Source organism: Vitiosangium sp. GDMCC 1.1324, assembly GCF_003044305.1.
In the GTDB taxonomy this organism is placed as follows: Bacteria; Myxococcota; Myxococcia; order Myxococcales; family Myxococcaceae; genus Archangium.
Genome location: NZ_PZOX01000008.1, coordinates 288358 through 346028, shown reverse-complemented (window position 1 = coordinate 346028; position 57671 = coordinate 288358). Strand labels below are relative to the sequence as shown.

Genomic DNA, 57671 nt, shown 5'->3' with positions numbered 1-57671 from the left:
GCTCCCGTTCCGGAGAAGGCGCGCCGGCTGCTGGATCTCGGTGGTTCGCACGGCCTGCACTCGATGGCCTTCTGCAAGAAGCACCCCCAGCTGACCGCGACGGTGATGGATCTGCCCGAGGCGCTGGCGAATACCGGTCATGCGATTGCCAAGGAGGGTCTCTCGCAGCGCGTGGAGCTGCGCCGCGGAAACTTCCTCAAGGAGCAGATCGGAGAGGGCTACGATGTCGTGCTGCTCTTCGAGATCGTGCACAACCACACGTTCGAGGAGAACCAGGAGCTCCTCAAGAAGATCTCCCGTGCGCTCAATCCGGGCGGAATCGTCATCGTCCTGGAGGACGTCAAGACGGAGAAGATCGACGCGCACAACACTGCTTTCAGCCTCGCGATGTTCGCCTGTTCTGGAGATCGCACCTACAGCCTCCAGGAGATCAACACCTGGTTCGATGCGGCCGGCCTGAAGCAGAGCAACGTGATTCGGCTGCCGTCGTCGGTGTCGCTCGTGGTGGGAAAGAAGCCCTGAGCCTGACGTTCGCAGGACCCTGCTGAAAAGCGGGACGCGATTGTCATTGCGTCCCGCTCCAAAAAGAATCACTTTCAGTCCTTCACCCAGCCCGATGGTTTGAGATGTCGATGTGCGCGCGGGCTCGCCATCGCTGTGTCCTGCCAATGGGCGGGCGCGCAGCACTCCCATGCTTTGTTCTTGGCCTAAAATCCAAACCTACGGAAGCAAATTATGAGGATCTCCCTCATCCGCCGTTCATCGGAATTGTGGAATCCGTGTGTGGAGTTGGTCCGTCAGAAATATGCGTCGAGCTATGGGGCGGATGTGATGCCTCGTCCTGACGCGTTTCTCGCCGGTTTCATGGATGAGACTCCCGGGGGTTCTCTCAAGGTCGATGCCTGCGCCGGCTTGACGTTTGGTTCGGAGCGGCCCTTCTTCTCGGAACGGTATCTCGACGAGACGGTCGAAGCGGCCATCTCGCGGGTGTCCGGCGTGCAAGCGGACCGTCGGCGCATCATCGAGGTCGGCGCCCTGGCCAGTGGCAAGGGGGGCGCTGGAAGTGAGATCATCCGCCTCACTCCGCTCGTCACCTGGTGCCTGGGCATGCAGTACATCCTCTGCACCGCGACGGCGGCGCTCGTCACGGTGTTCTCGCGGCTGAGCATCCCCTTCACGCCCATTCAAGCGGCGGAGCGCGAGCGGCTCGATCCGTCGGATCAGGACCGGTGGGGCAGTTACTACGAGAGCGGCCCCAGGACCGGGGTCATCTCCTTGAAGGACATCGCCTTGTTGTTCGCCAACTCCACCGGCCGGTACTCGTTCGCGGATCCCGAGGTCACCTTGCTGGTTGGCGATCATCGACCACAGTCGCAGTCCGCCGCGGGGTAATGAATGCGACGCATTGATATCGCGCTGGGAAGACTCGCGGACACGGAGCGGACCCTCCTCGAGGTTCTGGGGCCCGGTGGGGACGTTGCCCGGAGCTTCACCTACCGGCAGGTGACGCGGGCCGCACAAGCGCTCGCGGCCCGTCTGGCGGAGGCGAAGCCTCGTTCCGCGGATGCTCGAGACGGAGTCCTGCGGGTGGGCGTGGTGTGCGGCAATACACCCGCCTTCATCGTTGCCGATCTGGCTTGCATCCTGCAGCGTGTCATCGAGGTCCCCGTGCCTCTGGCCTTCTCGCGCACGCAGGCCGCGAGCCTGCTCGGCGAGGTGGACATCTGTCTGGTGGACGAGCAGGGCGGCAAGCGGCTCGCGGAGTGGGGGAGGGATCTGCTGGGCGAGCCGGGCGCGGTGCTGTCCGTGGATGTGGACGAGCTCATCGCCGCCGGACCCGACTCGTTCTCGCTGGCGCACCCGGACGAGGAGTGGATCTGCAAGACCATCCACACGTCGGGAACGACCTCGCGTCCCAAGGGGGTTCGAATCCGGGCGCGCGGTCTCAATGCGCTCCTCGAGTCGCTCGATCAAGAGATGCCGGCGGAGGCTTTTCGCCGGTACCTGTGCACGGTGCCGCTGAGCCTGCTCATCGAGCAGGTCACGGCCCTCTACATGGTTATCCTCCATGGGGGCGTGCTCGTCCTCCTGCCGCCGGAGATTCCGCTGGTGGGGACGGCCATGGCGGCTCCCTCGAAGGTGATGCCCTTCCTGGCGGCCGCGCGCCCCACGGCCCTGGTGGCCACGCCGGCGCTGGTCGACGAGTTCCGCCAGAGCGCGGCGGCGGCCCTGAAAGCGGGCCAGTCCGTGAGCCGGTCCCTCTTCGGTACGGACGCCGTGCCGTTGATCTGCTGTGGCGGAGCCCCGATCGATACCGAGGTGCTGGCGGCGCTCGACGAGATGGGCATCCCCATCTACGAGGGGTATGGCCTGTCGGAAAACGGCTCGGTCGTGACCTGGAACCGGCCCGGTGCCCGGCGGATCGGCACCGTTGGCAAGCCGCTGCCTCACGTGCAGGTGCGTCTGTCGGAGGAGGGTGAGGTGCTCGTGAAGAGCACTTCCCTGTTCGCCGGCTACACAGTGGCAGATCCCTCGAGCTGTGTGGTCGACGCGGACGGATGGCTGCACACGGGTGACCTGGGGCGGATCGACGAGGAGGGTTTTGTCCGCATCACGGGCCGCATCAAGAACGTGATCATCACGTCGGCGGGACGCAACATCGCCCCGGAGTGGGTCGAGGCGCAGTACGCAACCCTGCCGTTCGTCCATGCCGTTGCCGTGGTGGGCAATCACCTCCCGGCGCTGCACGGGCTCTTCCTGGTCAAGCCCGGCCAGGATGTGGCGGAGGCGAGGGCGGTCATCTCCGAGTTCGGTGCGGCCCACCTCTCTGAGATTGAGCGCGTCCAGGTGGCTCACATCCTACCCGGTCGCGAAGAGATCTACCGGCGGTTCTTCACCGTGACGGGTCGTCCGATTCGGGCTGCTATCGAAGACGCGATCCGGACACAAGCGCTGGAAATGGCAGTTCCATCACACTGATACCTAGGAAAATGCAGGGGGAATACGAGATGCTCGACTCTCAACAAAGGAACGCTGATCTTCCAGGCTGTGAGCTCCGGCCGTGCCGAGCGAACTCGGGATTGATCGTCACGGGCCGGCCCGGCCAGCAACTCCGGGATCTGGATCCCCGTTCGGTGATTGCGAAGCTCGCCACCAGCGGGTACCTGATCTTCCGGGGCTTTCCCGCCGATCTGTCCGTCTTCAGCGAGTTCGTGAAGAGCTACTCGTCCCGGGTGACGCTGGATCCGGCGCGCAAGTTCCATGGTGGCAACGTCGCCCAGAAGGTGGATGCCGGTGTGGATGCGATGGGGCTCCATCTCGAGAACGGAAACAGCCCCTTCCGTCCGGATCTCACCTGGTTCTTCTGCGAGCGTGCGGCGACGCGCGGGTCTCAGACCACGGTGTGTGACGGTTACGAGGTCTGGGAGAAGGCGAGCGAATCCGCCCGCAAGCAATTCCTGGATCAGGCCATCATCTACGAGCGCCGTGTCGAGGAGCAGAAGTGGAAGCTGTTCGTCTACCACAACCGCGAGGGAAAGATTCCGATGGAGGAGATTGGAATCGAGCACCTGAACGCGCTGGTGGATGAACAGGGGACCACCACGATCGATGTCAAGCCGGACAAGTCCATCCTCTACTCGTTCCGCACTCCGGCCGTGCTGCGCTCGCGGTTCGGTTCGGGTCTGGCCTGGGCCAACAGCATCTTCGGTCCTTCGTACAACTACGAGGCCCCGCGTATCTTCTTCGCGGACGGGCGCGACATCTCGGCCGGCCTCCTCGAGGAGATGCGCAAGCTCACGGACGAGTTGACGGTCAACATCGACTGGCAGGACGGCGACATCGCCCTCATCGACAACACGCGTGTGATGCACGGCAGGCGTGCCATCGAGGACACGGGTCGTAAAATCTACAACGCGCTGAGCTACCTCAACCCGGCGCTCGTCTGACTTCTTGGTACCGGTGACCATGTTCTGTCTCGAAGAGCCTCGTATCCAGGGTGTGATCGCGGAGATCCTCTCCGCCTCGCAGCGCGACTCGAATGTTATCGAGCGTGCTCGAGCCATCGCGGCGGGCTGGGATGCGCCTCCGACGCTGGCCCAGATGAGTGATCTCTGCGTCGATGCGGCCATGCCCGTGCGACCGGAGGTCGGCCGTCTGTTGTACATGTTGGTGCGCATGCTGCGCCCGACGACCATCGTGGAGTTTGGGACTTCCTTTGGCGCATCCCTCATCCACCTCGCGGCGGCCGTACGCGACAACGGCGTCGGCTTCGTCACGGGCTCGGAGATGAACAAGCAGAAGATCTCCAAGGCGCAGGAGAACATCGAACGCACCGGGCTGCAGGAGTTCGTTCGCATTCTCCAGGGAGATGCTCGGGAGTCGCTCGCGGGCGTCGCGGGTCCGATCGATTTCATCCTGCTCGATGGATTCAAGGAGCTCTACCTCCCGGTCCTCGAAGTCCTCGAACCCAAGATGCGGCCTGGCACCGTCGTGGTGGCCGACAACCTGTCGATGCTGCCCCAGAACTACCTCGACCGGGTCCGGTCGCAAGGCTCTGGCTATGTGTCGGTCTCCCTGCCACTTGGGGATGGCATCGAGCTGTCGTTGCGCCAGCCCTGATGGCCGCGTCTTCTTCAGTCCTCCATCGAGAACGAATAGGAAACCATGATGAGCCGTCGAATGCTGATCGCAGCGGGACTTGCCCTGGCTGCATCGGGTCTCGTGTCGTGTGGTGCGGGTGAGCCGCTGTCGCGCGAGGACGTGGTTCGTTGGATTGAGGCGTATGGCAAGGCCTGGGAGACCAAGGATGCCGACGCCGCGGCCCGGTTGTTCACCGATGACGCCATCTATGAGGCGACCCCCAGCGTGAACGACCAGACGTTCGTCGGGCGGTCGGCCATCCACACGTACTGGGAAAACATCACGGCGGGCCAGTCCGATGTCACGGTCAAGCACGGCGAGCCGCTCGTCGAGGGTGACCGCGCCGTGGTGGAGCTCTGGGTCACGATGCGAGTCCCCGCACTCAACCCCGATGGGGACCACTGGGTCACCCTCATCGAGACGAACGTGCTCTATTTCGATGGTCAGGACCTGGTTTCTCGGAATGTCGAATACTGGAACCTGCTCATGGGGAAGGCTTCGCCGCCCGCGGGCTGGGGAGCCGACTGAGGGACTGCTGTACCCCTGTTGTTGGCTTATGCCTCCGCTGAACTGCTTCCCGCCACCGCACCATGACTTCACAGGCTCCGGGGGATTCGGTATAGCCCCGGGCGCAATGGGTCCGGGGCCTCGTTCTCGAGGGGGCCCATTGCGCGACTTTGTCCATGCGCGGCTTCTCGCTGCGTGGATGAAACCCCTGTCGTTCGCAGTCTCAACTTTCTAGGAGAAGAACATCATGAAGCTTTCGCTGAAGCCCGTCGTTGCCGCCGTCGTGCTCGCCGCTCCGTCGTTCGCGTTCGCCGCCGACTTTGACATCGACACGGCCCACTCGGGCGCGCAGTTCTCCGTGAAGCACCTGATGGTGTCGAACGTGCGCGGCGCGTTCTCCAAGGTGACCGGCAAGGCCAGCATCGACGAGAAGGACATCACCAAGTCGACGGTGGAGGCCACCATCGACACCAACTCGCTCAACACCAACGAGCCCAAGCGCGACGAGCACCTGCGCGGCCCGGACTTCTTCGACACCGCGAAGTACCCCACCATCACCTTCAAGTCCTCGAAGGTGGAGAAGGCCGGTGAGAACCTCAAGGTGACGGGTGACCTCACCCTGCACGGCGTGACCAAGCCGGTCGTGCTGAACGTGGAGGGCTTCACCACCGAGTCGAAGGATCCCTGGGGCAACACCAAGCGCGGCGGCACGGCCACCACGAAGATCAACCGCAAGGACTTCGGCCTGTCCTGGAACGCGGCCCTCGAGACGGGCGGCGTGGCGGTGGGTGAGGAGGTCTCCATCACCCTCGACCTGGAGATGAACAAGAAGCAGGCCCCGGCCCCCGCGGCGGCGGCTCCTGCCAAGCCGGCTCCGGCCAAGACGGCCAAGGACACCAAGTAGTCGTTCCTGCAGGGTAGTGCAGTAGCCCGGAGGGGCTTCGGTGACGGGGCCCCTCTTTTGACATTCACAGACAGAGGCATCGTCGATCTCTGGAGTTGCGCCCAGACTTTCTGGTGCCTTCTGGGTTCGACTTCTCTAGAGCCCAGCGTCACAACGTCCAGCGTGTCCGCGACTCATGCCGGAAGCGGCGCGCGTTCAACCATCCCGAAAAAGACATGCCGACCGACTACCTGTTCACCTCTGAATCCGTCACCGAAGGGCACCCGGACAAGATCGCCGATCAGATCTCCGACGGAGTGCTGGACGCCATCCTCGCCAAGGATCCCCAGGGCCGCGTGGCCGTGGAGACCCTGGTGAAGACGGGTCTGGCCATCGTCGCTGGCGAGGTGACCACCAACTGTTACGTCGACATCCCGAAGATCGTGCGCAGCACCATCTGCCGCATCGGGTACACCGACAGCTCCATGGGCTATGACGGCAACACCTGTGGCGTCATGGTGGCCATCGAGGGCCAGAGCCAGGACATCGCCCGGGGCGTGGACAACAAGAAGGAGCAGGGCGCCGGCGACCAGGGAATGATGTTCGGCTTCGCCTGCGACGAGACGCCGGACCTCATGCCGGCTCCCATCCACTACGCCCACGCGCTCACCAAGCGTCTGGCCGAGGTGCGCCGCAAGACGCACGACTGGCTGCGCCCGGACGGCAAGAGCCAGGTGACGGTGGAGTACCGCGACGGCCGCCCGGTCCGTATCGACGCGGTGGTGGTGTCCACGCAGCACTCGGACGACATCTCCAACAAGCGCATCCACGAGGCCATCCGCGAGGATGTCATCGCCAAGGCGCTGCCCAAGAAGCTCATCGACGCGAAGACGAAGGTTTACATCAACCCCACGGGGCGCTTCGTCATCGGAGGCCCCATGGGGGACTCGGGCGTCACGGGCCGCAAGATCATCGTGGACACCTACGGAGGCATGGGTCGTCACGGAGGCGGTGCCTTCTCGGGCAAGGATCCGTCCAAGGTGGACCGGTCGGCGGCGTACATGGGCCGGCACATCGCCAAGACGGTGGTGGCAGCGGGCCTGGCGCGCCGGTGCGAGGTGCAGGTGTCCTACGCCATCGGCGTGGCAGACCCTGTCAGCGTGCTGGTGGAGACCTTTGGCACGGCCACCGTGCCCGAGGAGAAGATCCAGACGGCCATCCGCCGCACGTTCGGACTCAAGCCGCGCGAAATCACGGAGTACCTGGACCTGCTGAGGCCCATCTACCAGAAGACGGCGGCGTACGGGCACTTCGGGCGGACGGAGAAGGAGTTCACCTGGGAGCGCACGGACAAGAAGGACGAGCTGCGTGAGGCGGTGGGACCGTCTGCCGCGCACCTGAAGGCGGTCTGAAGCAGGGCGTTGGCGGACCGTCAACGCTCGAGAGTTCCTGGTGTTGAAACGCGCGTGGGCCCCCGTAAGGCTCACGCGCGTTTTCTTTTTTCACCTCTCACCAGGACTTCTCCATGGCCAGGGAGAAGGTCTACGCCGTGCCCGAGCACCTGGACCAGGAGATCGCCCGGCTGAAGCTCAGGGCCCTGGGCGTGAAGATCGACAAGCTCACGCCCGAGCAGGAGAAGCACCTGGCCTCCTGGCAGGAGGGGACCTGACCGGGCCGGGTGCACGCGCCGGCGCCCATCCGCAGCGCCATCAGCACCGCGTGCACCCGCTCCGAGGCTCCTGACTCACTCGACAACGCAGAAGTCCTCACACATGCAACTGCCCGGGTTGCTCGGATTCCTCCAGCATCGAATCACGCAGGTACACTCCGCATCGACGCAGTAGCCCGGACACTCGGGAGCGGCTTCCGCCTCGCTTTGCGAAAATGCTCCCACGGCGCCCCCGGTCATGACTCCCAGGGTAAAGACCAGCTTCACGATTCTCTTGCGCAAGGTGCTCTCCTTCAGGATGGGTTCCCAGGATGGGTTCCACGGGGAGTGAACATAGCTCAATGGAGGAGGGGAACCCGAGGCTCGCTCTTTAGAGCATGCCGAGCGCCTGGAGCTCGTCTACGGCGGCGTGGAGCGCGATGGGGCCCTCGAGGTGCTCGCCTGTCACCAGGCTCGCGAAGACGTACTCGCCCCCAGGTGAGCGCACGTGGCCCACCAGCCAGCTCACGTCTCCGTCCTCCTTCGTGTGCGTCGTGCCAGTCTTCCCGCTCACCACCGCGCCCGACGGCCACGGCCCCGCCAGCCGCTTCATCCGCTCCGGCGCCGTGTCCGGTGACTGCACCAGGATTCGCTTCACCGTCTCGCGCGAGCGCTCGCTCACCGGCAGCTCGCCGCGGTACAGGCGGGCCAGGAAGCGCACCTGCTCCTCGGGAGAGATGCGCAGCGGGCCTCCGAGCCAGAAGCTCGTCAGCTCTCCGGAGGTGTCCTCGTTGCCGTAGCCGAAGCGGTGCACCCAGTCCTTCATCCGCTCGCGGCCAATCTGTTTCGCCGTGCCCTGGAAGAACCACAAGGCCGAGTAGCGGATGGCCGACTCCAGCGAGTGGTCCCGGTTCCACTCGGCGATGTCGCGCTTCTTCCCGTCCCACTTGCGCGGTGCCGCCGGGTCCGTCACCACGCCCGTTTCCAGCGCGATGAGCGCGTGCGGTACCTTGAAGGTCGACGCGGGTGGGAGGCGCTTCGCACAGAGCTCGGCGTCGTTGCGTTTCAGCTCTCCCGTCTTCAGGTCCATCAGCACGAAGCAGCCAGGGTGTTTCTTCGCCGGGGCTGGCGCGGCGGTGGGTTCTGCTCGGGCGCGGGTGGCCATGAGGAGTGCGAGGGTCAGCAGCAGGGCGGGGAGGGCTCGGGTCATGAGGGCTCCTTGAGCGGTGGAGTGGAACGCGGGGCCCCTGGAGCAAGGTGTGGGCCAATGGCGCATGAGAGGAGAGCGCGGCTCCGAAGCCGCGTGAGGAGTGGTTCATTGCCCGCAGGAGGGCCGCGAGCCGCCTTGTGCTTCAATGCGCCTCCATGTCCGCTCCCGCCGAGGCGTATTGCTCGGACCACATTGAGGCTCTCGCGCTCGACACGTGCTTGCGCTGTGGCCGCTTCGCCTGTGCCTCCTGCATCCTTCGCCTCCAGGGCGGGATGTACTGCGTGACGTGCGTGGACCGGCTCCAGCGTGCTTCGAACGGATTCGCCCCGAGCGGTCCCGATGAGAAAGTCTCGCTCCTGACCGTCTGCACCGTGCTGCTCGGAACACTCGTCTTCTGCATCCCGCCGCTCGGGCTCGTCGCCCTGCCGCTCAGCGCGTGGGAGATCGCCCGCATCAGCAAGGGCCGTGCTTCTCGCGGTGGACGGTTCATCGCTCGCGCGGCCATCGTGCTCGGCGTCCTGTCCCTCGCGGTCTTGTTGCTCGCTCTGTTCCGCGTGCTCGCCCCGTTGAAGTGAGCTCCCCGGAAGCACTCCGGGTGCATTCCGGTAGAGGCAGATGACGGCACGGAGGCGGTGACGCTACAAAGAGGAATGCCCGTCCTCGGACTTTCGGCCCTGAGCGCGCTCTGGCTCGCGGCGGTGGATGCTCCCGTCACCTCGGTCACCGTCTACAGCGACCGGGCGCGCGTGGTGCGCACCGCTCGGGTGAGCCTCTCCGGCTCCCAACGTGTGGAGCTGCCGTTGCTGTATGGCTCGGTGGACCCCTCCAGCATTCGCGTCGAGGCCCAGGGGGCCGAGGTGACACGGGTGGACATCCGCTCGGCGCAACCCGACGTCCTGCCCGCCACCGACGCCCGCCGGCTCGTCACCGAACTGGAGCGGCTCGATGACCAGCTCACCCAGGTCCGCTCCGAGCGCGAGGCCTATACCGCCCAACTCACCGCGCTCGGTCAGGTGCGGCCCGTCGCCTCGGAGGAGGACGTCCCCACCGCTCCCGGAAAGAACGCACCGCAGGGCCCCTCCCGGCTCGATGCCTCTGGTTGGCGCGCCGCCACCGACTTCGTGGTGGAGGCCACCGCTCGCCTCCAGGCGAAGCTGCGCGACGTCTCCCAGCGCGAGGAGGCGCTCGAGCGCGACCTCTCCCAGCGTGTCCAGGAGGCACGGAAGCTCGGGGGCGCGCCGTCCCGCTCGGGCCTGGAGGTCGTCCCCACCCTCTCGGGCCAGGGCCCCGCGACGCTCACGCTCACCTATGTCACCACGGGCGCGCGCTGGTACCCTGCCTATGAGCTGCGGCTCGAGCCCGAGTCCAACCGTGTGCAGGTGGCCTTCGCCGGCCGCGTCAGCCAGGAGACGGGCGAGGACTGGGAGGACGCGGCGCTCACGCTCAGCACCGCCATTCCCGCCTCTGCCACCACCGTGCCGGAGCTCGCCACCTGGAAGATCGGCCAGCGCGAGCGCTTCATTCCCATGCCCGCCCCGGTCGCTGACTCCTGGCGCTCCCCGCCGCCCGCGCCGCCTCCTCCACTCAGGGAGCCCAGTGAGGACGCTCGGCTTCGCGACAGGCTTCTCGCGCTCGCTGGCCGCTCCACACCGGCTCCGTCGGCACAGAAGCCTCCGCCGGCCCAGACGTCCCAGATGGAGGGAAGCCGCCAGACGGAGGGAAGCAGCATCATCATTGGTACGGTCGTGAACGCGGAGACGAAGAATCCCGTGTCGGATGTGGTCGTCACGGCGACCTCTCCCAGCCTCCAGGGGGAGCAGGTCGTGGTGACGGATGTCTCGGGCCAGTACCGCATTCCCCAGCTCCCGCCGGGCACCTACACCCTGCAGTACGACAAGGAGTCGTTCAGGCCCTTCCGTCGTTCGGAGATCCAACTGCGTCTGGGCCGCACCCTCCGGGTGAACACGGAGCTGCTTCCCGAGACCGCAGTCGAGGAGGTGCTCATCTCAGGCGGGCCCACCGTCGACGTCGGTTCGACCAGCGCCGGCGTCAGCGTGAACCAGGAATTTGCCGGGCGCAGAGCGGTGAGCGAGGTGGCTGTCCCCGTGGGCCTCGAACCGCCAACGGGCTGGCGGCGGCCCGAGTTGGATCCGAACCTGCCCGCCTCACTCGCGGGTGGCTATGCCCTCACCTTCCCCGCGCAGCGCCGCGAGACGGTGCGCAGCGGCAAGGGCGAGCGCCGCGTCCCCCTCTTCACCGAGACATGGCCGGTGCAGGTGGAGCGCAAGCTGTACCCCGCCCTCACCCCGAATGCCTTCCTCGTGGCGGAGCTGCGCAGCCCCTCCCGGCAGGTGATGCCCGGAGGCGACGCGCAGCTCTTCGTCGGAGCGGACCCCGCGGGCCAAGCCCGGCTCTCGCTGGTGTCCCCGGGCGAGCCCTTCACCCTGCCGCTCGGCATCGACGCCGCGGTGCGCCCGGTGCGCAACGTGAAGCTCGTGACGTCCGAGAAGGGCTTCATCGGCAAGGACGAGCTCACCGAGTACCTCGTCACCATCGAGGTGGCCAACCCCTACCCCTTTGCCCTCCCGGTGCGCATCCACGACCAGTGGCCGCTGTCGCGCAGCGAGGACGTGGAGGTGAAGCTCGTGCGCACCGAGCCCTTCGCTGAACAGGATCCGGACGAGGGCACACTGGTGTGGCGTCTGTCGGTGCCGCCCTCGCAGAAGCAGGGGGTGTCCTTCCTTTACACCGTCCGCCACCCGAAGGGCTGGCGCCTGGAGCAGTCGCAGTAGCGAGGAGCCGCCATGCACACCCTGCCCTTGATGATGCTGGCGCTCGTCGCCCCCGCGAAGGTGTCCTCCGTCGTCGTCTACCCGGACCGCGCCCTGGTGACGCGGGTGGAGACGGTGACCTGCTCCGGCCGCGCGCTCGCCGTCTTCGAGTCCGTGCCGCCCGCCGCCGACCCTTCCAGCTTCCGTGCCCGCTCCGAGGACGCCACCGTGGAGAGCCTCGTGGCCGAGGAGCACCCCCTGAAAGGCAGCTTCGGCTCCGAGCTCGAGGCGCTGCGCGGCAAGCGCGAGGCCCTGGAGCGCGAGATGGCGGAACTGGTGGACGCCCGGGCACGCGGCCAGGCGTTGCAGCAGCTCGGTGCGAGCCTCACCGACGTAGCCGTGAAGCGCGTGACGCGCGAGCTCACCGAGCCCAAGCCGGACACCCGTGCGTGGAGCCAGGCCTTCGACACCGCGCTGGATGCCCGGCTGCGCGCCGCCTCCGAGCTGTCGGCCCGGGTCGCCCGGATGCGCGAGGTGCAGCGGGAGCTGGACTCCTTGCGCGCGAAGGAGTCGTTCCTCGCTGGCTCGGCCGAGCGCCTGGAGCGGCGGGTGGAGGTGCGACTGGCCTGCCCCTCCGAGGGCCGTGCGCGTGTGGAGTTGAAGTATGTGGTGGGCGGCGCGGGCTGGACTCCCGCATACGAGGCTCGCGCCGACGAGGCCGGCGGCCAGGTGGAACTCTCCACGTTCGCCACCGTGCGTCAGTCCACCGGCGAGGACTGGAGCGGGGTGCGGCTGGCGCTCTCCACCGCCCGGCCTCGTGCCAACGCGACACCTCCGGAGCAGAAGCCCCTGCTGCTGAATGCCCGGGAGCAGCGTGCCGAGCGCAAGGTGCTCGTCCGGCGTGACGAGCGGTATCAGCACGCCGAGGCAGGAGAGCTGCGCCCAGGGGCGACGGAGGGCGCGCTGCTCGCGGCCTCGCAGGGCCTCTCCGTGCAGCTGCTGGTTCCCGAGCTGGCGCAGGTGTCTGGTGATGGCACGGCCGTGCGGCTGCGCGTGGCACGCACGAAGCTGAAGTCCTCCTTCGCGTGGCGCACCGTGCCCAAGCTGCACCCGGTGGTGTTCCGCGTGGCCAGCCTCGTCAATGGCGCGCCCTTCCCGTTGCTGCAGGGCCCCGTGGACGTGTTCCGCGCCTCGGGCTTCATCGGCCGCCAGGAGCTGGAGCACGTGCCTCAGGGCGGTGCCTTCCAGCTCACCTTCGGCATCGAGGAGTCCCTGCGCGTGGAGCGCGTGGTGGTGCAGGAGATTGCTCGCGACGAGGGCCTCTTCGGTGGCCGGCGCCGCTTCCACTATGCCTACCGCTTCAACCTGGCCAACTACCGCAAGGGCCCCGAGGTGGTGGAGGTGGCCGAGCACATTCCCGTCTCCGAGCTCGACGACGTGAAGGTGGAATTGGACAGGGAGAAGACCACGGGCGGCTACACGCTCGAGGCGATGGAGGGCATCACCACCTGGAAGCTGACGCTCGCCCCCGCCGAGCAGCGCTCCGTGGACCTCGTCTTCCACGTGGACGTGCCCTCCAGCTACGACATGACCAGGCTGTAGAAGCGGGGGCGGCCGGGCGAGCGCTCGCCGGTCTGTCCTCCATTTCCCGTCGTGTGGTTGTCAGTCGGCGCGCGGGCCGCATCTTCCTCCCAGGGAGGATGCCCCTCGATGAAGCACGCCCGCTCGGTCTTCTTGCAGCAAATCGTGTTGTTGAATGTCCTGGTGCTGGGGGCTGTCACCGGATGCGAGGCTCGCACCCGGGAACAGGGGCAGACGCAGCAACGTGAGGCCCCCGCTCCAGCCGGTGAGGGCAAGCAGGCGCAGCAGGGCACCGGTGGCGGTGGTCCGCAGCAGCCACAGGTGCAGCCGCAGCAGACACCTCCTCCGCAGGCGGCCGTGGGAGGGTCGGGTCCGCCGATGTCCGTCGCGGACCTGGTCGATGCCGTGAAGGACTCGGTCGTCAACGTGGATGTCCAGGCGCGTGCGCCCTCCATGGAGGGCATGCCGAGTGACCTCTTCGAGCGCTTCTTCGGGGTACCGGGCGATCAGGGGGGTGGCGGTCCCGAGGCGCACGAGCGCATCCAGCAGGGCGAGGGCTCTGGCTTCATCATCGACCCGAACGGGCTCGTCCTCACCAACAACCACGTGGTGGCGAACGCCATCGACATCCGCGTGCGCCTCAATGACGGCCGCGAGTTCGACGCCAAGGTGCTCGGGCGCGACCCGCTCACCGACCTGGCCCTCATCAAGCTTCAGGGCAATGCGAAGAACCTGCCGGTGGCCCGGCTCGGCAACTCGGACGACATCCGGGTGGGGGACGGAGTGGTGGCCATTGGCAACCCGTTCGGGCTCACCTCCAGCGTCAGCGCCGGCATCCTGTCCGCCCGGGCGCGTGACATCCAGTCCGGCCCCTATGACAACTTCCTGCAGACGGACGCCGCCATCAATCCGGGCAACTCGGGTGGGCCGCTCTTCAACATGAGGGGCGAGGTCATCGGCATCAACACGGCCATCGTCGGCGGCGGCACGGGCATTGGCTTCGCGGTGCCCTCCAACATGGCCAAGACGCTCCTGCCACAGTTGGAGAAGGGGCAGATCCACCGCGGCTGGCTGGGCGTGTCGGTGCAGGACTTGACGCCGGAGCTGGCCCAGGCGCTCAAGGTGTCGGTGCACAAGGGCGCCATCGTCACCGGCGTGCAGCCGGACACTCCCTCCGCCAAGGCCGGGCTCAAGCAGGATGACGTCATCACCGCCATCAACGGCGCGCCCGTGGAGTCCTCGCGCTCCCTCACTCGGGACATCGGCTTCCGCCCACCCGGTGAGACCGTGAAGCTGACCGTCTCTCGCGAGGGCAAGCAGCTGGAGATCCCGGTGAAGCTCGGCGAGCGCCCGGACCTCGAGGGCCTCAGTTCCGCTCCCCAGGGAGGCAAGGAGGAGGACACCGGCCGCAAGCTGGGGCTGCGCCTCCAGGACGTGGACCCTCGCCTGGCTCCGGGAGTCAAACAGGGTGCGATGATCGTCGACGTGGAGCCAGGCTCACCCGCAGATCACGCCGGCCTCCAGCCCGGCATGGTCATCGTCGAGGCCGGCGGCAAACAGGTGCGCAACCCGCGGGAGTTCGCCGACGTCGTCCGCGGTCAGAAGTCCGGCGCCGTGCTGCTGCTGCGCATCCAGCTCGGCGACAACCGGCTGCTGCGCGCCCTCACGATTCCCGAGGGCAAGTGACCCGGGAGGGGAGGACCCTCACCCCGGCCCCCTACCGGAGGGCGAGGGGAAGTTCGCCAGGGTGAGGGACTCGGGGGGAACGGGGAGGGCGCTGGGGGCCAGCGCTTCTCCGGACAGGTAGCGCCAGCCCGTGCCGTCATGCCGGAACTCGGAGCGCTCCACGAACGAGCGGTCCTTCCCCTTCTCGAAGATGCGCGCGTGGAAGAGCACCACCGCCGTGCCCGTCGCGTCCGGCGGCTGCCTGTCCAGCACCTGCAACCGTGGGTACTTGTGTGCGCTGGCCACGGCGCGCAGCTCGCGCAGCACTTCGTCCTTCGGCCGCGAACGATCCGGGTGCTCGGGGTGCAGCGTGCGCCAGAGGTACTCCACTTCACGCAGGGCGAAGGCGCTGTAGCGCGAGCGCATCAGGGCCTCGGCGTCCGGCGCTTCCGCCTCGCCCCGGTGGTAGCGGGCACAGCACTCGCGGTAGCGCAGTCCGGAGGAGCAGGGACAGGGCGGGGCAGGGGGCATGGGCGTTCCTGGACGACAGGGCCATGCGAAGGCCCTTGCTGCCTCGCAGGGTAGCGCATACATCCGGTCCCCAACACGTATGAGTCTTCTTCAAGCCATCGTCCTCGGGCTGGTCCAGGGGCTGACTGAGTTCCTGCCCATCAGCTCCACCGCGCACCTGCGCATCGTCCCGGAGTTGCTCGGCTGGCCCGATCCCGGTGCGGCCTACTCGGCCGTCATCCAACTGGGCACCGTGGCCGCCGTCCTCATCTACTTCCGGCGCGACCTCGTCTCCCTCACCCGCGCCTTCTTCCAGGGGCTCGCGCGGCGTCAGCCCTTCGGCACCACCGAGTCGCGCCTCGCCTGGTTCGTGCTCATCGGCACGCTGCCCATCGGCATCTGCGGCCTGGCCTTCAAGAAGACCATCGAGACGTCGCTGCGCTCGCTCTACGTCATCTCCGGCAGCCTCATCGTCCTGGCCATCATCCTCTTCATCGTCGAGCGCCTGGCCTCCCACAAGCGCACCCTGGAGGACATGCGCTGGCGCGATGGGCTCATCGTCGGGTTGTGGCAGGCGCTGGCCCTCATCCCCGGCTCCTCGCGCTCGGGCACCACCATCACCGGGGGCCTGTCGCTGGGGCTGCGGCGCGAGGATGCGGCGCGTTATTCCTTCCTGCTCTCCATCCCCGCCACCACCCTGGCCGGCATCTTCGAGCTCAAGCACCTGCTGGAGGCCACCGAGCGTCCCTCGGCCGCGGCGCTCTGGGTGGGGACGCTGGTGGCCTTCGCCTCGGGCATGGCCGCCATCGCTTGGTTGTTGAGCTATCTGCGCAAGCGCTCCACCCTCGTCTTCATCATCTACCGGGTGGCGCTGGGCGTGGCGCTGCTGGTGCTGCTCCAGAAGGGCGTGCTGCGCCCGCAGTCCGGGCTGGAGAATGTGGACACGCCGGCCAAACCCCTGAAGGTCCCCGTGGAGAAGCAACTGACGGAGTAGCCGTGAATCCCCTCTTCGATGCACTGGAGAACCGCCTGGCCTCCCGGGCTCCCCGGGCCCTCAACCTGCCCGGACTCGTGCTGCGCGAGGCCTCGGTGCTGGTGCCCCTGCTCGTGCGTGAGGGCTCTCCCTACATCCTCTTCACCAAGCGCCCCACCACGCTGCGGCACCACGCCGGCCAGTACTCCTTCCCCGGTGGCTCGAGGGATCCCGAGGACGTCACGCCCCTGCACACCGCGCTGCGCGAGACGCGGGAGGAGCTGGGCATCGACGTGTCCGGGGTGCGCGTGCTCGGCGCGCTGGACGAGGTGCCCACCCTCACCGAGTTCCGCATCCAGCCCTTCGTGGGGGTCATCCCCCAGGGCCTGGAGTACCGGCCCAACCCAGACGAGGTGGAGTTCGTCCTCGAGGTGCCGTTGTCACACCTGTTGGACCCGACCATCCGTCGTACGGAGCGTCGCAGTGTCCGTGGCGTGGAGTACGACGTGGACTTCTATACCTACGGCTCCCACGTCATCTGGGGCGCCACCGGCCGCATCCTGAGAGATCTGCTTCGGCTGGCCGCCGAGTTGTCCGGAGCTCAAACCCCGGCCAGGTGACCGCGAGCCGGGCGCGAAGGTCTCTGTTATGATTTCGGGAGTCTCCGACTTAACTGGCCGGGCCTGGAAACACAGGGGGCCATACCAACTCCTGACAACGAGTTTTCCATGCTTTCGCGCTTGCCGCCGTTGACGTCGTTCGTACAGGGTTCCTCCGGGGAAGAACCGGGCAGAGCGTCCGTCTCACGGGCCCATCCCTGAGCGCTCGCTCGTCTGCCCAAGCTGTGTCCAGACACGAGTGGAGCCCCGCATCTGGTGTAGCGTGGGCCCACGTGCCGGTGTGGCTCGGAGCCCCCATGGCCAGGATTCTCATCGTCGACGATGAAGTGCATGTCATCGGAGCCCTTCGCCGGTTGTTGCGGCGCGAGGGGTTCTCCATCGAGGTGGCCCACAATGGTGAGGAGGCCATCGAGAAGCTCGCGTCCTTCGAGGCGGACGTCGTCATCTCCGACTTCCGCATGCGGGGGATGAATGGCCTGGAGCTGCTCGGACAGGTGCTGCGCATCGCGCCCAAGGCCGCCCGGGTGCTCATCTCCGGCCACGCGGACCTGTCCACCGGCGGCGGGCCTCAGGCGGGCATCATCTCCCACTTCATCAGCAAGCCCTGGGACGATGATCGTCTCATCGCCGATGTCCGCGCCCTGCTGGGCGGACAGGGTCCGGTGACCTCGGGCCCCTGAACGAGCCACGATTGCCGTCGATGGATGCGGAAGCGAAGCAGGCCCTGGGGGAGGCCGATCCCGAGCAGGTCCACCGGGGCCTCCAGCCCATCGTGGCCCTGGGCCCGCTGGCGCTCACCCTCGCGCTCGTCTTCTGGTTCTGGGGTCAGTGGCACGTGGTGCTCGGGCTGGTGGGCATTGGCGTGGGGCTCACCCTGTTCCTGTTGCTCTTCATCGAGCGGCTCGCCACGCGCTTTGGCCGCTCCACGGCCGAGTCGGTGCGGGTGCTGGTCAACGCGGTGGGGCTGTCGGTGGGGGGCGTGCTCACCCACTGGTCGCCGCTGGTCTGGGTCTTCGTCCCGTACAGCATGCTCTGGTTCTACGGGATGGACCGGTGGGCCCGCCCGCGCATGGCCCTCTTCCTGGTGGGGGTGAACGCGGTGGCCCTGTCCACGGGCGCCCCCGCGGAGCTGGCCCTGGCGTGCGACGTGTTCAGCGTCTCCGCCTATCTGGTGTCGCAGAAGCGGGCCTCTCTGCTGCGCGAGGTGCTCGGGCGAATGCTGCGGCAGCGCGAGGAGCTGGAGAAGGCCCACCAGGAGTTGCAGCAGATGCACCAGCGGGCCCTCGAGCGCGAGCGGCTCTCCAGCCTGGGCATGCTGGCGGCGGGCGTGACGCATGAAATCAACAACCCGATGAGCTTCGTGACGAGCAACATCAACTCGATGCTCCGGGATTTGCGCGACGAGCAGAACCTGTCCGAGCTGCTGCGGGAGTACCGGGACGACGTGCTCCCGGCCACGCTGGACGGCATCAAGCGGGTGAACGCCATCGTCGCGGACCTGCGCCGCTTCGCTCGCGGAGACCCCGAGGCCCATACCAGCTACGACCTCGACGCCGAGGTGGAGACGGCGCTGCGCATCGCGCACGGCCAGCTCGGCCATGTGCGGGTGGAGAAGGCGCTGGGCGGAGCGGGCCGGCTGGTGGGCCGTCCGCGGCAGATCGTCCAGGTGCTGGTGAACCTGCTGGTGAACGCGGGACAGGCCACCGCGTCCGGAGGCCTGGTGAGCGTCACCACACGCCGGGACAGTGAGTCGGTCCTCGTGGAGGTGCGGGACTCCGGCACGGGCATGTCCGAGGAGACGAAGCGTCACCTCTTCGAGCCCTTCTTCACCACCAAGCCCGCGGGCGAGGGCACGGGGCTGGGGCTCTCGGTGGTGCACGGCATCATGAAGTCCCACGGCGGCCGCATCGAGGTGGAGAGCGCGCCGGGCCAGGGCACCTGCTTCCGCCTGTGGCTGCCACTCGTGCCGCCGCTCCTCGAGTACGAGCCGTCCACGGACGGCGGCATGCGGCGCCGCCCGGGCTGAGGTGGGGTGCCGGGGACCGTGGGGGGTCCTTTTATACCCCGTCTGGACGGATTTTTTCAGTCCCGTTGCTTGTGAGGAGGTTCAACCTTCCTGTATTCATCGTCTACCTGCAGATCCATGCAGGTCAGGGTTGTTCAGAACCTGCCCCGGAGGGGGACGCATGAATGACAAGAAGTGGATGACCCGTGGAGCCATCCGAGGCGGCGCGTTGGCGCTGGCGCTGGCCCTGGCGGGATGCGGAGAGGTGGAGACGGAGCAGCCGGCGTTCGCGCAGCGGGCCGAGGAGGCGCTCGAGGGCCGCTGCGAGGTGAAGCCGCCCTTCACGCCCAGCTTCTCTCCGGAGGTGGAGTGGGAGTGGACGGGCAGCACGGTGATGCCTGCCTACAAGCAGGTGATGATGACGCCCGTGGTGGTGGACGTGAACGGGGATGGCGTCTCCGACGTCATCTTCAACACGTTCGCGGGCGGCAACTACACGACCGACGGCGTCCTGCGGGCCATCAGCGGCTCGAATGGTCAGGACCTGTGGACGGTGACGAACGCGGCCTACCGGGTGCGCGGCGCGGCGAGCATCGCGGCCGGTGACATCGACGGGGATGGGAAGGTGGAGATCTGCACCGTGCCGGAGAACGGCGCGGGCATCATCTGCTTCGAGAACGATGGCACGTTCAAGTTCCGCACGTCCACGCCGGTCAACAGCTGGGGCGGCCCGTCGTTCGCGGACCTGGACGGCGATGGGAAGGTGGAGATCCTCGACGGCAACTACGTCTTCAGCAACACGGGCGCGCTGAAGTGGGTGGGCTCGGATGGCATGGGCGGCGCGAGCCCTGGTCCCATCTCCTTCGCGGCGGACATCGATCAGGACGGCCTGCTCGAGGTGATCAACGACCGGGCCGTGTACCGGCATGACGGCACCCTCAAGTGCGTCAACACCAGCATTCCCCATGGCCTGGCCGGCGTGGGCAACTTCGACAGCGACCCGTATGGGGAGATCGTCGTCGTGGGGGTGGCCAAGGTGTACCTCCTGGACGACAACTGCCAGCTGCTGTGGTCCACGACCATTCCGGGCGGCGGCAACGGAGGCGCGCCGAACATCGCGGACTTCGACAACGACGGCCAGCCGGAGATCGGCGTGGCCGGCGCGAACAACTACGTCGTCTTCGAGACGAACGGCACCGTCAAGTGGGCGCGTCCCACGCAGGACTTCAGCTCCAACGTCACGGGCTCCTCGACGTTCGACTTCGAGGGTGATGGCAAGGCCGAGGTCGTCTACGCCGACGAGCTGAGGCTGCGCATCTACGACGGCGCCACCGGCACGGTGCGCTTCGACGTGCCCCGGCCCTCGGGCACCACGTACGAGAACCCCGTCATCGTGGACGTGGACGGGGATGACAACGCGGAGATCGTCGTCGCCTCCAACAACTACGCCTTCGCTGGCACCAACGGCATCCGCGTGTACCGGGACAAGAATGACGGGTGGGTGAACACGAGGCGCATCTGGAACCAGCACGCCTACTCCGTCACGAACATCAACGACGATGGCACCATCCCCGCCCACCCGGTGACCAACTGGCGGGTGGATGGCCTCAACACCTTCCGCGCCAACACCCAGGGTGTCGGCACCACCAGCCCCTACGCGGCGTCGGACGTGATGATCTCCTCGGACATCACCGCCGCGTGCGATCGCGAGTCGCTGGCGGTGACGCTGTCGGTGGGCGTGTTCAACGATGGCAGCGCGGCGGCGTCCGCGGGCCTGAAGGTGGCCATCTACCAGGGCAACCCGGCCTCGGGCGGCACGCTGCTGGGCGTGGCCACCGTGCCCTCCGTCATCCCCGCGGGGAGCGAGGCCATCGCCACGCTGAAGCTCACCACCGCTCCGAGCGGCGAGACCACGCTGTGGGCCGTGGCCGATGACGATGGCACCGGCACCGGCCGCGAGACCGAGTGCCGCGAGGACAACAACTCCGCTTCCTCCACGGTGGACCTCACGTGCGAGCCCGCGCCGACGGGCGGCTGGACGCTGACGGGCAGCATGGCCCTGCCGCGCATGCTGCACACCGCCACCCTGCTGGACGACGGCCGGGTGCTGGTGGTCGGTGGCTTCAACTCCACCTCGGAGCTCTACAACTCGGACACCAAGACCTGGTCCGCCACGGGTACCGCCCTGGCCTCCCACCGCGGCCACACCGCCACCAAGCTGCAGGATGGTCGCGTGCTCGTCGCCGGCGGCGGCCAGTGCCCCATCACCAGCGCCACCGCGGAGCTGTACGTCCCCGCGGTGGGCAAGTGGCGGCCGGCCGGTCTGCTCAACCAGCAGCGCTTCCACCACACCGCGGTCCTCCTGCCCAACGGCAAGGTGCTGGTGGCCGGTGGCCGCACCAGCGAGTACGACGGCACCCTGCTGGCCTCCGCCGAGCTGTATGACCCGGCCACGGGCACCTGGACGTACACGGGCAGCATGAACACGGCTCGCGCCTTCCACACCATGACCCTGCTGCCCGGCGGCAAGGTGCTGGTGGCGGGCGGCAGTGATGCTTCCGAGACCCTCCTCTCCTCCGCTGAAATCTACGACCCGGCCACCGGGAAGTGGACGGACGCGGCGGGCATGAGCACGGGCCGCGCTTCCTACACCGCCACCCTGCTGCCCAATGGCAAGGTGCTGGTGGCGGGCGGCTCGGGCATCGACGTGGCGCTCAGCGCCTCGGCCGAGCTGTATGACCCGGCCACGGGCACCTGGAGCGCTACCGGCCGCATGAAGGACCCGCGCCGCTTCCACGCGGCCACCCTGCTGCCCAACGGCAAGGTGCTCGTCGCGGGCGGCTACCACCAGGCCACCGGCATCCTCACCGCGTCGGAGCTGTATGATCCGGCCACCGGCACCTGGAGTGAGACGTGGGCCATGAACGTGGACCGCTACCGTCAGACGTGCACGCTGCTCAACGACGGCACGGTGCTCGCGGTGGGCGGCGTCAGCAACCACGACCAAGCCTCCGCCGAGTACTACACGCCGTGAAGTGAAGCAGGCAGTAGACCGGGCTCTCCGGTTTCGTGACACGGTGCGCCGGGACGGCTCATGGGAGCCGTCCTGGCGAGCGCCGGAGGACGGGTTGGCGGGGGCGGGGGCGGGGAGGGTATGATTCCCCAGGTGTGACCTCCAGGTGTTGCACGACCGGTAGAGACTCGTGACTTGGCTTGACACCCCAGGTCGGGTCACCCTGGAGGGGAATCTGTCGAGAGGACTCGCAGCATGATCCTGGCCTCCCCCCGAAGCGTGCCTCACTCTGGTGCCGGTTCCCCTCTCGCGGACGGTCCCGAGTTCGAAGCACGCTGGGCCTGGGAGGTGATGGCCCGGGCGCTCGCTTGCTACATCGGGCTGCTGCGGATGATGCGCTCGCCGCTCTGGAAGCGCTTGCTGCGCGTGCACGTGGACCGGTTGCGCGAGGCGCGGGAGCTCGAGCTCTCCGTGCGCGAGTTGCTGGCCCACGGGGACCACTTTCCGCTCGGCTTGTTGCGGCTCAAGCGCCACCGGCTGGAGGCACTTGCTCGCAAGCGGCTCTCCCACTTCACCCGGCAGGAGGCCGCGTCGCTGGACGAGGTGCTCGGCCGCCTGGAGGAGCTGATGCGCGAGCCCCTGCCTCAGCCTCCCGGCCGCGACGAGCCGGTACTGCTGGAGGGCACCCAGGGTTGGCGCCACCTGTTTGCCTGGCCGGGCACCTGGGTGTTCGCGCTGCTCTTCATCACCAACCGCCACGGGCTGGAGCGGCACGGCAACCCCGCGCCCCTGCTCATCGCGGGCGGAGCGCTCGCGCTCTACTTCCACCTGCGGTGCACGGGGCGCTTCTGGCTCACTTCGAAGCGGCTGATGTGGCAGCCCCGCGTCGGCGAGCCGGTGCAGGTGTCGCTGGAGTCCATCGCCCCCGGAGGCATCTCCGCGCTGCCCGCCTGGGGCGAGGTGCGCGTCGAGGGTGACCGCATCCTCACCGTGCGCCACGCGGGCCTGGCTGGAGTGCTGGCCTCGCTGCTGGACCTTCACCGCCGCTCGCCCTTCCTCGGAGCGGTGGATGGCAAGCCGCGGGTGCGCGAGGTGGCCGTGCTTCCGGCGTTGCGCACCCCGGGCGGTTCAGGGCCCGAGCAGGAGGCGGAGGCCGGTGTGGCGGTGCTGCGGCCCGGTTATGCCGCCTTCATCCCGTCCCACCGCCATGCCGAGGTCTTCCGCGGCCTCGCGGGCCCGGACGCTCGGGACCCCGAGGCGGACGTGACCGTGGAGCTGCTGGTGGAGCAGATGCGGCTGCTGCCTGAGGCCGAGTTCGATAGGCGCATGCGGCAGGCGGTGCTCGCGAGCGGCGGGGAGCTGTGGTTCGCGGACGAGGTGCGGCCGGGCGGGGCGGCCGGGCAGGTGTACCGGCTCGGGGCGCGGGGCGTCGGCATGGAGCTGCGGCCCGACTCCGCGCAGGCCGAGGCCACGGAGCGCATCGTGCGCCGCTGGGCGGCGTAGAGGGCCGTACCCGGAGACTCCGCTGTAAGGGCAGAGCCTCCGGACGCCGGTGCACTTATGGGCGCAGGAACCTGGCGATGTGCGTGGCGGCGGCATCGGCCGAGGCCGGCTCATTCCACATGTTGTGGGTGGCCCCGGTGAGCTCGATCCACCTTCCGTGCTTGACGTTGCCCGGGAACGCCGCTGCGGCCTGCTGGAAGGCCGAGTCGGCGGCGCTCATGTCGACGCCGTAGGAGGGCGGAATCGCGGGCAGGCTGAAGTCGCGGGTGATGAGCAGCGCCTTCTTCACCGCCGGCCAGGTCTGCGTCACATCGAACTGGGTGTAGGCGGTGAGCCCGGTGATGTACTCGTCGTACGTCATGTCCGAGGCGGTTGGATCGAAGAACATGGCCTCGACCTCGAGCACGGTGTAGGGCCCGGCGGGCAGACCGAAGACGTTGCCCGGGAGGAACTGGATGGGCGGCGTCTGGCCGAGCGAGATCTGCCCGTCATCGAGGAGCACCACCTTGTTGAGGGCCCGGGCCGGATGGGCTTGCTGGAAGGCGAGCACCTGCAACGCTCCGGCCGAGTGGCCCGCGAGGTACGCGTTGCTGATTCCCTCCTGGTTCATGAAGGCGAGGATGACCTTGTTCATCAGGGCGACGAGGTCGGTCCTGGTGGAGTGGCCCGACTGTCCCTGGTTGAGCGGGTCGATGGAGAGGACGGCGTAATCCGCGAAGCTGTCGCGGTGGAAGATGGAATCACCGGTGGTGCCCGGGTCGCCATAACCGGGGAGGTAGATGATCGTCTTCTGCTTGCAGTGATTCCAATACACGCCGTGGAACGAGATCCCTTCCAGTTCGACCCAGACGTCCCGGGTGGGAACCTGAGCCCTGGCTGGAGCCGCTCCGAGGAAGAGCACGGCCGCGAGAACACCCAACACCCATGACCTCATTCGCATGCTGTTCATCTGGCTGTCCTTTGCCGGTGGGGAGCGGAAGCGCTCCTGTCCGCCGGAGGTGTCCAGATGGCGGTCGTGGCGTGGCATGTCAACGCCGAAGTGCCGGAGGCGTGGTGGTGGCCTTCCGCCTGGAGGAAACCACGTAGGGTGCGTCGGTTTCTGGCCGCCGTGCCCTGGCACCCCCTAAGGAAACATTACAGAGGCTTCAAGGTGCCCGCCTTCCATTTCTCGAGAGTCCACTCTGCGGAGAAGCCCACCAGACCGTCAGCGTGTTTGGCGAGTTCGGTAAGCACCCGTTCCCCCTCGCTTGGCGCGAACTCCAAAACTGATGTTGCAGCCCAACAACGGGTGCCCGGGTCTGGATCATCAAGCAACCCCAATAATTGGTGCTGAGCTTCGATACCTCTTGCCCGCAGCTCCTTGTGAATTGTGACGAGCAGATCGTACATGCGATTTCCGTCTTTGGGTCTACCCGCGTAGATGGCACGCCACCTCTCGGCGGAGAGGGTCCTGACTCTTTCGATCAGCTGTTCTGTTGAGAGTCTCTTTACCTCTGTCTTTCTCATGGAATGACTCCGAACCGTCTCAGGCTCATCAATCAGAAAGCGCGTTGTTCCTCATAGGACTATGTGCGGAGCCATTCACGCACCACCAAGCCATCGCCTCCGGAGTGAGCTCTCATGAGTCCTGGGCGCTGTAGCGCACTCACCACTCCCACGAATCCTCCACGGGTCCGAGCTTCCCGCCGCATTTGCAGCCGCGACCTGCAAGGAAACATCAAGGAGGGTTGAAGGTGCCTGCCCTCCATTCCTCCAGCGTTCTCTCTGCGGAGAAGCCCACCAGACCGTCAACGTGTTTGGCGATCTCGATAAGCACCCGCTCTCCCTCGCCTGGCGCGAACTCCAACACCGAGCCAGCAGCCCAGCAACGGGTTCCTGGGTCTGGATCATCGAGCAACTTCAATAACTGGCGCTGCGCTTCGATACCTCTCGCCCGCAGCTCCCGGCGGATTGCGACGAGAAGATCATACATGCGGTTTGCCTCTTTGGGTTTACCTGCATGAATCGCGGGCCACCTTTCGGCAGAAAGGGTCCTGGCTTTTTCGATCAGCTCTTCCGTTGGAAGCTTTTTTATCTGTGCCGTCTTCATGGAATGGCCTTGAATCGTCTCAGGATCATCAGCCCGAAGGCGCGCTGCTCTTCATAGGATTTTGTGCGGAGCCATTCGCGCACCACCATGCCGCCCGTATCGTCGGATTTGGTCGAATAGTATGCGCTGATTGCGTCATGTTTGGTTTTGTCTACTGTAATCACGTTTTCCGTGTTGTGGATGGCCTCCGGCCCGAAGCGCTCAACGTTGGGTTTCCGCTGTTCGACGATGTGGTGCCATGCTTTGTTCTCGCCCGCGGGGCCCATGGCTTTCTTGAAAGCGTCAAAGGACTTGAATGCGCGATGCCTGTTCTGGAGAAGCTTGTCTTCCTTAGGGGTCGCGCTCCCTCCATTCGAGGAGTGCCCGCCGCCCCCGTTCCTCTCGGTCATGGACACGGCGTTGACTGGCAGGACGATGCGGATCGTGCCCTCGTTGATGGAGACGATGGCTCGCTCGGCACTGGCTGCCGCATCCATCAGGCGCAGGCCGGTTTTCATCTCGACCGTGCTCGAGGCTTGCCCGAAGCCCGGCAGCTTCGGCCCCTTCGATAGGAGCGCCGCCGTCTCGCCTATCGCCGCCGTCGCCACCATGACGAGAATTCGCACGCAGTTGGGGCCGATGGCGTTCCCGAACCTCTCGCTGACCTCGTGCAACTCCGCGAAGGTGGAGGCTCGCGGTGCATCTTCGTAAAGCTGTGCGTAGGCCCGCAGCAGGTCGAAAAACTCCCACCCGAGATAGCCCCACATGAGCACGGAGAATGCGACGGCTACGCCCTTCGTCACCGGCTCCGGGGCAATCAGGAGCGCCATGTAGGCCGTAATGGTGAAGCTGAGGGTCGCCAGCACCCGCGTGGGGTTGAGCATGGCCCGCACTTCCGCGCCCACGCCTTCCAGGGCTGGTCCCACCGCCAGGGCCAGGGCAATGCTGCGCTTGTCGTTGGCTTGCAGGTGGGGCCCGTCATCGAACAGGGTCAGGCAGTCGCCTGGAGTGCCGCGCCGCTGGCAGAACCGTCCATAGGACTGCGCCAGCTCTGATCGACATGCCTCGCTACTCTCTGGCGCGGATGCCAACGCCAACCTGCGGCCGACGTACAGCGGCGCGCTTGAAGTGGACACCCGCAGCGGAACCTGGAGCCAGAACGCTGTCAGGGCAGCTGTCAGCTCGGAGTCACTGACCCGCACCGGCTGAAAGTCCGTGGGCAGCTTGGAGAAGACGGCTTCGTCCTCGTCCTCAAGTGTCCAGGTTCCTCGCCTCGAGGGGGAGCCCGTCGCGCACGCTGTTACCAGCATCAGCGCGGCCAGGGCGAGCGCACCCACGCGCGAGTGGCACCGTTCGTCCAGCTTGCTCGAATTGATGGAATGGCCAGACATTGCCGCACCTCTCCCGGCGAGCTTCTTCCGCATCACGATTGGGAACGATGGTCACTGGACCCCACCTCCCTGTGGGTGGGGACGGCAACCGGCCTCCGGAGACCGTGGGGGCTCAGAACTGGAAGTAGACGTACGGGCGCGTCTCCACCGACGTCAGGTGCCGCACGCCCAGGCCCACCAGCACCAGCACCACCGCTCGCACAGGCACCGGCAGCTTCACGAACAGGTCGCCCGCCTTGTGGAAGAGGCTCAGCGGCGTCACATGGCTCACCGCCGCCACCGCCAGGATGGCCCACACGAGCGTGCTCACGTTGGCCAGCCCCATGCTTCCCTCGAACAGGCGCGCGTACATCTCTCCCGCTCGCCCCAGCGTTGGCGAGCGGAAGACGACGCGCGTCAGCACTACCAAGATGAACGTGGCCACCAGGCCCAGCCCCGCGCGGACCTTCGCCACGGGGCCCTCCGTCGGCGGCTTGCCCGTCACCCACCACCACACGCGGATGACGCACTCCATCGCTCCGTGCGCCAGGCCCCAGATGGCGAAGCGCCAGTCCGCTCCGTGCCACAGGCCGCCCAGTCCCATGGTGATCATCAGGTTGAGCAGCGCCCGGGGCTTGGAGACCCGGTTGCCGCCCAGCGGCCGGTACAGATAGTCGCGCAGCCACGTGGACAGGCTGATGTGCCAGCGGCTCCAGAAGTCGAAGAGGTTCGTCGCCAGGTAGGGGCGGTTGAAGTTCTCCTCGAACTTGAAGCCGAACAGCGCCGCCGTGCCGATGGCGATGTCCGAGTATGCCGAGAAGTCGAAGTACAGCTCGAAGCTGTAGGCCACCGCCGCCACGAAGCACTCGGCCGACGTATACGCCGAGGGCGTGGCGAACACCGGATCCACCAGTCCGCTGCCCAGCACGTCCGCGATGACGAGCTTCTTCGCCAGTCCCACCGCGATGCGGTACAGGCCTCGGCCTCCCTCTTCGGCCGTCAGCGAGGGCGTGTCATCGAAGCGCTCGATGAGGTGCGAGGCGCGCACGATGGGGCCCGCCACCAGGTGCGGGAAGAAGAGCAGGTAGAGCAGGTGCTCGAAGTAGGTGCGCTCCTTCGTTATCTGCCCCCGGTAGCAGTCCACCACGTAGCTGATGGCCTGGAAGGTGAAGAAGGACAGGCCCACCGGCAGCAGCAGCTTGAAGGGCTCGGTGCGCACGGGGACGCCCAGCGGGCCGAGCAGTGCCACCGCCGTCTCGCGGAACATGTCCGCGTACTTGAAGACGACCAGCACCCCGAGCGTGCTGACGATGGACACCGTCACCAGTGCCTTGCGCACCCCAGGCGACTGCGAGCCCCGGAAGCCCCTGATGCACAGGTGGTTGATCGCCGTGGCCGCGGCGAAGAGCAGCAGCGGCCAGGGCGTCCACATCGAATAGAAGGTGACGCTCGCCACCATCAACACGCTCAGCCGCGCCCACTTGTTGCGGTGCACCGCCCAGTACAGGGCGAGCGTGACGGTGAGGAAGAAGATGAACTGGAGGCTGTGGAAGTACACGTCAGTGGCCCTCCGAGGCGAGCGTCGGCGGCTGGGCCTTGTTGAAGGACTCGTAGGCCGCGAGCAGGTCGGAGAGGAACATGCCCGCGAGCTTCTCGTAGCCCTCGGGCGTCAGGTGGGTACCATCGGTATGGCCCAGGCCGTCGCGCTGCCAGCGCTGCATGCTCCGGTCTCCCCCCATGGCCGCCCGCGCCGACCAGTAGGCGCAGCCCTGGGCTCGCGCCACCTCGGGTAGCACCGTCAGCACCTTGGCGAGCCCGGGCGTCTCCGCCCATGCGCCATCCTCTCGCTGCTGCAACCGGTCGGTGGTGCCGATGAGGAGGCACTCGGCACCGCCCGCGTCCTTCTTGAGGCGGGCGATGAGGGCGCCGTACTCGGTGCGCAGCTTCTCCGCATCCAGGTCCGCCTGGCCGCTCTCGTTGGTGCCGTACCAGAAGACGAGCAGCTGGGGCTTGCGCGAGGAGAGCTGCGCGGCGAGTGCCTGTGGGTCCTCGCTGGCCAGCGTGGCGGCGGTGGATCCCGGCAGGCCCACCGCGTCGTAGCCGACACCCCGTTGCTCCAGGTCCAGCGCCGCGCCCAGCACGGTGATGGGGCCTCCGCCCTGGTTGATCACCTCCACCTCGTGGGCGGGGCCGGTGACGGGGAAGGAGCGGATGCGCACCGTGGGAGTGGTGAAGGGCTCGGGCGGCGGCGGCTCGGGGGGCACGGGGCTTCCGTCCACCTTCACTTCCATCTTCCCGGCTCCGGGTCCATCCAGCCAGTACAGGGAGAGCCGCGCGGGCGGCGTGGGGGCGGCGGTGCATTCCTCGCAGAAGCGGATGCGCAGCGAGGCCCCGGGGGCTCCCACCGCGCGGATGCCACTGAGGCTCCAGGCCTGTCCCGGCGTGGTGGCCTCCAGTGCGTCCTCCACCGTCCACTCACCCGTCAGCTCGCGCGAGACGCCCGCGGGCTTCAGCCGCTCCGACGCCTTGCCCGCGGCGATGAAGCCGCGCCCGGCATCCCCGAAGCGCTTCGTCAGTGCGTTGCGCAGCGCGTCCGTGAAGTAGTGCGAGGCCGTGTGCGAGGCGCCGAGCTGGAGGATGCCCAGCCGTGATGTCTCGCCTTTCTCCAGCGCGCGCATCCTCGAGAAGGTGGCGGTGAGCGTCTTGTCGGTGTTCCTCAGGCCCACGGTGTCGTTGGCCACCAGGGGCGGCGGAGTGCTCGCGGCATAGGCGCGCTGGAGGGCCAGGTCGAAGAGGTGGCCCAGCAGGTCCGAGCCCTTCGAGCGCGGGTGGATGAGGTCCTCGTTGAGCATGCCGGCCGACAGCCAGCGGATGGCCGCGCCCTCGCCGCCCATCGCGTTGAGCGCGTCCCAGTAGGCGCAGCCCCCTTCCTTCGCCACCTCGCGGAAGATGTCCGCCACCATGCGCGAGCCCCGGCGCGGCACCAGCTCGCCTCCCATGGTGCGCACCGCCGCGTCGATGGGCGACCAGACGAGGCACGCCGCTTCTGGCACGGACTCGCGCACCAGCTTCACGAGCGACTCGGCCTCCTGTTTGATCTCCTCCGGCTTCGTCCACTCGCGCGAGAGGCGGAAGGCCTCGTTGCCACCGAACATGAGCACCACCAGCGACGGCTTGCGCTGGCGGATCTGCGCGCGGAAGAAGGGCCGGTGCGCGCGCAGGAAGACACCCGCGTAGGCGCCCGGCAGGCCGATGGTGTCGTACACCACGCCCGGCTTGCCGTTCTCCAGCGAGACGCCGTGCAACTCCACCTTGCCCTTCGTCTTCAGCGTCAGCGTCTTCGCGCCCTCGGGCAGCTTCACCCGGGCGAAGGCCACCTCCGCCGGCGTCCAGCGCGTCTGCACGCGTTGCAGGGGCTTGCCATCCGCGAGCACCTGCACGGAGCCTCCGCCCGGCTGCGCGAGGAAGGAGATCTCCGCCGTGACCGCGTCCTCGATGGCGTAGCGCACGTCCTGCGGGCCCGCGTTGCCCGCGGCGAAGGCGACGCCGGTGAAGGGCAGCCGGTCCTTCGGCGGCGCGCGGTCGATGATGCGGGTGAACTCCCAGCCCTCGGAGGCCTGGCCCGCGCGCACCCCTCGGCCGGAGCGGGTGGGACGGTCGATGTAGAGGAAGCCCTTGCCGCCCGAGCCGTGGCGCTCCTGCAGCCGCACGCGCGCCACGTCGGTGATGTGGTCCGAGGCGATCAGCGAGTCCCCCAGATGCTCCACGCGCACCGGCTGGGTGCGGCCTCCCCCGTGCAAGGCACGCAGCGCGTCAAAGAAGGGGGCCAGCCCGCTCTCCTCGCACCCCGAGGCGCCCATGCGCCGGCACCCGAGCTCGAGGTCCACGTGCTGGGCGCCCATCTTCTCGCGCAGGGCCTCCATGCGCAGGGCGTTCTCGTGCATGGCCGGGCCCAGGTCCGCCAGCCCCAGGGAGTCGGAGACGGCGACGGTGGGCGGGAGCTCCGGAGCCCCAGCGTCGGTGCCCTCGGCCTGGACCACCTCGGGCTCGGTCTCATCCTCCGGGGGGAGCGCGGGCACTTCGGGCGCGTTGGCCTCGCCATCGGGTGCCACGCCCACGGCCTTGCGCTTGGAGGCGGCACTGGAGGTGGTGACGAGCGCGACGAGCTGCGGCACCACCGGCCCCTTCGCGAGGCTGGGAATGGGCCGCCACGCGTCCGGCAGCGGGGCAAGGGACAGCCCCACCGCCAGCGCCAGCGTGAGCGCGAGCGTCAACAAGACCGATGTGTGCTTGGACTCCAACTCGCCCGGCATGAGACTGGCTTTTTGGGGTTGGGTCAAAACTCCTGCCCACGTTCGGAGAGCAGCCGGGCGGACGTGCCCCTGGCGGACGGCAGGCGAGGCGCTATCTTGCGCGCCCCATGTCCCTCCATCCCGTCATCATGGCCGGTGGTTCCGGCACCCGCTTCTGGCCGTTGTCGCGCAAGGCGCGGCCCAAGCAGTTCCTTCCGTTGGCTTCGAAGAACCCGCTCATCACCGACACCGCGGCCCGCCTCAAGGGCCTGGCCTCGGTGAAGGACACGCTCATCGTCTGCGGCCCGCTGCACGCGAAGCAGGCGGCGAAGCTGGTGAAGGGCCTGCCGAAGAAGAACCTCCTGGTGGAGCCGGTGGCGCGCAACACCGCGCCGGCCATCGCCCTGGCCGCGGTGCAGGTGGCCGCGAGGGATCCCGAGGGCATCCTCGTCGTCCTGCCCTCGGACCACCACGTGGCGGACGTGGCCGGCTTCAAGAAGACCATCACCGAGGCGGCGCAGGTGGCCGCCAAGGGGCACCTCGTCACGCTGGGCATCAAGCCGAACCGTCCGGAGACGGGCTATGGCTACATCCAGGTGGGAGACGCGCTGGAGGGCGGGAGCCGTCAGGTGAAGGCCTTCCGCGAGAAGCCGGACACGGAGACGGCGCGGCGCTACGTGGAGTCGGGCGAGTACCTGTGGAACGCGGGCATCTTCGTCTTCCGGGCGGACGTCATCCTGGAGGCCTTCGACAAGCACATGCCGGAGATGAAGAAGGGGCTGGATGCGCTGCGCAAGGCCGCGGGCAAGCGCACCTTCGCGTCGGTGCTCAAGCGTGTGTTCCCCAAGCTGCCCTCCATCTCCATCGACTACGGAGTGATGGAGAAGGCCACCAACATCGCGGTGCTGCCGGGGGACTTCGGCTGGTCCGACGTCGGCTCCTTCGCCGCCATCCCCGAGGTGCGCCCGGCGGACGAGCACGGCAACGTCGTCTCCGGCGCCGAGGCGGTGGTGGTGGACTGCAAGGGCTGCGTGGTGCTCGCCGACAAGCGCCCGCTCACCGTGGTGGGCCTCACCGACATGGTGGTGGTGGACTCGGGCGACGCGGTGCTGGTGGTGCCCAAGGACAAGAGCCAGGACGTGCGCAAGGTGGTGGAGGCACTCAAGGCCCGCAAGCGCGAGAAGTACCTGTGAGCTGACGCGCGGTGGGGCCGGGGCGGAGGTCGCTCGTTGCCGGGGCGACACTTCCTCCGGCCTGATCGGACATGGCACGGCGGACTTCCGCCCGCGTCCGGCCCTCGTCCCCCACTTCCGAGAGCGGAGAAGACCCCCCGTTTTTTCAGGGAGGTGTTTGCAGGAATTACCGGACGGCTCCGTCTACTTGCGAGACGCTCACGGCACTCCCACCCCTTGTCCCGTTGGCTCCGCGACGGAGCAAGGGTGCATGGAGGTTGCAAAGCCGCACCGCACTGGGGGGCGCGGCGATGGGTTGCGACCACTGCTACACCGATCATCCGACGACTGTTCCATGCACCCGGCCCGAGGGCCCGCCCTGTGACAGCGAGGCGCTGTCCGGGATGGGCTATGGGCCCCTGGTCCTCATGCGCAAGCTGGGCGCCGGGGCGCTGGGAACCGTGTACCTGGCCGAGCACCCGTCCAGCGGCGCGCACTTCGCCGTGAAGGTGCTCCACCCGCACGTGGCCGGCAATCCGGCCGTGCTCACTCGCTTCTACGCGGAGGCCCGCTCCGCCCAGCACCTCATCCACCCGAGCGTGGCCCGGGTGCTCGATGTGCGCCAGGCGCCCAGCGGCCATCACTGTCTGCTCATGGAGTACGTTGACGGCACGGTCCTGTCGAGCCTGCCGCTGCCGTTGCCTCCAGCGGAGGCCGTGTTCCTGCTGTCGCAGGTGCTGGAGGGGCTCGAGGCCGCGCACGCCTGCGGCATCGTCCACCGTGACATCAAGCCGGAGAACCTCGTGCTCACCACCGGCCGTGACGGCGAGCGGCGCGTGAAGCTGCTCGACTTCGGCATGGCGAGCACCCTGGCCGCGGGCTTCACCGAGGAGGAGCTGGGCGCCGGAATGGTGGTGGGCAGCCCGGCCTACCTCGCGCCCGAGCTGTGGGTGCGAGCCGAGCCGGATGGCCGCGCGGACCTGTATGCGCTCGCGGTGGTGGGCTACCGGCTGCTCACCGGGCGGTTGCCCTTTGGCGGAGGCGGGCGCATGGGCGAGATGCTCCTCGTCCACAAGCCCTCCCGGCCCCTGCCGCCGCACGTCATCGAGGAGCGCGTGCCACCGGCGCTCTCCGCGGTGCTGATGCAGGCCATGTCCCTGCGTCCCGATGACCGCTTCGCCAGCGCCCGGGCCCTCCATGCCGCGCTGCACGAGGCCATGCGGCGGCCCGCCTTCGGCTGCATCGCGCCCCCGGCCTTCCGCGTGAAGCTCGAGGACCCCCGGGGCCTGGGCCTGCAACCGGCGCTCGTGAACGACGTGAGCGAGGAGGGCCTGCGCATCGCCAGCAATGGGCCGCTGCCGCCGCTCGGCGCGCGCCTCCAGGCGGAGCTGTCCCTCAATGGCTGGGCGCTCGAGTGCGCGTGCGACGTGGTGCGCCTGCTGCCCGCGGAGGAGGCGCGCACCTGGGGTGGTCGCCAGGGCTTCATCCTCCGCTTCTCCGAGCCTTCCGACGACGTGCGCCGGCTGATCTCCCAGGCGCTGGCGCCTCCTCCCGCGGAGCCGGCGCCAGATCCGGAGCTCGCGCAACTCCTGTCGCGCGCCGCCGCGTTCAGCCAGGACCCCTACACGCTGCTGGCCGTCCATCCGCATGCGGACTTCGCGGAGGTGATGCGGCGCGTGGCCCAGGCCGAACGCCGGTTGGAGCCCTTCTGGCAGCGGCCCCTCCCCGCCGAGCAGCGTCAGGCGCTCGCGGCCCTCCGGGGGAAGGTGGAGGTCGCCCGGCGGACGCTCGGAGAGCCGATGGCCCGCGCGCGTTTCGATGCCTCGCGGGGCAACTTCCGGGGCGTGGCCCGCTGCCTCGCCGCGGGAATCCCTCCCACTGCGGTGGAGCGCCTGCGCCAGACCTTCCTCACCACCCGTCCGGACGCGGAGGCCCGTGCGCGTTCGCTCTTCGACGAGGGCATCCTCATGGAAGCCCAGAACGTGCTCGATGGTGCGCTCTCTCGCTACGCCGAGGCGCTCAGCGTGGATCCGCTCAACCTCATGTTGCACCGCTATTACCGAGCGCTGGTCCAGCGGGTGCGCACGGTCCAGACCGAGGCCCCCGCGCGCCCCTCCGCGTCTCACTGAGTGCTGTCGAGTCCTTTGGCAACCAACCCAGGCCGTGAGGTGGTCCGGCGGGATGTCAGAGGTCAAGTGCATGCTGGACACATGAGCGAGCACATCCTCGGACAGTGGGGCGAGCGGGTTGCGACGGCAGGGACGGGACTGCATCCTGGGAGCATGAGCGACAAGCCGCCACGGCGCGCAGCCACGTACGAAGACCTGGAGCAAGTCCCGTCCAACTTCGTTGGCGAGATCGTCGAAGGTGAGCTGTACGTGAGCCCACGGCCGAGGACGGTGCATGCCCGGGCCGCTTTCCGGCTTGGCCGGGCGCTGGGGCCCTTCGACGGGAACCCGGTGGGGGAGGGCCCTGGGGGTTGGGTGCTTCTCTTCGAGCCCGAGCTGCACCTGGGCAGCGAGGCGCTGGTGCCGGACCTCGCAGGGTGGCGGCGTGAGCGCATGCCCGAGATGCCCGATGTCACCGCGCTGACGCTCGCTCCCGACTGGGTCTGCGAGGTGCTGTCACCCTCCACGGAGGCGCTGGACCGCGTTCGGAAGATGGGCTCCTACGCCCGCGAGGGCGTGCGGCACCTGTGGCTCGTGGATCCGAGCCAGCGGATGCTGGAGGTGTACCGTCTGGATGACGGGCGCTGGTCGCGGCTCGGCGCGTACCTGGGGAACGTCACCGTCCACGCCGAGCCCTTCGAGTCGCTCGCCCTGGAGTTGGCGCCCCTGTGGGAGCGCTGACTTGATACCTTCGGAGGTGCTTCGTCCTTCCGGAGGTCTGTTTGGTCGAGATTGAGAGCCTCGCGGCATTCGAGCGGCACCTGGCGAGCGGTGGGAGCCTCGCCAACGTCGTCCTCCAGGGGCTGGACCTGAGGGGGAGGACCCGCGAGCTGTTGAGCGCCGATGTGACCGGCACCGTCTTCCTGGGCTGTGAGCTCGAGAAGGAGGCGCTTCAGGCCGTGCTCGCGCGGAGCGCCATGGTCTTTCCGCCCTTCTCCGGGCTGCCCTATTCGCCCTACCGGGGGAGCCTCTACTCGCCGGAGGAGCTCTACGCGGGTTTCGACCCCGCTCGTCCCGAGAGCTACGCGGACACGCCCGACGCCCGCATCTACGCCCACTGGCACGCGCGGGGCGGTGCTCATGCACCCTCGCTCCTGGACACGCTGGCGCAGCGGCTCCACGACCACGCCATCACCGATGCCATGGAGGAAGTGCTCGCCCTCCAGAGCCGCGGCCAGCCGCGCAAGGTGGTGGCCATCATGGGCGGCCACTCCATGCGCCGGGGGCAGCCCGACTACCGCTCCGTGGCGGAGCTGGCCCGGGAGCTGGCTCGCCTCGGCTTCTTCCTGGTGAGCGGCGGCGGGCCGGGCGCCATGGAGGCCACGCACCTGGGGGCCTGGTTCGCCGGGCGTACCGAAGCGGAGCTGGCCTCGGCCCTCGAGATTCTCGCCAGAGCGCCGAGCTACCAGGACCGGGAGTGGCTCTCCCGTGCCGTCGAGGTGCGCGCCGCCTGGCCGCTGCGTGACGAGGACCGCCCCGTCTCCGAGAGCCTCGGCATCCCCACCTGGCACTACGGCCACGAGCCGCCCAACCCCTTCGCCACCCACATCGCCAAGTACTTCGCCAACAGCGTCCGCGAGGACGGCCTGCTCACCATCGCGAAGGGCGGCGTCATCTACTCCCCGGGCAGTGCCGGCACCATCCAGGAAGTCTTCCAGGACGCCTGTCAGAACCACTACAAGACCGTGGGCGTCGTCAGCCCGATGATCTTCCTGGGCCGGGACTTCTGGACACGGACGCGGCCGGTGTACCCGCTGCTGGAGCAGCTCGCCCGGGGCCAGGAGTACGCGCGCTACCTGCTGCTCACCGACTCCCGGGAGGACATCGTCCGGGTGCTCGTGGACTACGACCGCGCGCAGGTACCCCCGGGGGCCCCGCGCTGAGATTTCCTTGCCGTCCCGGCCGCTTAGCCCCGCACAGCAGCCGGGCGGGGAGCCCCCCTTTCGTTCGGAATCCCAAGGGGCGGGATGGCCAGCGCCCGGCCAGAATCCACTTGGATATCCCCCCTGGTCCGCGCTTGTGTACAGTGCGCCGCCCTCGAACAAGCCCCCCTCGAGGGCTTCAGGAAACAGCCTCATGAACGCGCATATCTTCCGCGAGTACGACATCCGTGGCCTGGTGGACAAAGACCTCACCGTCGAGGTGGTGGAGCTGCTGGGCAAGGGACTCGGCACCGTGGTGCGGCGCAAGGGTGGACGCTCGCTCGTGGTCGGCCGCGATTGCCGCGAGTCCTCCACGCGCTTCCGCGACGCCCTCTGCCGTGGCCTCACCTCCACCGGGTTGAACGTGCTCGACGTCGGCGTCGTCCCCACGCCGCTGACCTACTTCGCCGCCAACACCCTGCCGGTGGATGGCCTGGCGATGATTACCGGCAGCCACAACCCGCCCGAGTACAACGGCTTCAAGATTGGCGCGGGGAAGACGACCTTCCACGGTCCCGAAATCCAGGCGCTGCGCAAGCTCATCGATGCGCGCGACTTCGAGCAGTCCCCGCTGCCGGGCACCGTCACCCCGTTCGACATCCACACGCCCTACTACCACTTCGTCCGTCAGACGGTGAAGGTGGGCCGCAAGGGGATGAAGATCGTCATCGACGCGGGCAACGGCACGGGGGGCGCGGTGGGCGTGCCGCTCTTCGAGAGCATGGGCTTCGACGTCGTCCCGCTCTTCTGCGACATGGACGCGCGCTTCCCCAACCACCACCCGGACCCGACGGTGGTGGAGAACATGCAGGACCTCATCGCGGCGGTGAAGCGCGAGAAGGCCGAGGTGGGCATCGCCTATGACGGCGACAGCGACCGCATCGGCGTGGTGGACGACCAGGGCAACATCCTCTGGGGAGATCAGCTGATGATCCTCTTCAGCCGCTACGTGCTGAAGGAGAGCCCGGGCGCGGCCATCGTGGGCGAGGTGAAGTGCTCCTACACGCTCTACGACGACATCGCGAAGAAGGGCGGCAAGCCGGTGATGTGGAAGGCGGGCCACTCGCTCATCAAGGCGAAGATGAAGGAGGAGCACGCGGAGCTGGCCGGCGAGATGAGCGGCCACATCTTCTTCAAGAACCGCTACTTCGGCTTCGACGACGCCATCTACTCCTCGGCGCGCCTGCTGGAGATTCTCACCCACGAGAAGGAGAAGCTGTCCGAGCTGCTCGGGGACGTGCCCAAGACGTTCGCCTCGCCCGAGCTGCGCGTGGACACGGTGGAGGAGAAGAAGTTCGAGATCGTCAAGCGCGCCACCGAGTGGCTGCGCCAGGCGGGCCACGCGCTGGTGGACGTGGACGGTGTGCGGGTGACGTTCCCGGATGGCTGGGGCCTCATCCGCGCCTCCAACACGCAGCCCATCCTGGTGCTGCGTTTCGAGGCCCGGACCCCCGAGCGGCTGGAGGAGATCCGCCAGCTCATCGAGGGCACGGTGGCGAAGATGCAGCGCGAGGTTGGAGCCTGAGCTAGAGAAAAGGAGCCCCATCACATGGCCACCCCCCAGATTCTCGCCCTGTGCGGCAGCCTGCGCACGGGCGCGTTCAACAAGAAGCTGCTGGACCTCGCCGTGGCGGAGGCCCGCGCGCAGGGCGCCGAGGTCGACGTCGTGGACCCCAAGGTGCTCGGGCAGTTGCCCATCTACGACCAGGACGTGGAGGCCCAGGGGTGGCCTCCGCTGGTGAAGGAGCTGAGGGACAGGCTGGCGCGCGCCAATGGCCTGCTCATCTCCAGCCCCGAGTACAACTCCTCCCTCCCGGGCGGCTTGAAGAACGCCCTGGACTGGATGTCGCGCCCGCCCGAGCGCCTCTTCCAGGACAAGTGGGCGGCGCTGATGGGGGCCTCGCCGGGTGTCTTCGGCACCTCGCGCATGCAGCCCCACCTGCGCCAGACGATGGCCTCGATGGGCGTGCTGGTGCTGCCCGCCCAGGTGCACCTGCCCCGCGCCATGGAGGCCTTCAACCCAGATGGGAGCCTCAAGGATGAGGCGCGACGCAAGGAAGTGGCGGGACTCGTCACGGCGCTCGTTGCCCGGCTGAAGGGCTGAAAGGACAGACATGGCCACGCTTGGAATCGACCTGGGAGGCACATTCGCCCGCGCGGCGGTGGTGGATGTGCAGGGGAAGATCGTTGCCTCCGCGAAGATGACGCTCGGGGAGCGCAGCCCGTCCGCGGTGGTGGAGGCCATCGCCCACGCGGCCAAGGCGGCGGTGGATGCGGCGGGCACGTCCGTGAAGTCCTGCGGCGTGGGCGCGGCCGGACAGATTCATGGGGACTCGGGCGTGCTGGCGGTGGCGCCCAACCTGGGCTGGCGCAATGTGCCCCTGGGGAACCTGCTCCAGACGCGGCTGGGCTACAGCGTCAAGCTGGTGAACGACCTGGCGGCCGCCGCCTGGGGCGAGCTCAACGCCGGCGCGGGACGCGGCAGCCAGGACATGTACACGGTGTTCGTGGGCTCGGGCGTGGGCAGCGCCATCATCGCCGGGGGCCGGCTGGTGCAAGGCGCGGGCGGAGTGGCGGGCGAGCTGGGCCACACCAAGGTGGTGCCCAACGGGCGCCGGTGCGGCTGCGGCGAGCTGGGCTGCCTGGAGGCCTACGCGGGTGGGCACAACCTCATCGCGCAGACGCGGGAGCTGCTGGCCACCGGGCGCTCGCATGTGCTGCTGGAGCTGACGGGCGGAGACCCGGCCCGGGTGACGCCGGTGACGCTGGAGCAGGCGGCGGAGGCGGGCGATGCGGAGGCGCGTGAAATCTACGAGCGCGCCAGCCTCATGCTGGCCATCGCCGTGGCCAACCAGGTGACGGTGCTCAACCCGGCGCGGCTCATCCTGGGCGGCGGCGTGCTCTCCCACTGTCCGGGCATCCGGCGGCGCGTGCTGGAGGGAGTCCAGGCGTACGCCTCCACCACTGCGCGTGAAGGGCTGCTCATCAGCGATGCCGAGCTGGGCGATGACAGCGGTCTCATCGGCGCGGCCCTGCTCGCCTGACCGGCGGGCCTGACTTGATGGGACGGGCGTGGCTCTGCTAGAGGCGCGCCATGCCCACTCCCCGTCACGTCCTGCGACTGTCCCTGTTGTCCGCCCTGGTACTCGCTCCCGCCTGTAAGAAGCAGGAGGAGACGAAGCAGGAGGCTCCCGCCAAGTCCGCGGAGGCCGCCGCCCAGGCTCCGGCCGCCGCTCCGAAGGAGAAGACCCTGAAGGTGGGTCTGGTGACGGACGTGGGTGGCCGCGGTGACCACTCCTTCAACGACTCGGCGCTGCGGGGCCTGGAGCTGTGGGGCGCGGGCAAGAAGATGGAGGGGGGCAGCTACAAGGACGCCACCCCGGAGGAGCTGAAGGAGACGCTCCAGCAGGACCTGGCCTCGCGCAACATCGCCCCGGTGGCCATCACCCCGGTGGTGCTGCAGAGCAAGGTGCCCGAGGACTACGAGCCCAACCTCCAGTTGCTGGTGGACCAGGGCGTGTCCATGGCCGTGGGCGTGGGCTTCATGCTCGAGAACGCCGTGGAGACGGTGGCCAAGCGCAACCCGGACGCGAAGTTCCTGCTCATCGACAGCCCGCTGGTGTCCGCGGACAACAAGCCCTACACCCTGCCCAACGTGCGCACGGTGATGTTCCGCGAGGAGCAGGGCAGCTTCCTGGTGGGCGCGCTGGCGGGCCTCGTCACCCATGGCAACAAGGTGGGCTTCGTGGGCGGCATGGAGGTGCCCCTCATCAAGAAGTTCGAGGCGGGCTTCCGCGCGGGCGTGGCCGCCACCAACCCCAAGGCCACCGTGCTGGTGAACTACACGGGCAGCTTCGACAACGTGGCCGCGGGCAAGCAGGTGGGCCAGGACCTGGTGACGAAGGGCGCGGACGTCGTCTACCACGCGGCGGGCTCGGACGGCCTGGGTGTCATCCAGGCGGTGAAGGAGGCGCGGGCCGCCAACAAGAACGTGTTTGTGATTGGCGTGGACTCGGACCAGTCCCACCTGGCCCCGGATGCGGTGCTGACGTCGATGCTCAAGCGCGTGGACCTGGGCGTCTACGAGGCCGTGCGTGACCTGTCCCAGGGCAAGCTGCAGGGCGGCGACGTGGTGCTGGGCCTGAAGGAGGGCGGCGTCACCTACGCCCCCGTGCGCGTGGAGTTCCCGGGCAAGGCCGAGGCCCTCGAGAAGGTCGAGGCGCTGCGCGCGAAGATTGTCTCCGGGGAGATCCAGGTGCCCACCGACCCGGCGCAGCTCACCGCGTCTCCGGCGAAGCCGTAACGCGGAGCCGTTTCGGGAGTGTCCGGCCCCGTTGCCTCCGAGGCGGCGGGGCCTTTTCATTTGCGGCGGAAGCCCTCAGCTTCCAGGGGAATGAGCCAGACCGGGTCCCTTCGGAAGAGGATGGGGGCATTCGCCGTCACCGCGGCCCTCGTGTTGTCTCCCGCCGTGGCGCTCGCGCAGGCCGGGGCTCCCGCTCCCGGAGAGGGGGGCACGTCCTCGGAGTCGGAGGACACGTTCTTCCTGCCGTTGACCGAGCGCCGGTTCGTGCTGCCCAGCCGCATCCTGCTGCCGTACGCGGTGTTCGTGGACGAGCTGCCCGCGGAGCCGGAGGCGAGCAACTTCCTGGCGTTGAACCTCGGCGTGCTGTTCGGCTTCGCGGGCCGGTGGATGGTGGACGCGGTCTTCGCACCGCTGGTGCTGTCCGAGCCGTTCCATTATGGCAACCCGGAGCTGGGGCTGGCGTATCAGATAGTCGACTCCCGGCCGTTCGAGCTGGGCGTGATGGGCCGCGCCTTCTTTTCATCCACGGGCGTCGTGTTCGCCGGTGTCGAGCCGGGTGCCTTCATGCTGTTCCGCTCGGGCCATGCCCGGCTCGATGTGAGGGCCTTCCTGCCCATCAGTACCTCCGGTCAGCCCGTGGGGGTGCTCGGCGTCGACCGGGTGGGGCTCCGGGTTCCAGTGTCCGGGCTCTATCAGTTGAATCCGCACTTCCACGTGGGAGTGAACACAGGCGTGAGATTCAGCGACCTCGGCGAGGCCAGCGACACCTTCGCGGTTCCGCTCGGGGTTACCGCGGGGTTCAGCACCAACATCCATGGCTTCTGGATCGATGTGATTCCTTTCTTCTCCTTCCCGGCCTTCTACGGGAAGGGTGGGGTGAACACGGACATGGTGGAGTTGAGCCTCATCCTCGACTTCTCCAAGAATCTGTAGCCAGAAGAAGCTGTCGCCAGGAGGTGCGCATGACCCGAGAGGTTCGTGTCGGAGTCGGCATCATCGGCACGGGGTTCGCCCGCTCGACGCAGGTCCCCGCGTTCAGGGATTGTCCGGGCGTGGACGTCATCTCCATCGCCAGCGCGCATCCGGAGAAGGCCGCCGCTGTCGCGCGTGACTTTGGCATTCCCCATGCCACCGCGGACTGGCGAGATGTGCTGGCCCACCCGGGCGTGGACCTGGTGTGCATCTCCACGCCGCCTGCCCTGCACCGGGAGATGTCCGTGGAGGCGCTCGCGGCGGGCAAGGCGGTGTTGTGCGAGAAGCCCACGGCACTGAATGCCTCCGAGGCCGAGGCCATGTTCGCCGAGGCCCGTGCGCGGGGACTGCTCGCACTCCTCGACCACGAATTGCGCTTCCTCCCCGCGCGCCGGAGGGCCCGGGAGCTCATCCGCGAGGGCGGGCTCGGAGCGGTGCGGCATGCGCGCGTGGCGCATCGCAGTGACAACCGTGCGTCGGCCTCGCGGCCCTGGGATTGGTGGTCCGATGCCGGACAGGGTGGGGGAGTGCTGGGGGCCATCGGCTCGCACGCGGTGGATGCGTTGCGGTTCCTCCTGGGGCGTGAGCCTTCGGCGGTGCTGGGCGCGTTGAAGACACACACGGCGGAGCGGGTGGAGCCGGGGACGAGGGCATCGCGGCCCGTCACCGCGGACGAAGAGGCGTCCGTGCTGCTGCGCTTCGGGCAGGACGTCACCGCCACCGTGGATCTGTCCTCGGTGGCCGCGGGAGAGCCCGTGCACGTGGTGGAGGTCTTCGGAGCCCAGGGCGCGCTGCGCATCGAGCGTCATCAACTCTGGCGCTCGGCGGTGGGCTCGCGGACGTGGGAGCCCGTGGCGCTGCCCGCGCTGGAGCCACTTCCGGCCGGACTGCCGGACAACGAGTGGGCCCGGGGGTTCCGCCTCTTCGCCCGGGAGGTGGCGGAGGCGCTGCGGCAGGGTCTCTCGTCCGTGGAGAGCGCGGCCACCTTCGAGGATGGGTGGCGCAATCAGCTCGTGCTGGATGCGGCGCGACGCTCCCATGAGGAGCGCCGCTGGGTAGAGCTGACTCCGCAGGGATGAGCGTCCACCTTGCCGGAGGCTCCGAGCGGCGGCTTCGACTCCCGCCGCTACCAATAGAGGTTGCCCTTCCCGTTACCGGGGCGGGCGGACGGATTCGCACGCCCCGAATGTAAGAAACGCCGCGGGTTCCGTCTTTCAGAGACGGGCTCCACCTGGCCCAACGAAGGCAGGTGGAGCCCGATGGGCGGCAGTCCGCCCAATGACTCGCGGTGAAAACGAAGAGAGAGAAGACATGAAGGGATGTAGGTCAACGGCGACGGCCAGCTCGGAACCGGAAACCCGTTCCCGAAGTTCACCCCGTGCCGGCAGCCCTGAGTCCCCCCGCTTCTCCCTCCAAGACATCAAGACAAGGAGTTACACATGCTTTCCCGAATCACCCGTGGTCTGCTCGCTGTGTTCGCGGTGGCGGTGGTGCTGCTCGGCGGCGAGTCGGCCCAGGCCCAGACCTACTCCCCCTACCCTGACGGCTCCATCCTGATCAACTCCGCCGTCTCCAGCGATCGCTACGTGATCGCCGGGGGGGCGAAGTTCTCCATCCCCGCCTCGGAGCAGCCGTACTTCAGCAACTGGCTCTTCACCTACAACGTCTCGTCCAGCACCCTGTCCGGCATCACCGATTATCCCCAGGAGGGCACCAAGCTGAAGGAGCGGAACCTCGACACCATCTAGCTCATCATCGGCCACAAGAAGTGGGGCTTCCCGTCGATGGATGAGCTGGGGTACTTCGGTGGGACCAGTGACGTCCGCACCGTTCCTCAGGGCAGCCTCAACAACTACTACCTCTTCTACCGCCCGGTGAACGGCATGATGGTGCGCGAGCGTTCGCACGCCGAGGTGTACGTCACGTTCGGAGCCGCGAAGTTCTGGGTCCACACCGAGGACGAGGTGGCGTACTACGGTGGCTGGAGCAATGTGAACGTGGTGCCGGACACCTCCACGTCCACCGTGTCGAACACCCCCGAGTGCGGCACCCGCCTGCGCGAGCGGTCCAGCGGGCAGATCTACCTCATCGGCGTCGGCGGGAAGTTCCTCATCCAGAACCCCGACAGCTACGACTGGGCCAACCACTTCGTGGTACCGGATGGCTCGCTGAGCTCGTTCCCCGATGCGTCGGTCCACGTCTGCATGACCTGATGTCTCCGTCCCTCTCGGACAGGTGACCCGGGGCCGGGTTCGACTCCACGAGGGTCGTGCCCGGCCCGTTCAGCTCGTGCCCCGCGAATCCGTGCCCTCCGCCTGCGCGAACAAGGCGGGGATCGGCTGCCCCACCTCCTTGCACAGGGCCTCCGCCTTCTTCAATTCCTGACGGAGCGCCTTGAGATGGTTGCGGCTCTTCACCAGCGATTCGCGCCCCAGCAGGCGGAAGGCCTCCTCCCGTCCCACCTGCTGCACCGCCTCGGCCAGCACGAAGCCTCGTAGGCACTCGGCGAAGTCGATGTCGAGGGGGCTCTCCCGGCGCTGCGCCTCCTGTACGAAGGCGCGAGCCGCCTGTCCCAGCACTCCCACCAGCGATTCCTGCCGGCCCTCCTCGTATGCGAGCGCCTGCTCGACGTGGCTCTCCCGCAGCTCCAATTCCTGCCCGACCCCGCCCCGTTGCACCAGCGCCAGCGTGTAGGCCCGCCGGATGATGTTGTCGAGCTGCCGCAGGTTGCCGGGCCAGGCGCATGACTCCAGCCGCTTCTCGGCGTCCGCGGACAGGCGGACCACGCCCGCGGGTGTCTTCTCCTGATGGTGGCGCTCCAGCATGTAGCGCGCCCAGGCGGCGATCTCGTCCCGGCGCTCCTCCAAGGGCGGGACCCGGACGGGCAGGACGTTGATGCGGTAGAACAGGTCCTCCCGGAAAGTGCCTCGCCGGACCGACTCTCGCAGGTCCGCGTTGGTGCCGATGATGAAGCGCACGTTGGCCCGCTGCTGGCTCGCCGCGTCCCCGAGCGTGCGGTACGTCCGCTCCTCCAACACGTGCAGTAGCCCCGCTTGCGCCTTGAGCGACAGCTTGTCGATCTCATCGATGAACAACGTGCCGCCCTGGGCCCGCGCGAGGCAGCCGGGATTGTCCCGCACCGCGCCCGTGAAGGCGCCCCGGCGCCAGCCGAAGAGCTCTCCCATCTGCAACTCCTCGGGCACCATCATCAGGTCCAGGCTCTCGAAGGAGCCCCTGCGCCGAGCGGAGCGCTCATGGCACCAGCGGGCCAGGCGGGACTTGCCGGCGCCGGTGGGGCCGCTGATGAGCAGCGTCTCCTCCTGTTGCGCGAAGACGCGCAGCACACCAATCAGGTTGGCCATGGAGGCGCCCACCACGGGCAGGAACTCGTCCGTTTCTGGCAGGGCGCCCTCATGCGGCAGGCCCGAGAGGTAGGGCGCGGCCAGGTCCGCGGCGAGCTGGAGCCGAGGCCCCACCTGCCGCCAGATGAACTCCTGGCCGATCGCCGCCACGCAGCTCGCCTCCAGCACCAACATTCCGTCGATGCGCCCGCCCACCCCACGCAACGGCAGGACACACACGTGCGTGGTCTGGCGGCTCAACAGCCGCTCCTGGCTCTCGGGGGTGAAGGGGGTGGTCAGCAGGCCCGGCGCGGGGATGCCGCGGGCGGCGCCCTCATGCGGACTCAGCGTGCCCAGGCCCACGTCGATGGAGAGGGCACAGCCGTGCTCCACCACCGCGCGCCAGGCGGAGGCGGACGTCAGCAGCGCCCCCTGGGGTTGCTCACCCGTCTGGAGGGGCTCCTCGCCGGGTGCCGAGGTCGCGAGCGACTCCCACTCCAACGACACCAGACGGCGATAGGCGTCGTCCGGCCGCAGGTGCACCACGCCCCTCAGCAGCCGGCCCTCGCGGGCGAAGGCACTGGCCTCCAGCGCCTCCTCACCGAGCAGCAACGCCGTGCGGAGCACCACACGCGCGGCCTGCTCGAAGTGCCTCGCGGCCTGGAGCGCTGTGACAACGGAGGGGAGCTGGTCGAACATCGCTCTCCTCTACGCCGACCCGAGGTTCCTCAGCAAACAGCCTTCAGTTCAGGCCCATGTCGGCGAGCGGCAGGAGCACCTTCTGGAGCTTCGCTCGGGCATCGTGCAGCCGTTTGGACACGGTCCCTATCGAGAGGCCGAGGGAGCGGCCGATGTCCTGGTACTTCTGTCCCGCCGCGTGCAGCTCGAAGGTGGTCCGCAACTTGGGGCTCAGTGTTTCGAGGGCCTGGGCGAAGCGCGTCGTAGACGGGCCGCGCACTGGACGCCCATGCCCGTTGGGCCTCGCCATTCAAGCTCGGATCCTTCGCCCAGTGGGCCCGGCTCCTGCTCGCCCGCCACTGGTCATAGTGGAGGCGTGTGAGCGTGGTGGTCAGCCACGCCTCACACTCCCGCTCATGGGAAAACGCCTCGCCCCTGCCCGCGGCCTGGAGGAAGCGCAGCAGGGTCTCCTGCGCGAGGTCCTCCGCGTCATGCGGATTGCGGCACACGCTCCTCGCCTTCACCAGGAGCCACTCCCGATACCGCGCGACGAAGATGTCCTCACTCTCCGTGCGTGAGGGAAGACCGTTCCGGAGAACACCACCACCAATCCTGCTGTCGTACCTGTCGTTCATGCGCGTCTGGGACGGAGTCGTCCGAGGGAGGGAGGGCCCCCCGTGAGCACCCGCCGTGCCAGTCGCCAGGAGAGAGCCCTGGCGCACGCCCGGGCCCTCGGAGGGCTCGAAGGCGGCGCGAGCGTGGAATGGTCCATGCATGCTGTGCGCGGGAACGACCCTGAACGCCGAACCGCGTGGTGGCGACACGCGACTGCGTGGGCGCGACACGCGGAGGCAGTAGGTCCGTTCTTCTCGCGGCTCTAGACTCCAGACCCTCTATGCGACTCCTCCCCGGCCGGTCCCCACCGGTTCGGTCCCCCGACGCTGTTTCCGCGCTCCTGGAGAACACGGTCATCGCCGGGCGCTTCACACTCTCGGCCCTGGTGGGCCATGGCGGCATGGGCTTCGTCTACCGTGCCGTGGACGCGCACTCTGGCCAGAGCGTGGCGCTCAAGCTGCTGCACGCCGAGAGCGCCGAGGCCCTGCACCGCTTCAGTCGAGAGGCCGCGATGCTGGCGGAGCTCCGCCACCCCGGCATCGTCTCCTACGTCGCCCACGGCCAGAGCGAGGAGGGCCAGCCCTTCCTGGCCATGCAGTGGTTGGAAGGGGAGGACCTGGCGCGGCGGCTCGCACGTCAGCCCTTGAGTCTCCAGGAGTCCCTGTCGCTGTTGCGCAGCGCGGCCGAGGCGCTCGACGCGGCGCACCAGTGCGGCATCATCCACCGCGACCTCAAGCCCTCCAACCTCTTCCTGCACCACGGCCGGCCCGAGGACGTGGTGCTGCTCGACTTCGGTCTGGCGCGCTACCTGCGGCCCTCCACCAGCCTCACGGGCAGTGAAGTGGTGCTGGGCACTCCGGGGTACATCGCCCCCGAGCAGGCGTTGGGCCGTGCTCCGCTCACCCGGAGCGCCGACATCTTCTCCCTGGGCTGCGTGCTCTACGAGTGCCTGACGGGCAAGGCCCCCTTCACCGCCCCCCACTTCGTCGCCGCCCTGGCCAAGATTCTCTTCACGCAGCCCGAGTCCCTGCGCTCGCTCCGCCCCGAGCTCCCCGAGTCCCTGATCGCGCTGGTCGAGCACATGCTCACCAAGGAGCCCGCGCAGCGGCCTCCCGACGTGGCCAGCCTGCTGCGCGTGCTGGAGGCACTCGACTCCCCGCGGGAGACAGGCACCTCCACGGCCCGTGTTCCACGGGCTCCAGGTCCCGGGTTGCTCCAGGGGGAGCAGCGGCTCGTCAGCGTGCTGCTGGCCGCGCCCTCCGCGACGAGCGGACCCTCCAGCGGACAGCCGGAATCATGGGACTCGCTGCGGGACACGCTGCGCAACCTGCTCTCGTCCCAGGCGGTGCAGGTGGAGCAGCTCGCCGACGGCGCGCTGGTGGCCACCCTGGTGGCGATGCATGGCTCGGCCAGCGATCCCGCGGTGCTCGCGGCGCGCTGTGCCCTCCTCATCCAGGAGCGCTGGCCCGGAGCCGCCGTGGTGCTCACCACCGGCCGGCTCGAGTCCGGCCGGCCCGTGGGCGAGGCCGTGGACCGCGCGGGCCAGCTCCTGCGACAGCTCGAGGGCGCCTCTCCCGAAGCCGCCACCCCGGTGCTGCTGGATGAGGTCACCGCGGGGTTGTTGGGCCCCGGCTTCCAGCTCACACGCGCCCGGTCCGGCGTGTTCCAGCTCCAGGGCGAGCAGCTCGGCGCGGACGAGTCCCGCCCCTTGCTGGGCAGGCCCACCCCCTGCGTGGGCCGGGAGCAGGAGCTGGCCCTGCTGGAGCTGGCCTTCGGCACCTGTGTCCTGGAGTCCGCCGCGCAGGCGGTGCTGGTGCGGGCCCCGGCCGGCATGGGCAAGTCCCGCCTGCGCCACGAGTTCATGCGCCGGCTGGAGCGCGAGGGCCATCAGGCCCTGGTGCTGCTGGGCCGGGGAGACCCCATGAGCGCCGGCTCGGCGGATGGACTGCTGGGCCATGCACTCCGCCGGCTGTGTGGCGTGACGGGTGCCGAGCCGCTCGAGGTGCGCAGGACACGGCTGCTCCAGCGGCTCTCCCGCCATCTGCCCGCGCCCCAGGCACAGGAGGTGGCCGAGTTCCTCGGCGAGCTGTGTGGCATCCCCTTTCCGGACGAGCACAGTCCCCGGCTGCGCGCCGCGCGCGGCAACCCGCAGTTGTTGAGCAACCAGTTGGGCCGGGTGCTGGTGACGTTCCTCCGAGCCGAGTGCGCCCACCACCCGGTGCTGCTGATGCTGGAGGATCTGCACTGGGGCGATGGGCTCACCGTCAGGCTCGTGGACGAGGTGCTGCGGGAGCTGGCGGAACAGCCCCTCATGGTGCTGGCCCTGTCCCGTCCCGACGCGGAGCAACTGCCGCCGGCGCTCGGAATCCGGTGGACGCAGAAGCTCTCCCTGCGAGGGCTGCAGTCCCGGGCGGCCACGCGGCTGGTGCGCGAGGTGCTGGGCCCGGAGACACCCGACGCCCTCATCGAGCGGCTCGTGGAGCAGGCCGCCGGCAATCCCCTGTTCCTGGAGGAGCTCATCCGCGGAGAGGCGGAAGCGCGGGGGGGGACCGCGCCCGAGACCGTGCTGGCCATGCTCCAGGCGCGCCTGGGACGGTTGGAGCCCAGGGCCCGACAGGTGTTGCTGGCCGCCAGCTTCCTGGGCCGCTCCTTCTGGGACGGAGGCGTGTCGGCGCTGCTGGGCGAGGAGTGCTCGCGTCCGAAGCTGGAAGGATGGCTGGAGCACCTGGTGGCGCTGGAATTGGTGGAGCCGCAACCCACGAGCCGGTTTCCGGGTCATCTCGAGTACCGCTTCCGCCACGCGCTCGTGCGGGACGCGGCCCAGGGCCTGGTCCCCGACGCGGACAAGCCACGCGCTCACGCGCTGACGGGCCAGTGGCTGGAGCAGGCCGGGGAGAGCGATCCCCAGGTCCTCGCCGAGCACTTCCGGCTGGGCCAGCGGCCCGAGCGTGCCATCCACTTCTACACCCTGGCGGCCGAGCACCACTTCGAGCGCAACGACATGCGGGGTCTGGAGCGGTGCATGGCGGCGGCTCTGGCGCTGGAGCCCCGGGGCGAGCAAGAGGCGCGGCTGAAGGCGTTGCAGGCCACCGCCGCCTTCTGGATGGATGACTTCGCGACGATGTCCACGCTGGGCCGCGCCGTGCTCCCCCATCTGAGGGCGGGCAGCACCCAGTGGTGCAGGCTGATGGGTGGCTTGTGCCTGGGTATTGGCCAGAGCGAGAAGGAGCATCTGCTCGCCCTGTTCCGGTTGCTGATGGAGGCCGAGCCGGAGCCCGAGGCCCGGAGCGCCTACGCCCTGGCGCTCTGCTTCATGAGCAGCATGACCTTCTATTTCGGTGCCATGCGCGAGTACCAGGCCTGCATCGAGCGGATGGAGCGGACGGGCCAGGACGTCATCGCCCAGGACGGAATCGTGCGCGGCTGGATGTACTCCCATTTCTGCTTCAGGGACTTCCACCTGACGAACAGTCCGTGGAAGGCGCTGGGCTGGATTCAACGGGCCGAGAAGTCCTTCCAGGAAGTGGGCGAGCAGCGCAACACGGTGGCGGTCCACATCTGGGCGGCACGCGCGCTGCAAGCCCTGGGAGACACGGAGGGCGCGGTGGGGCGGCTCCGCCACGGCCTGGCCCTGGCCCTGCGCGGGGGGCGGCGCTTCACCCTCGCCCACGCCCGCGAGTCCCTGGCCATCGTGCTGGCCGCCAGCCCCGAGCCGGCACATCAGCAGGAGGCGCGGACCCTGCTCCACGGGGCGGTGGACGAGCAGTCCCCCAACCGGGTGCGCCTGGGCTCCACGCTCCTGGTGCTGGCCCGGCTCGCGGAGAACGAGGGGAACCTGGACGAGGCGCTGAGCCGGGCGCGCAGGGCCTGCGAGGTCCTGGAGCCGTTCGTGCCCTACCTGCTCCCGGCGCGCGGGGCCCTGGGGGCCGTGCTGCTGGCGAAGGGGCGAGCGGCGGAAGCACGTCGGGAGGTGGAGTCCGCGCTGGGCCAGCTCGCGGGGGTCGGCGGGGAGGGATTCGCCAGGGTGGGGCTGCTCCAGGTGCTGGCCGAGGCGTGCTTCGCCCTGGGGGACACCGCCACGGGCGAGCGGGCCCTGCGTGAGGCGCTGGCGTGCGTGCGCTCCCGAGCCGAGGAGATTCCCGAGGAAGCCATCCGGGAGCGCTACCTCACGCGGGTGCCCGAGAACGCCCGCGTCCTGGAACTGGCCCGCCAGCGCTGGGGCGAGGCCGGGTAACAATCCCGCCGCATCACCGTTACTGGCCGAGCACGGGGGCGAGCCCCCTGTTCACGCCCCAGGTGATGCCTCCCGTGCCGTTGCCCAGCTCACCTACGCGGTTTTCACTCCCACCGCAGTACGCGACTCCCTCGGTGGTGAGGCCGCAGAAGAAACCACTCACCGTCCACGAGAGCGAGCGCCAGCGCAGCTCGGGCGCCACGGGGGTGGCCAGCAGGCCGCCCTGCGTGCCCGTGCAATACGCCTTTCCCTCGGCGGTGAGACCGCACCCCTCCTCGAGGGAGACGAAGGCGGGCAATCCCTCCATCCGGGTGGGGGTCGGGCCCAGGTTCTGACCCCAGCAATACAGCTCGCCCGAGGTGGTGAGCCCACAGGTCGTTCCCATGGCGGCGTCGATGTCCTGGAAGGCGAGCTTCCCCACGACCGCGCGAGGCGAGGTTGCGCAGGGCGCTCCATCCCGGCAGGTCTGCGTGGAGACAGCACCACCGCCGAGCTGCCCGGAGGCGTCCGCACCCCAGCACCAGGCCTGGTTGTCCGCATCCAGCGCGCAGGTGTGGTCGGAGCCGCTGTCGATGCGGGTGAAGCGGAGGTCTCCGGCGACGGGGCTGGGAACCTGGTTGTCACCGCAGACGGGCCCGGGGCAGAAGTCATTGACGCCGAGCTGTCCCAGGCTGTTGTTGCCCCAGCACCAGGCCTGGCCCGTGCTCGTGAGACCGCAGGAGTGGCGTGACCCCGCCGAGAGCTGGCTCAGGGGGGCGGTGGGAAGCGGGGGCGGCTGAGCCTCCAAGGACTTCTCCCAGCAACGCACCTGTCCGGAGTCCGTCAGGCCACATCGATGGGCGAGTTGCGTGAACCGCACGCCCTCGGTCACCGGCAGGGGAACGGTCTGGCACGAGATCTCGATGGGAGGGTGAACCGCGAAATCCACCACGCACGACATCGCCGGGCTGAGACCGGCCACCGCCCCCCAACAATGGAGGCGCCCCTCGGCGTCCAGGGCACACGCGCTGGGCATGGGCAGATTCGAGGACGCCTGCACGGTGGAGAACCGCAGGGGCGTGGGCCGCACCTCGACCTCCGTGCTCGAGCTCACGGTCCAACTGCTCTCACAGCCCTGGCGAGGGGAGGAACTGGCCATGATGCGGGCGTGTCCCGGCCCCCGTGCCGTCACCCGGCCCTGCTCGTCCACGGTGGCGACCGCGGCATCGGTGGTGGTCCAGGTCACCGGCTTCACGGACGTGCTCGAATCGAGCAGGATGGAGAACGCCTCGCCCGGAGTCAGCAGATAGCCCGAGGGCTGCGGGCGGATCTCCTCGGGATACCTGATGGTGGCCCGCGAGGTGCCACTCACCTTGCCAGAGGGCGAGTCCGCCTCGGCCGTGAGGAGGGCACAGCCGCTCTTGTAAGCCCGGAACTGGGCACGGCCCTGCTCACTCACATTCGCGAAGCTGGCAATCGAATCGTCCGAGCTCGACCAGGAGAACGAGGTGCCGGGCACCGGGTTTCCATCCGGGTCCTCGAGCACGGCCGCCACTTCCAGCTCCGGGAGACCCGGGTTCTTGGTGCTAGGGGAATAGGTCACCGTCTCGGGAGTGACGCGAACCCGGTACGAAGGAGGAGTACTGGGACAGCCGAGGCCCAGGACCCCGAGCAGCACGACGGTGGCAGACCAGTACGGCGGAGGCGGGGTCGGCTTCACGCGATACTTCCTTTTCTGGTCGGCCCCGTACCTCATTGGTAACACAAAGACGCGTACGCGCGAACAAGAGCAATGGGGAAAATGGGGGGGAGCCCACCTCAGTCCAGTGGCATCAGGTCCCCGACCACGTTGAAGGCCAACGCTAGATACGGCAGCGCCGCCGAACTGTCCGCACCGGTCCGGTAGCGGTGCTGGAGGTACCAATTCACCACCAGCGCGAGCGAGGGCTGGTTGAAGGCCGCGCCGTCTTCATCCTTGAAGCGGTAGGCGAGGAAGGGTCCGAGCCGTTGCACCGAGTTCTTCACCGTGCTGCCCGGAGGAAGCTGCTCGTTCGAATAGAACGGCACGCCCACGTGGTAGCGAAGGCCGGCCATCAACTGGAAGTCGGTCTGGTAGAGCAGATCCAGATCGTTGAACACGGCAAGTCCCTGGTTGGGCATCAGCAGGTCATAGAACTGGTCGTAGAACACGGAATCGCCGGCTCGAACCTTGAAGTCAGGGCGGACCAGCCGTGCCTGGCTTCTCAGCACGATGGGGCCGGCCTTCAAGTTCAGGTTCGTGCCCACGGTGAGTTGGGTGCCTGACGTCGGATAGCTGCGAAGGGGATCGTCCTTGGGGAGGCCGCCCCGGGCCTGGATCGTGGTGTCGGAGAAGTCGGACGACGCGTTGGGGAACGACTGAAACAGATTGAAGGTCCCGTAGTACCCCACGTATTCGTAGACCGCCCAGAAGCCCAGGACCGTCGCGGGCTGGAATTCCACATACGCGCCCACGCGAGCAAACGCCGGACTTCCTCCGGGTGCGAGCCCGATGCCCACGAAGTTGTCGCGCAGCGCCTGCGACTCCGATTCGTACAGGCGGAAGCGGTACGCGAAGCGCCCTTCGTACAAGAGCCCCAGCGGATTGTTCCGGAGCGCGAACGTGTTGCGGTGGACCACCCGGTGCTGCGGGGGCGTCCGGTTGGACAGCATCTGCGCGAATGCGTCGGAGCAAGCGAGTACGCACACCGCGAGCACGGCCAATGAGGTCCAGCGGTTCATCTTTCCCCTTTCAAGAAGGTGGTTTTGTTAACCCAAAACCCGTTGCGAATGCCTCTATTAGGCCTGGTGACACATTTCACTCTCCGTCTGATCGAGGCAAGATTCATGCTCCACTTCAAATATTCAAAGACATTGCTTCGCGCCGTATGCGCGATTCCATTTCTCACGAGTGCGTGCACCCCGGCGGGTGGCTCGTCTGACAGGCAAGATGTCGCGCCGGTGAGCGTGCCGGTCGCCGCGCGGAGCGTGTCCGCGGCCCTGACGGTGCTCTCCACGGGCAAGCCCGCCTCCGCCAGCAGCAGCAACGGCTCCTACACGGCGAACAACCTCACCGACGGCAACCAGGGCTCCTACTGGGAATCGACCAACGGCGTCTTCCCCCAGTGGGCCCAGGTCGACCTGGGCTCGACCGCGACCGTCGAGGACGTCGTCCTGCGGCTCCCGGCGGGCTGGGGTGCTCGCAACGAGACCCTGTCCGTCCAGTCCTCCCTCGACGGCTCCTCGTTCACCACCCTCACGGCGAGCGCGTCCTACACGTTCGACCCGTCCACGGGCAACACCGTGACGATCGACGTCCCGGACACGTCCGCGCGTTACGTGCGCGTCAACCTCACCGCCAACACCGGCTGGAATGCCGGCCAGCTCTCCGAGCTCGAGGTCCGCGGCACCTCCGGCAACCCGCCGACGGATCCGCCTCCACCCACCGGCACCAACCTCGCCCTCGGCAAGCCCATCGTGGGCTCCTCGACGGAGTGGCAGTTCGTGGCCACCAACGCCAATGACGACCGGACCGACACCTACTGGGAGGGCGCGAACGGCCAGTACCCGAGCACCCTGACGGTTTCGCTCGGCACGAACGCCGACCTCTCGGGCGTCGTCATCAAGCTTCCTCCGGCCTCCGTCTGGGCGACCCGCACCCAGACCTTCGAGCTCCAGGGCCGCGGCCAGGCCAGCGGGTCGTGGACCACGCTCAAGGCCTCCTCGGCGTACACGTTCAACCCGGCGACCGGTAATACGGTCACCGTTCCGTTCACCGGCACCGCCGCCGACGTCCGGGTCGTTTTCACGGGCAACACCGGGTCCGGGAACGGCCAGGTCGCCGAGCTCCAGGTCTATGGCACTCCCTCGCCCAACCCCGACCTCACGGTCACCGGAGTCACCGCGACGCCGGGCTCGCCGCTCGAGTCCGACACGATCACGCTGACGGCCACGGTGAAGAACGCCGGCACCCGGTCATCGGCGGCGACGAGCGTCAACCTCACCGTCAACGGTGCCGCGGTCGCCACGGCCGCCGTCGCCGGTCTCGCGGCCGGTGCGGTCGCGACCGTGTCGGCGCCGATCGGGAAGCTGACCGCCGGGTCCTACACGATCGGCGCCGTCGTCGACCCGGACAGCGTCGTCGTCGAGCAGGACGAGAGCAACAACGCCTTCAGCAACCCGACCCGGCTCACGGTGTCGGAGCCTCCCGGGCCCGACCTGCAGGTGCTGAGCATCAGCCCGAACCCCGCGAACCCGGCCGTCGGAGCGCCGGTCACGTTCAGCGTGGCGGTGAAGAACCGCGGGACCTCGGCGGTCGGGGCGACCACGGTCACCCGTGTCGTGGTGGGCGGCAGCACGCTCGACGCCACCACTCCGGCCGTCGCCGCTGGCGCGACCGTCACCGTGACCACCAGCGGCAGCTGGACCGCCACGAGCGGGGGAGCCACCGTCACGGCCACGGCCGACGCGACCGGCGTCGTCGCCGAGACCAACGAGAACAACAACACGTTCTCGCAGTCGATCGTGGTCGGGCGCGGTGCGGCGGTCCCGTGGGTCACCTACGAGGCCGAGGCCGGCCGCTACCAGGGCACCTTGCTGGAGACGGACCCGCTGCGCACCTTCGGGCACACCAACTTCGCCACCGAGTCCTCGGGCCGCAAGTCCGTGCGCTTGAGCAGCACCGGTCAGTACGTCGAGTTCACCTCGACGAACGCGACGAACTCGATCGTCGTGCGCAACTCCATCCCCGACGCGTCGGGCGGAGGCGGCCAGGAGGCCACGATCAGCCTGTACGCCAACGGCACCTTCGTCCAGAAGCTGACGCTCTCGTCGAGGCACAGCTGGCTGTACGGGAACACCGACGGCCCGGAGGCGCTGACCAACACGCCCCAGGCCGACGCCCGGCGGCTGTTCGACGAGTCGCACGCGCTCCTCGCGCAGACCTACCCGGTCGGCACCACGTTCCGCCTGCAACGCGACGCGACGGACACGGCGGCGTTCTACATCATCGACCTGATCGACCTCGAGCTGGTGGCGCCGCCGGCGAGCAAGCCCGCCGAGTGCACCTCGATCACCAGCTATGGCGCGGTGCCGAACGACGGGATCGACGACACGGACGCCCTCCAGCGGGCGGTGACGGACGATCAGAACGGCGTCATCAGCTGCGTGTGGATTCCGGCGGGACAGTGGCGGCAGGAGAAGAAGATCCTCACCGACGACCCACTCAACCGCGGACAGTACAACCAGGTGGGCATCCGGAACGTCACGATCCGCGGCGCGGGCATGTGGCACTCCCAGCTCTACTCCACCATTGAGCCGCAGAACCAGACGGCGAGCATCAACCACCCCCACGAGGGCAACTTCGGCTTCGACATCGACGACAACGTGCAGATCTCCGACATCGCGATCTTCGGCTCCGGCCGGATCCGTGGGGGTGACGGCAACGCCGAGGGCGGCGTGGGTCTGAACGGCCGGTTCGGCAAGAACACGAAGATCACCAACGTGTGGATCGAGCACGCCAACGTGGCTGTCTGGGTGGGTCGTGACTACGACAACATCCCCGAGCTGTGGGGTCCAGCCGATGGCCTGGAGTTCAGTGGCATGCGCATCCGCGACACCTATGCGGACGGCATCAACTTCACCAACGGCACGAGGAACTCGCGGGTGTTCAACTCGTCGTTCCGCACCACCGGTGACGACTCCCTGGCGGTCTGGGCCAACCGCTACGTCAAGGACCCCTCGCTGGACATCGCCCACGACAACCACTTCATCAACAACACGGTCCAGTTGCCCTGGCGGGCGAACGGCATCGCGATCTACGGCGGCTACGGCAACACGATCGAGAACAACCTGGTCTACGACACGATGAACTACCCCGGCATCATGTTGGCAACCGACCACGATCCGCTGCCCTTCTCGGGGACGACGCTGATCGCCAACAACGCGCTCTACCGGACCGGTGGCGCGTTCTGGAACGAGGCTCAGGAGTTCGGGGCGATCACCCTGTTCCCGTCGACCCGGGACATCACCGGCGTCACCATCCGGGACACCGACATCTACGACTCGACCTACGATGGCATCCAGTTCAAGAACGGTGGCGGCAACATGCCGGGCGTCGTGATCAGCAACGTGCGGATCGGCAACTCGCTCAACGGTGCCGGCATCCTGGCCATGGGCGGCGCCCGCGGCAGCGCGACGCTGACGAACGTCACCATCACCGGCTCGGCGGACGGCAACATCGTCAATCAGTCGGGGTCGCAGTTCGTCATCAACGGCGGGTAGTCACACCCGGCCCCGGCCCCTTCGTCTGGGCTGACACCTTCCCTGCGTCCGTTGCCACCGCAATGGCCGCGGGGATCTTCTCCCGCATCAACTCCACGAAAGCGCGCAGCCTCGCCGGATGGAACCGCGCATACGGATAGAGCAGATACATGGGCAAGGGCGCGGCCTGCCAGTTCGGCACCAGGTGCTGGAGTCGACCCCGCCTGAGCTCCTCGTGGAGCACCCAGGCCGAGGCCACGCAGACACCGAGGCCGTTCACCGCGGCGCTGCGGATGGCATAGAGGCTGTCCGTGCTCATGCGCGGGTGGAAGGAGATGGGCTGGACCTCGCCGGTGGCCACGTGGGTCAGCGAGACCTCGTTGCGATAGAACGTGCGCAGCGACAGCCAGGGCAGCCGCGCGAGCTCGTCGGGATGGGTCGGCTCGGGCAAGCCCGCCAGCACTGACGGCGCGGCCGCGACGATGCGCGGCACCTCGGCCACGCGGATCGCCACCACGCTGGGGTCATGCACCTCGCCGACGTGGATCGCGCAGTCGATGCCGTCCGCGATGAAATCCGCCGCTCGGTCGTACAGCAGCCATTCGACCGATACCCGCGCGTGGCGATTCAGGAATTCCGTCAGCGGCCCCACCAGCAGTTGTTGCCCGAACGCGTGGGGCACCACGACGCGCAGCGTGCCCTCCGGTTCGTCGCCCGCTCCCCGCAGGTCCGACTCGAACGTCTCCCA

46 protein-coding genes and 1 pseudogene (2 of these 47 only partly in view) are annotated in these 57671 nt (G+C 68.3%); 33 read left to right on the top strand and 14 right to left on the bottom strand.

The genetic code is table 11. From position 1 onward, the window contains the following. From DAT35_RS24645 to DAT35_RS24610, 9 genes are all read left to right on the top strand, one after another. Positions 1-522, top strand: partial view of a methyltransferase gene (locus DAT35_RS24645; protein WP_108069581.1) — the 3' portion only. The gene continues 483 nt to the left of window position 1, outside the view; 522 of the gene's 1005 nt are visible here — the last part of the coding sequence; its start codon lies off the left edge, out of view; the stop codon is at positions 520-522. A 213-nt stretch (positions 523-735) separates the two neighbouring features. Continuing rightward, a complete protein-coding gene (locus DAT35_RS24640; RefSeq protein ID WP_108069580.1) occupies positions 736-1392 on the top strand; it encodes a thermostable hemolysin in 657 nt (218 codons plus the stop codon). Positions 1393-1395: 3 nt separating this feature from the next. Next, the gene (locus tag DAT35_RS59990) at positions 1396-2979 is read left to right on the top strand and encodes an AMP-binding protein (protein ID WP_199242983.1); all 1584 of its coding nucleotides are present in this window, start codon (positions 1396-1398) and stop codon (positions 2977-2979) included. A 101-nt stretch (positions 2980-3080) separates the two neighbouring features. Next, positions 3081-3947, top strand: coding sequence for a TauD/TfdA family dioxygenase (locus tag DAT35_RS59985; RefSeq protein ID WP_369946026.1), 867 nt, complete (start codon positions 3081-3083; stop codon positions 3945-3947). A gap of 19 nt (positions 3948-3966) precedes the next feature. After that, on the top strand, positions 3967-4620 hold the full coding sequence (locus tag DAT35_RS24630) for an O-methyltransferase (protein ID WP_108069579.1): 654 nt from the start codon (positions 3967-3969) through the stop codon (positions 4618-4620). 60 nt (positions 4621-4680) lie between these two features. Next, positions 4681-5169 (top strand): nuclear transport factor 2 family protein, encoded by a 489-nt coding sequence (locus DAT35_RS24625; RefSeq protein WP_199242981.1) that lies wholly within the window; start codon positions 4681-4683, stop codon positions 5167-5169. Between the two features lie 226 nt (positions 5170-5395). After that, positions 5396-6052 carry a YceI family protein gene (locus tag DAT35_RS24620; RefSeq protein ID WP_108069577.1) on the top strand — a complete coding sequence of 219 codons (657 nt, stop codon included), beginning with the start codon at positions 5396-5398 and terminating at the stop codon, positions 6050-6052. Positions 6053-6267: 215 nt separating this feature from the next. Then, positions 6268-7443, top strand: a complete 1176-nt coding sequence (gene metK, locus DAT35_RS24615; RefSeq protein WP_108069576.1) for a methionine adenosyltransferase — start codon at positions 6268-6270, stop codon at positions 7441-7443. Between the two features lie 113 nt (positions 7444-7556). After that, positions 7557-7700: an adenosylhomocysteinase gene (locus DAT35_RS24610; RefSeq protein ID WP_108069575.1), complete on the top strand. Its 144-nt coding sequence runs from the start codon at positions 7557-7559 to the stop codon at positions 7698-7700. Positions 7701-8070: 370 nt separating this feature from the next. Here DAT35_RS24610 and DAT35_RS24600 read toward each other — a convergent pair whose 3' ends face one another. Further along, positions 8071-8889 carry a penicillin-binding transpeptidase domain-containing protein gene (locus tag DAT35_RS24600; protein WP_158501859.1) on the bottom strand — a complete coding sequence of 273 codons (819 nt, stop codon included), beginning with the start codon at positions 8887-8889 and terminating at the stop codon, positions 8071-8073. Between the two features lie 155 nt (positions 8890-9044). Here DAT35_RS24600 and DAT35_RS24595 point away from each other — a divergent pair, with 155 nt between their 5' ends. The 4 genes from DAT35_RS24595 to DAT35_RS24580 all read left to right on the top strand — a co-directional run bounded on the left by DAT35_RS24595 (position 9045) and on the right by DAT35_RS24580 (position 14927). Beyond that, a complete protein-coding gene (locus DAT35_RS24595) occupies positions 9045-9464 on the top strand; it encodes a hypothetical protein (protein ID WP_108069572.1) in 420 nt (139 codons plus the stop codon). Between the two features lie 75 nt (positions 9465-9539). Beyond that, the gene (locus DAT35_RS24590; protein ID WP_108069571.1) at positions 9540-11681 is read left to right on the top strand and encodes a mucoidy inhibitor MuiA family protein; all 2142 of its coding nucleotides are present in this window, start codon (positions 9540-9542) and stop codon (positions 11679-11681) included. A 12-nt stretch (positions 11682-11693) separates the two neighbouring features. Next, positions 11694-13262 carry a mucoidy inhibitor MuiA family protein gene (locus DAT35_RS24585; RefSeq protein WP_108069570.1) on the top strand — a complete coding sequence of 523 codons (1569 nt, stop codon included), beginning with the start codon at positions 11694-11696 and terminating at the stop codon, positions 13260-13262. A gap of 108 nt (positions 13263-13370) precedes the next feature. Further along, positions 13371-14927 (top strand): Do family serine endopeptidase, encoded by a 1557-nt coding sequence (locus DAT35_RS24580; protein ID WP_108069569.1) that lies wholly within the window; start codon positions 13371-13373, stop codon positions 14925-14927. Between the two features lie 18 nt (positions 14928-14945). Here DAT35_RS24580 and DAT35_RS24575 read toward each other — a convergent pair whose 3' ends face one another. Beyond that, positions 14946-15437 (bottom strand): YchJ family protein, encoded by a 492-nt coding sequence (locus DAT35_RS24575; RefSeq protein ID WP_108069568.1) that lies wholly within the window; start codon positions 15435-15437, stop codon positions 14946-14948. Between the two features lie 79 nt (positions 15438-15516). Between DAT35_RS24575 and DAT35_RS24570 the strand changes: the two genes are divergently transcribed. The 6 genes from DAT35_RS24570 (at position 15517) to DAT35_RS24545 (ending at position 23530) form a co-directional block, all read left to right on the top strand. Beyond that, positions 15517-16410 (top strand): undecaprenyl-diphosphate phosphatase, encoded by an 894-nt coding sequence (locus tag DAT35_RS24570; RefSeq protein WP_108069567.1) that lies wholly within the window; start codon positions 15517-15519, stop codon positions 16408-16410. A gap of 2 nt (positions 16411-16412) precedes the next feature. Then, the gene (locus tag DAT35_RS24565; RefSeq protein ID WP_108069566.1) at positions 16413-17009 is read left to right on the top strand and encodes a CoA pyrophosphatase; all 597 of its coding nucleotides are present in this window, start codon (positions 16413-16415) and stop codon (positions 17007-17009) included. 296 nt (positions 17010-17305) lie between these two features. After that, a complete protein-coding gene (locus tag DAT35_RS24560; protein WP_108069565.1) occupies positions 17306-17689 on the top strand; it encodes a response regulator in 384 nt (127 codons plus the stop codon). Positions 17690-17709: 20 nt separating this feature from the next. Further along, the gene (locus tag DAT35_RS24555) at positions 17710-19035 is read left to right on the top strand and encodes a sensor histidine kinase (protein ID WP_108069564.1); all 1326 of its coding nucleotides are present in this window, start codon (positions 17710-17712) and stop codon (positions 19033-19035) included. Positions 19036-19195: 160 nt separating this feature from the next. Next, positions 19196-22048, top strand: a complete 2853-nt coding sequence (locus tag DAT35_RS24550) for a kelch repeat-containing protein (RefSeq protein WP_233261683.1) — start codon at positions 19196-19198, stop codon at positions 22046-22048. 330 nt (positions 22049-22378) lie between these two features. Continuing rightward, positions 22379-23530 (top strand): hypothetical protein, encoded by a 1152-nt coding sequence (locus DAT35_RS24545; protein WP_158501858.1) that lies wholly within the window; start codon positions 22379-22381, stop codon positions 23528-23530. Between the two features lie 55 nt (positions 23531-23585). On the opposite strand, the gene DAT35_RS24540 is transcribed toward DAT35_RS24545, so the two are convergent. The 6 genes from DAT35_RS24540 to DAT35_RS24515 all read right to left on the bottom strand — a co-directional run bounded on the left by DAT35_RS24540 (position 23586) and on the right by DAT35_RS24515 (position 31281). Further along, on the bottom strand, positions 23586-24470 hold the full coding sequence (locus DAT35_RS24540; protein WP_158501857.1) for an alpha/beta fold hydrolase: 885 nt from the start codon (positions 24468-24470) through the stop codon (positions 23586-23588). A 194-nt stretch (positions 24471-24664) separates the two neighbouring features. Further along, positions 24665-25036, bottom strand: coding sequence for a DUF2019 domain-containing protein (locus tag DAT35_RS24535; RefSeq protein WP_108069561.1), 372 nt, complete (start codon positions 25034-25036; stop codon positions 24665-24667). A gap of 211 nt (positions 25037-25247) precedes the next feature. Next, on the bottom strand, positions 25248-25619 hold the full coding sequence (locus tag DAT35_RS24530; RefSeq protein ID WP_108069560.1) for a DUF2019 domain-containing protein: 372 nt from the start codon (positions 25617-25619) through the stop codon (positions 25248-25250). Next, entirely contained in the window at positions 25616-26989 is a 1374-nt protein-coding gene (locus tag DAT35_RS24525; protein WP_108069559.1) for a hypothetical protein, read from the bottom strand. Before DAT35_RS24525 ends, DAT35_RS24530 begins: the two co-directional genes overlap by 4 nt. Positions 26990-27101: 112 nt before the next feature. Continuing rightward, the gene (locus DAT35_RS24520) at positions 27102-28526 is read right to left on the bottom strand and encodes an MBOAT family protein (protein ID WP_108069558.1); all 1425 of its coding nucleotides are present in this window, start codon (positions 28524-28526) and stop codon (positions 27102-27104) included. Position 28527: 1 nt separating this feature from the next. Further along, positions 28528-31281 (bottom strand): GDSL-type esterase/lipase family protein, encoded by a 2754-nt coding sequence (locus DAT35_RS24515; RefSeq protein WP_108069557.1) that lies wholly within the window; start codon positions 31279-31281, stop codon positions 28528-28530. Positions 31282-31388: 107 nt separating this feature from the next. Between DAT35_RS24515 and DAT35_RS24510 the strand changes: the two genes are divergently transcribed. The 12 genes from DAT35_RS24510 to DAT35_RS24455 all read left to right on the top strand — a co-directional run bounded on the left by DAT35_RS24510 (position 31389) and on the right by DAT35_RS24455 (position 44010). Continuing rightward, a complete protein-coding gene (locus DAT35_RS24510; RefSeq protein WP_108069556.1) occupies positions 31389-32453 on the top strand; it encodes a mannose-1-phosphate guanylyltransferase in 1065 nt (354 codons plus the stop codon). Positions 32454-32710: 257 nt separating this feature from the next. Next, on the top strand, positions 32711-34561 hold the full coding sequence (locus DAT35_RS24505) for a serine/threonine-protein kinase (RefSeq protein ID WP_233261682.1): 1851 nt from the start codon (positions 32711-32713) through the stop codon (positions 34559-34561). 153 nt (positions 34562-34714) lie between these two features. Next, complete coding sequence (locus DAT35_RS24500; protein ID WP_108069741.1) at positions 34715-35281, top strand: Uma2 family endonuclease; 567 nt, start codon at positions 34715-34717, stop codon at positions 35279-35281. Between the two features lie 41 nt (positions 35282-35322). Beyond that, positions 35323-36483 (top strand): LOG family protein, encoded by a 1161-nt coding sequence (locus tag DAT35_RS24495; protein WP_108069554.1) that lies wholly within the window; start codon positions 35323-35325, stop codon positions 36481-36483. Between the two features lie 193 nt (positions 36484-36676). After that, positions 36677-38047: a phosphomannomutase/phosphoglucomutase gene (locus tag DAT35_RS24490; protein ID WP_108069553.1), complete on the top strand. Its 1371-nt coding sequence runs from the start codon at positions 36677-36679 to the stop codon at positions 38045-38047. Between the two features lie 24 nt (positions 38048-38071). After that, the gene (locus DAT35_RS24485; RefSeq protein ID WP_108069552.1) at positions 38072-38626 is read left to right on the top strand and encodes an NADPH-dependent FMN reductase; all 555 of its coding nucleotides are present in this window, start codon (positions 38072-38074) and stop codon (positions 38624-38626) included. Positions 38627-38636: 10 nt separating this feature from the next. Beyond that, entirely contained in the window at positions 38637-39566 is a 930-nt protein-coding gene (locus DAT35_RS24480; RefSeq protein WP_108069551.1) for an ROK family protein, read from the top strand. A 50-nt stretch (positions 39567-39616) separates the two neighbouring features. Next, complete coding sequence (locus DAT35_RS24475) at positions 39617-40825, top strand: BMP family protein (RefSeq protein WP_108069550.1); 1209 nt, start codon at positions 39617-39619, stop codon at positions 40823-40825. A 120-nt stretch (positions 40826-40945) separates the two neighbouring features. Continuing rightward, the gene (locus tag DAT35_RS24470; protein WP_108069549.1) at positions 40946-41758 is read left to right on the top strand and encodes a hypothetical protein; all 813 of its coding nucleotides are present in this window, start codon (positions 40946-40948) and stop codon (positions 41756-41758) included. Between the two features lie 29 nt (positions 41759-41787). Further along, complete coding sequence (locus DAT35_RS24465; RefSeq protein ID WP_108069548.1) at positions 41788-42876, top strand: Gfo/Idh/MocA family protein; 1089 nt, start codon at positions 41788-41790, stop codon at positions 42874-42876. Between the two features lie 360 nt (positions 42877-43236). Next, positions 43237-43545, top strand: a complete 309-nt coding sequence (locus DAT35_RS24460) for a hypothetical protein (protein WP_108069547.1) — start codon at positions 43237-43239, stop codon at positions 43543-43545. A gap of 36 nt (positions 43546-43581) precedes the next feature. After that, a complete protein-coding gene (locus tag DAT35_RS24455) occupies positions 43582-44010 on the top strand; it encodes a hypothetical protein (protein WP_108069546.1) in 429 nt (142 codons plus the stop codon). Between the two features lie 69 nt (positions 44011-44079). Here the strand turns inward: DAT35_RS24455 and DAT35_RS24450 are convergent, their stop codons facing one another. From DAT35_RS24450 to DAT35_RS62430, 3 genes and pseudogenes are all read right to left on the bottom strand, one after another. Beyond that, a complete protein-coding gene (locus DAT35_RS24450) occupies positions 44080-45837 on the bottom strand; it encodes a sigma-54 dependent transcriptional regulator (protein ID WP_108069545.1) in 1758 nt (585 codons plus the stop codon). A gap of 43 nt (positions 45838-45880) precedes the next feature. Next, positions 45881-46126 carry an RNA polymerase sigma factor gene (locus DAT35_RS24445; protein ID WP_108069544.1) on the bottom strand — a complete coding sequence of 82 codons (246 nt, stop codon included), beginning with the start codon at positions 46124-46126 and terminating at the stop codon, positions 45881-45883. 46 nt (positions 46127-46172) lie between these two features. Further along, positions 46173-46451 (bottom strand): annotated as a pseudogene (locus DAT35_RS62430) (RNA polymerase sigma factor); the annotation flags it as partial. A 260-nt stretch (positions 46452-46711) separates the two neighbouring features. Between DAT35_RS62430 and DAT35_RS24435 the strand changes: the two are divergent. Beyond that, on the top strand, positions 46712-50665 hold the full coding sequence (locus DAT35_RS24435; protein ID WP_108069543.1) for a serine/threonine-protein kinase: 3954 nt from the start codon (positions 46712-46714) through the stop codon (positions 50663-50665). A 19-nt stretch (positions 50666-50684) separates the two neighbouring features. Here the strand turns inward: DAT35_RS24435 and DAT35_RS24430 are convergent, their stop codons facing one another. Beyond that, positions 50685-52364 carry an Ig-like domain-containing protein gene (locus tag DAT35_RS24430; RefSeq protein ID WP_158501856.1) on the bottom strand — a complete coding sequence of 560 codons (1680 nt, stop codon included), beginning with the start codon at positions 52362-52364 and terminating at the stop codon, positions 50685-50687. 98 nt (positions 52365-52462) lie between these two features. Then, positions 52463-53404, bottom strand: a complete 942-nt coding sequence (locus DAT35_RS24425; RefSeq protein WP_108069541.1) for a hypothetical protein — start codon at positions 53402-53404, stop codon at positions 52463-52465. Positions 53405-53623: 219 nt separating this feature from the next. Here DAT35_RS24425 and DAT35_RS24420 point away from each other — a divergent pair, with 219 nt between their 5' ends. Beyond that, positions 53624-56944, top strand: coding sequence for a CARDB domain-containing protein (locus tag DAT35_RS24420; protein ID WP_233261681.1), 3321 nt, complete (start codon positions 53624-53626; stop codon positions 56942-56944). Here the strand turns inward: DAT35_RS24420 and DAT35_RS24415 are convergent. Beyond that, a protein-coding gene (locus DAT35_RS24415) for a LysR family transcriptional regulator (protein WP_233261680.1) crosses the window boundary here: on the bottom strand, positions 56931-57671 show its 3' portion. It continues 285 nt past the right edge of the window; the window shows 741 of its 1026 coding nt (coding positions 286-1026); the start codon falls outside the window, past its right edge; it ends in the stop codon at positions 56931-56933. The two genes, DAT35_RS24420 and DAT35_RS24415, sit on opposite strands and share 14 nt — an antisense overlap.

What these genes read in the sequence shown, in the direction of transcription:
- DAT35_RS24640 (WP_108069580.1), top strand. Translation starts at nt 736, where the DNA reads ATGAGGATCTCCCTCATCCGCCGTTCATCGGAATTGTGGAATCCGTGT.
- DAT35_RS59990 (WP_199242983.1), top strand. Translation starts at nt 1,396, where the DNA reads ATGCGACGCATTGATATCGCGCTGGGAAGACTCGCGGACACGGAGCGG.
- DAT35_RS24630 (WP_108069579.1), top strand. Translation starts at nt 3,967, where the DNA reads ATGTTCTGTCTCGAAGAGCCTCGTATCCAGGGTGTGATCGCGGAGATC.
- DAT35_RS24625 (WP_199242981.1), top strand. Translation starts at nt 4,681, where the DNA reads ATGCTGATCGCAGCGGGACTTGCCCTGGCTGCATCGGGTCTCGTGTCG.
- DAT35_RS24620 (WP_108069577.1), top strand. Translation starts at nt 5,396, where the DNA reads ATGAAGCTTTCGCTGAAGCCCGTCGTTGCCGCCGTCGTGCTCGCCGCT.
- metK (WP_108069576.1), top strand. Translation starts at nt 6,268, where the DNA reads ATGCCGACCGACTACCTGTTCACCTCTGAATCCGTCACCGAAGGGCAC.
- DAT35_RS24610 (WP_108069575.1), top strand. Translation starts at nt 7,557, where the DNA reads ATGGCCAGGGAGAAGGTCTACGCCGTGCCCGAGCACCTGGACCAGGAG.
- DAT35_RS24600 (WP_158501859.1), bottom strand. Translation starts at nt 8,889, where the DNA reads ATGACCCGAGCCCTCCCCGCCCTGCTGCTGACCCTCGCACTCCTCATG.
- DAT35_RS24595 (WP_108069572.1), top strand. Translation starts at nt 9,045, where the DNA reads ATGTCCGCTCCCGCCGAGGCGTATTGCTCGGACCACATTGAGGCTCTC.
- DAT35_RS24590 (WP_108069571.1), top strand. Translation starts at nt 9,540, where the DNA reads ATGCCCGTCCTCGGACTTTCGGCCCTGAGCGCGCTCTGGCTCGCGGCG.
- DAT35_RS24585 (WP_108069570.1), top strand. Translation starts at nt 11,694, where the DNA reads ATGCACACCCTGCCCTTGATGATGCTGGCGCTCGTCGCCCCCGCGAAG.
- DAT35_RS24580 (WP_108069569.1), top strand. Translation starts at nt 13,371, where the DNA reads ATGAAGCACGCCCGCTCGGTCTTCTTGCAGCAAATCGTGTTGTTGAAT.
- DAT35_RS24575 (WP_108069568.1), bottom strand. Translation starts at nt 15,437, where the DNA reads ATGCCCCCTGCCCCGCCCTGTCCCTGCTCCTCCGGACTGCGCTACCGC.
- DAT35_RS24570 (WP_108069567.1), top strand. Translation starts at nt 15,517, where the DNA reads ATGAGTCTTCTTCAAGCCATCGTCCTCGGGCTGGTCCAGGGGCTGACT.
- DAT35_RS24560 (WP_108069565.1), top strand. Translation starts at nt 17,306, where the DNA reads ATGGCCAGGATTCTCATCGTCGACGATGAAGTGCATGTCATCGGAGCC.
- DAT35_RS24555 (WP_108069564.1), top strand. Translation starts at nt 17,710, where the DNA reads ATGGATGCGGAAGCGAAGCAGGCCCTGGGGGAGGCCGATCCCGAGCAG.
- DAT35_RS24550 (WP_233261683.1), top strand. Translation starts at nt 19,196, where the DNA reads ATGAATGACAAGAAGTGGATGACCCGTGGAGCCATCCGAGGCGGCGCG.
- DAT35_RS24545 (WP_158501858.1), top strand. Translation starts at nt 22,379, where the DNA reads ATGGCCCGGGCGCTCGCTTGCTACATCGGGCTGCTGCGGATGATGCGC.
- DAT35_RS24540 (WP_158501857.1), bottom strand. Translation starts at nt 24,470, where the DNA reads ATGCGAATGAGGTCATGGGTGTTGGGTGTTCTCGCGGCCGTGCTCTTC.
- DAT35_RS24535 (WP_108069561.1), bottom strand. Translation starts at nt 25,036, where the DNA reads ATGAGAAAGACAGAGGTAAAGAGACTCTCAACAGAACAGCTGATCGAA.
- DAT35_RS24530 (WP_108069560.1), bottom strand. Translation starts at nt 25,619, where the DNA reads ATGAAGACGGCACAGATAAAAAAGCTTCCAACGGAAGAGCTGATCGAA.
- DAT35_RS24525 (WP_108069559.1), bottom strand. Translation starts at nt 26,989, where the DNA reads ATGTCTGGCCATTCCATCAATTCGAGCAAGCTGGACGAACGGTGCCAC.
- DAT35_RS24515 (WP_108069557.1), bottom strand. Translation starts at nt 31,281, where the DNA reads ATGCCGGGCGAGTTGGAGTCCAAGCACACATCGGTCTTGTTGACGCTC.
- DAT35_RS24510 (WP_108069556.1), top strand. Translation starts at nt 31,389, where the DNA reads ATGTCCCTCCATCCCGTCATCATGGCCGGTGGTTCCGGCACCCGCTTC.
- DAT35_RS24500 (WP_108069741.1), top strand. Translation starts at nt 34,715, where the DNA reads ATGAGCGACAAGCCGCCACGGCGCGCAGCCACGTACGAAGACCTGGAG.
- DAT35_RS24490 (WP_108069553.1), top strand. Translation starts at nt 36,677, where the DNA reads ATGAACGCGCATATCTTCCGCGAGTACGACATCCGTGGCCTGGTGGAC.
- DAT35_RS24485 (WP_108069552.1), top strand. Translation starts at nt 38,072, where the DNA reads ATGGCCACCCCCCAGATTCTCGCCCTGTGCGGCAGCCTGCGCACGGGC.
- DAT35_RS24480 (WP_108069551.1), top strand. Translation starts at nt 38,637, where the DNA reads ATGGCCACGCTTGGAATCGACCTGGGAGGCACATTCGCCCGCGCGGCG.
- DAT35_RS24475 (WP_108069550.1), top strand. Translation starts at nt 39,617, where the DNA reads ATGCCCACTCCCCGTCACGTCCTGCGACTGTCCCTGTTGTCCGCCCTG.
- DAT35_RS24470 (WP_108069549.1), top strand. Translation starts at nt 40,946, where the DNA reads ATGGGGGCATTCGCCGTCACCGCGGCCCTCGTGTTGTCTCCCGCCGTG.
- DAT35_RS24465 (WP_108069548.1), top strand. Translation starts at nt 41,788, where the DNA reads ATGACCCGAGAGGTTCGTGTCGGAGTCGGCATCATCGGCACGGGGTTC.
- DAT35_RS24460 (WP_108069547.1), top strand. Translation starts at nt 43,237, where the DNA reads ATGCTTTCCCGAATCACCCGTGGTCTGCTCGCTGTGTTCGCGGTGGCG.
- DAT35_RS24455 (WP_108069546.1), top strand. Translation starts at nt 43,582, where the DNA reads ATGGATGAGCTGGGGTACTTCGGTGGGACCAGTGACGTCCGCACCGTT.
- DAT35_RS24450 (WP_108069545.1), bottom strand. Translation starts at nt 45,837, where the DNA reads ATGTTCGACCAGCTCCCCTCCGTTGTCACAGCGCTCCAGGCCGCGAGG.
- DAT35_RS24445 (WP_108069544.1), bottom strand. Translation starts at nt 46,126, where the DNA reads ATGGCGAGGCCCAACGGGCATGGGCGTCCAGTGCGCGGCCCGTCTACG.
- DAT35_RS24435 (WP_108069543.1), top strand. Translation starts at nt 46,712, where the DNA reads ATGCGACTCCTCCCCGGCCGGTCCCCACCGGTTCGGTCCCCCGACGCT.
- DAT35_RS24425 (WP_108069541.1), bottom strand. Translation starts at nt 53,404, where the DNA reads ATGAACCGCTGGACCTCATTGGCCGTGCTCGCGGTGTGCGTACTCGCT.